This window comes from Lysobacter capsici (genome assembly GCF_018732085.1).
Classification (GTDB): Bacteria; Pseudomonadota; Gammaproteobacteria; order Xanthomonadales; family Xanthomonadaceae; genus Lysobacter; species Lysobacter capsici_A.
In genome coordinates this window covers 6,186,738-6,243,402 of record NZ_CP076103.1, presented here as the reverse complement: position 1 = coordinate 6,243,402, position 56,665 = coordinate 6,186,738, and the positions used below count along the sequence as shown (strand labels likewise).

Below are 56,665 nucleotides of genomic sequence, written 5' to 3'. Positions count from 1 at the left end.
CGCCAGCCTGCTGCTGACCAAGTTCCGCCTGCACTACGGCCTGCGCCTGTTCGCCGACCTGGGCATCGGCCTGTTCGTGGTCGCCGCGGTGGTGCACCTGCTCGCCAACGACCTGGACTCGGCGATCGCCGCGCGCGCTGCGCTCGGCATCGCGGCCGCGCCCTTGAGTTCGATGACCGTGCTGTACATGGCCGAGGTGTTCACCGGGCCGAAGAAGATCGTCGGCCTGATGTTCGGCTTCGCCGCGCTGCAGACCGGCGCGCCGATCTCGCGGATCATCGCCGAGCGCCTGCTGCTCAACGCGCAGTGGCACGGCATCGTGATGTTCGAACTGGGGCTGGCGCTGGCCTGCCTGGCCGCGATCAACCTGCTGCGGGTCACCCCGGTGCCGCGTCAGAACATGTTCGACCGCTGGGACATCGCCAGTTTCCCGCTGTACGCCAGCGCGATCGCGCTGGTGTGCGTGGTGCTGACCCAGGGCCGATTGCGCTGGTGGCTGGACACGCCGTGGCTCGGCCAATGCCTGGTGGCGGCGGTGATCTGCGCCGGCGCGTTCGTGGTGATCGAGATGAACCGCTCCAGGCCGATGGTCAACATCCGCTGGCTGCTGCACGGCGGCTACATGGTGCGGCTGGGGCTGGCGATCGTGTTGTCGCGCATGGTGTTGTCGGAGCAATCGGTCGGCGCGGTCGGCCTGCTCAACGTGCTCGGCCTGCTCAACGACCAGATGCACACGATGTTCTGGCTGGTGCTGATCGGCACGGTCGGCGGGTTCGTGGTGACCCTGCCGTTCCTGCCCAAGCAGCGCTTCGACGTGCTCGGGCTGATCGCGGTGGCGATCGTCGGGGTGTGCGCCTACATCGATTCGCACGCGACCAACCTGACCCGGCCGGCGAATTTCTACATCACCCAGACCCTGATCGCGATGGCCGCCTCGATGTTCCTGGCCAGTTCGATCCTGCTCGCGCTGGTGCGGGTGGTCGCCGACGGCGTGCGCAACCTCGTCACCTTCATCGTCTTGTTCAGCACCACCAACGCGCTCGGCGGCCTGCTCGGCTCGGCGGTGCTCGGCACCTACCTCGCCCGGCAACAGACCGCGCATTACCAGCAGCTGATGAACCAGCTCAGCCTGGGCGATCCGCAGGTGGTGCTGCGCACCCAGCAGCTCGGCGGCGCGGTCGCGCGGGTGGTCGGTGATCCGGCCGCGCGCGGCAATCAGGCGCTGAGCTCGCTGAGCCAGCAGGTCACCCGCGAGTCGTGGGTGCTGGCCTACAACGACGTGTTCCTGGCGGTGGCCTGGCTGGCCGCGCTGGTGCTGGTGTGGGCCATGCTGATGCGCTGGCAGCTGTGGCGGCGCGGCCACACCGTGATCAGCTTCGCTTCGCAGGTGCCCGGCCCGTTCGGTCCGCCCGCCGCCGCTCCGGCGCCCGCCGATCCACCCGACGACGCGCCCACCACGGCCGTTGCGATCCAATCCCCGCCAGCGGCTCCCGCCCGCCCCTGATCCGAAGGACGCCCCATGCCTTTGAAGACGCCCTTCAAGTCCAAAGCCACCATTCCCGCGATCGTGATCGCGATCGTCGGCGTGCTGCTGATCCTGTACGCGTGGCGGCTGTGGCCGTTCTCCAGCGCGCGCCAGACCACCGAGAACGCCTACGTGCGCGGCAGCGTCACCGTGGTCGCGCCGAAGGTCGACGGCTACGTCGCCCAGGTGCGGGTGCAGGACTACATGCGGGTCAAGGCCGGGCAGGTGCTGGTCGAACTCGACGATCGCAATTACCGCCAGCGGGTCGATCAGGCGCGCGCCAATCTGGCCGCGCAGCAGGCGAATCTGTCCAACTCGACCCAGGCCCGGCGCGTGCGCGAAGCCGCGGTCGCCAACGTCGAGGCCCAGCTCGCCGCCGCGCAGGCCAACCTCGCGCGCGCCCAGGCCGACATGCGCCGCGCCAGCGCGCTGGTCGGCGACGGCTCGCTGTCGTTGCGCGAGCGCGACCAGACCCTCGCCGCCTTGCGTCAGGCCGAGGCCGGCCTGGGCCAGGCGCAGGCGGCGCGGCGTTCGGCCGACGAAGACGTGCGTTCGGTGATCGTCAACCGCGACGCGCTGACCGCCGCGGTCGCCAACGCCGAGGCGGCGTTGCGGCTGGCCGAAATCGATCTGGCCAACACCCGCATCCACGCGCCGCAGGACGGCCAGCTCGGCGAGATCGGCGTGCGCCTGGGCCAGTACGTCACGCCGGGTACGCAGTTGATGCAACTGGTGCCGTCGCGGGTGTGGGTGGTGGCGAACTTCAAGGAATCGCAGACCGCGCGCATTCGTCCTGGACAAGCGGCCTCGTTCCGGGTCGATGCGCTCGACGGCGCGGTGTTGCATGGGCATGTCGAACGCCTGTCGCCGGCGACGGGTTCGGAATTCAGCGTGATCAAGACCGACAACGCCACCGGCAATTTCACCAAGGTCGCGCAGCGCCTGCCGGTGCGGATCGCGATCGACGCCGATCAGGAACTCGCCGCGCGCCTGCGTCCGGGCATGTCGGTGGAAGCCACGGTCGACACCGCGAGCAAAGTCGACGAAGACGCGGTGCGTCGCGACGAACAAGCCGCGGCGACAAATGCAGCGCGCGATGCGGCGGGTGTGGGGATTGCCGCGCCTGCGAACACGCCGGCTGAGCAACGCGCGGGTTCGAATCCGGCTTCGGCGCCGGGCGCGAGCGACGCCGCGCACGCGAACAGCGCGAGTGACCAAGCCTCGAAAGCACCGGCATCGCAAACACCCGCGCAAGCGCCGCCCACGCCGCCGTCCACCGGGACGGATCCGGCCCGATGAGCATCCACGCACCGACGCCGCGCGTCGCGATCACGCGCTTGGCCACGACACGACGCGGCGCGCCGCCGATCGCCTCGCTGCGCATCGCCTCGCTGGCGTTGGCGGTCAGCGCGCTTGCCGCCTGCGTCACCGTCGCACCGCCGCCGACCACGCTCGAACCGCCGCCGGCCTGGCGCGACGCGCCCGGCGCCGGCATCGCGGTGCAGCGCGACTGGTGGCGCGGCTACAACGATCCGGTGCTGAGCCGGTTGGTCGACACCGCGCTGGCCGGCAACAGCGACCTGCGCCTGGCCGCCGCCCGCGTCGCCGAGGCGCGCGCGCTGCTCGACGCGCAGGGCGCGGCGCAGTGGCCGACCCTCGATCTGTCCGCAAGCGCGCAACGCTCGCGCAGCGTCAGCGCCGCGACCGGGCGCGCCAACATCTCCGACGTCAGCCAGCCGCAGTTCCAGGCCGCGTATGAAGTCGATCTGTGGGGCCGGCTCGACGCGCTGACCGACGCCGCGCGCGCCAACCTGCTGGCCAGCCAGACCGGCGCCGACAGCGTGCGGCTCAGCGTCGCAGCCGCGGTCGCGTCGGCGTACCTCGGCCTGCGCGCGAGCGATGCGCGGCTGGAGGTCGCGCAACGCACGCTGGTCTCGCGCGAAGGCGCGCTCAAGGTCGCCCAGCGCCGCTTCGACACCGGTTACAGTTCGCGCCTGGAACTCGCCCAGGCGCAGGCCGAATACCGCGCCACCGCGCAGGTCGTGCCGCAGCTGCGGCTGGCGATCCGGCGCCAGGAAGACGCGCTGTCGGTCCTGCTCGGCCGCGCGCCGCAGGCGGTGCCGCGCGGGCGCGCGCTCGACGAGATCGCCGCGCCGGCGCTGCCCGCGGCCGGCGTGCCCTCGCAACTGCTGCGCCGACGTCCCGACATCGCCCAGGCCGAGGCGCAGATCGCCGCCGCCGACAGCAGCCTGGACGCCGCGCGCGCGCAACTGTTGCCCTCGTTGCGACTGACCGGATCGCTCGGCAGCCTCGATTCCAGCCTGCTGCGCGGCGACCCGATCCGCTTGTGGAGCGTCGGCGGCAGCGTGCTGGCGCCGCTGTTCAACCACGGCCGCCTGCGTGCGCAGGTCCAGGCTGGCGCCGCGCGTCGCGACCAGGCCGTGCTGGGCTATCAGAAAACCGTGTTGACCGCGTTCGCCGAAGTCGAGGACGCGCTGGCCGCGATCGTGCAACTGCGCGAACAGCGCGAACAGGCGCAGCAGCAGCGGCAGGCGCTGAGCGAAGCACTGCGCATCGCGCACAACCGCTACAACGAAGGCTACGCCTCGTACCTGGAAGAACTCGATGCGCAGCGCAACCTGTTCAACGCCGAACTCACCGTGCTGCAACTGCAGGGCGATGCGTTGACCGCCGAGGTGAATCTGTACAAGGCGCTGGGCGGTGGATGGGAGGTCGCGGCGGAGCGTTGAAACTTCGCCGCGACGCCAGCACCGGTTTGGACATCGCTTGCGGGAGGTGGGTGGTGTTGATTGGGTGGTTCGTGGTTCTTTTTCGCTGCGTTATTGAATTGCGATTGATCGGATCGGACACCCGAAATTGCATTCAGCGCATGGCCCGGGAATAGCATGGGCTTCGCCGCCCTGCGCCATTACGACGACGCGGCTTGCGATGTGGTTGTTTTCCCGCGGTCGCGGCTTGCGCCGCTCCTACAGGTAGGCCATATAGATTCGGCTCGGGTGTGAAGTGGCGCAGTTCATCCAGCGCTGCGAAGCTCGGAGCTCGCGAGAACAACAGCACACCCATAGGGCGGCGCACATGGATGTGCGCCGTGCGCCACCGAGACAGGATGTCTCGTGTGGCGCATGCCTGCGTCTGCACCGCACGCGCGGGCTCTTGATTCACAACAAAGCATTTTTCTTTGGTTACCTTTCTTTTGTTGCTTTAGACAAAAGAAAGTGACCCGCCGCTTCAGCGGCGGAACGCTTTTGATCCTGCTTGCAGCTTTAAAGGCTTAAAAAGCTCTAGAGCTTTTTAAGCCAAAAGCAAGATCAACGGCTTTCGTCCGCAAGCGGCCGAGTTACTTTCTTTTGTCAAAAGCGACAAAAGAAAGGTAACCAAAGAAAAACGCTTTTCTTTGAATCAAGGGCCCGCGCGTGCGGAGCTTCCGCGGGCATGCGCCACACGAGACATCCTGTCTCGGTGGCGCACGGCGCACATCCATGTGCGCCGCCCTTCGGGTGTGCTGTTGTTCTCGCGAATTAGCGACTTCGCAGTGCTGGATGAACTGCTGCGGCTTCAGGCTCAAGCAAAAGCTGCATGGCATCCCTGTAAGAGCCTTCGCACAAAGACCTCAAGCGAAGCATGTCGCGCAAGATCGCCATGAGCGATCAACCGCCAGGACACCCGAACGCATGCTCCTTGTCGCAATGCAGGACCGGCGCCAGCTCGGGCAGGCGCTGCATCGTCTTGCCGACGCACTCGATGGTGGTGTCGCGGCCATCGGGCGCGGTCACGCTGACGCCGTAATCGGTGACCGGCGATTCGGTGCCGTCGTAGCGCTTGAACAAGGCATAGCGATAGCCGCCGTTGGCGAAGCCGATGTCGACGTAGTACGTCATCGCCCGCGTGTACTCGTTGTAGGAAAACCGCGCGAGCGAATCGGCGGCGCTCGCCGACGGATATTCGAGTTCGACCTTGCCCGGCGGGCCGAAGCGGTAATGCAGCGCGGTCGGCGCCTTGCCGGCGGCGACGCCGCACAGCGAGATCAGCTTCTTGGCGCGGGTCTGGCAGGCGAAATACGCGACTTCGCCGGCGCGGCAATGGTCGGCGGCGTGCGCGAGCGGCATCGCGAGCTGCATGATCGGCGCCAGCGCGAGCAGGCACCAGGAACGGATTCGGGTCATGGGAGCGCTTTCCATCGCGCGATTGGTCGGGTGTTCGATCGGGCGATGATCACCGATCCAGCTGCGCCAGCGCCATGCCGATGATCGCGAACTCCTTTGCCGGTTCCTCCTCGTCGCTGAGGAACCACGCCGCCGACAGGCCCTGGTACGCGGCGATCCACTGCAACAACCGCCGCCGTTCGATCCGCCCGTACTCGACCACATCGTCCAGCCGACGTTCGAAATGGCCCGGCGCCAGCGCGGTGTCCGCATCCGGGTCGGTGAACAGATTGGCGAAGTCGTAGCCGCGTTCGCCGATTACGCGCTTGGGATCGATCGCGATCCAGCCGCGTTGCGGACCGGCGTCGAGCACGTTCTCGTGATGGATGTCGGCGTGCAGCGGCAGCACCTCGCGCGGCTGCGCGAGCAGCTCCTGGGCGATCTGCCAGCAGCGCACCAGCACGCCGCCGTGGCTGCGCGCATAGGTGTCCAGATCGGCGAACCACTGGGTCAGCGGCGCCAATTCGGAAGGCGGCGGCGCGCGGCGCGGCGCGTGCAGGCGGTTGATGGTCTCGCACAGGATGCGGGTGGCGTCCTGGTCGCGGCCGTTGCGCGCCATGTGGCTCAGCGAGCGCGGGCCGCAGGCGCGTTCGATCAGCAGGGCGTCTTGATCGAAGGCCAGTACGCGCGCGGCGCCGTCGCCGTCCCACCAGCGCATCATCAGCGCGCCGAATTTTTCCTCGGCGTCGCGCGGGATCTTCAGCATCGCCGCTTCGCCGTCGCGCCGCACCGGCAACAGGTCGCTGCTGTGGGTGTGGATCGGCGCGCCGTCGGGCACGAGCTTCCAGGCAGTGAGATGGCGATCGAACGGCGTCATGCGTGGGCGTGGTTTCGAAGTCGGGAACACCCGATATCGGGACCGGCGCGCGCGATGCAAGTCGGCGCGCTGCCGCGATCGGATTGGCTTCGATCCGGCCGCATGCGTCGGCCGGGCCGCTCGCGGCGGCGGAGTCAGGCGCAGGCGTTCGGCCGGATCAACCGGCCTGGGACAGATCGATCGTCGCCGAATCGGCGTCGCCGCGGCCGATCTGGCTCAACTCGCTGCGCGCGACATCGGTCTGCGTCGGCGCCGGCGCGCCGGCCTCTTCGCGCTCGCGCAGCACCTGCAGCGCCTCGGTGTCGGCGGCGACGCGGTGACGAAGCGACTTGCAGCGCTCCACGCCGGCGTCGGTCAGTTGCAGGGCGGGTTCTTCGCCCGGAACGATCAGGCCCGCCTCGACCAGGGCGGTGGAGATCAACCGATCGTGCAGCGCCCGCGAATGCCGGGTCAGCGGCTGACCCTGATCGATGCGTTGCAACACGTCCAGCAACGCCAGTTCTTCCAGGCTGATCGGATCCACGGGTACTGCTCCAGAACAAGTGTGCGCACTATGCCATGGCGCACATCCGCGCACATCGGCGCAGCGCGTGCTGAATGCGGCTCGCGAATGACGCGTTCAGGATTTTCATGGTGTCGCCGAAGCCTCGGCGAGCCGATTGCGCAAACCTCGGGCGCGTCGCCATGCACGACGCGAAACACGGCCCGATCGCTTGCCGCGTGGATGGCCGAAACCAAGTCGCCGGAAGCCTCGACGCGAGAAGCGGCTCGTCAAAAAGCAGAACGCCGCCCTAAGGCGGCGTCCGGCAAAGCGGAGCGATGCGGCGGCCCAGGGCGCGCCGCATCAGCGGTCATCAGGCCGCGGCGTCCTTCAACTTCTTGAGCGGACGGACCTTGACCTTCACCGTGGCCGGCTTGGCGGCGAACCACTGCTCTTCCTTGGTGAACGGGTTGATGCCCTTGCGCTTCGGCTTGGCCGGCACGCTGACGGCGGTGATCTTCAGCAGGCCCGGCAGGGTGAAAGCGCCCGCGCCCTTCTTGTTGATCGAGGCATGCACGGCGCCTTCGAGCGCGCCGAGGATCGAACGGATGTCCTTGGCGACGACACCGGTGGTTTCGGCCAGGTGAGCGACCAGAGCGGACTTGCTCAGCACTTCCTTGATCGGCTTCGGAGCGGCCGGCTTGGCGGCGGCCTTCGGAGCAGCCTTCGGAGCGGCCTTCTTCTTTGCAGCGGGTTTTTTCGTAGCCATAGTTTTTTCCGGTGAGACTCGTTGGATGGATGGGTTGCCTGGATAACCCCTCGGCAAGGCGGAATGTAGGGCAAGCTCGACGCGCCGCCAAGAGTTTTCGATGCAAATAGTGGCTGTTTTTCAGTTGCGCGCCGGTCCGCGCGCGCACCGCGGCCGGAAAATCCCTTGCGAATGAAGGTTTAAACGCGTCCGGGCGGTCGCGCGCGGATTCGTCGCGGGTGAGAAAAAACCCTGAAAAACAGGGTATTTGCCGTTTCGTGTGGCGGTGCAGCGACGGTTTTGCGCGCGCCCGACCGCGCGCGGCGACCGAGCGGACGCGGCATGCGCCGCGCCGGCACGGCGTTCAGTCGCGGTGTGGCCGATAGCGGTATACGCGCGCAAACCGGTGCTCGCGCGAGTTGCGATGCGCAGCACGGATGTGCCGTGTGGTGCCGCGCGATCTTGATCGGCCCACGATCGACCGCGCGATCGCGGCGCATGCGGCCTCAGCCGCGATGCTCCAGCGCCAGGTATTCGGCCGACTGCATTTCGATCAGGCGCGAGGCGGTGCGCTCGAACGCGGCGCTCAGGCGGTGGCCCTGGTACAGGCCGGTCGGCGCCTCGTCGGCGGTGCACACCAGGTTGACGTGGCGGTCGTAGAACTCGTCGATGAGGTTGATGAAGCGCCGCGCGGCGTCGTCGTGAATTCCGCCGGGAAAGCGCGGAATGCCGCCGAGCAGCACGGTGTGGTATTCGGTCGCGATCTCGATGTAGTCGCTGGCCGCGCGCGGTCCTTCGCACAATGCGGCGAAATCGAACCAGGCGTGGCCGTCGGCGAGCGCGCGCACCGGGATGTCGCGGCCTTCGATGCGCAGCGGGCCGCTCGCGACCGCGCAACCGGCGGCCAGTTCCTTCCAGCGCCCGGCCAGCCAGGCGTCGGACTGCGCATCCAGCGGCGCGCGGTAGACCGGCGAACGGGTCAGCGCGCGCAGGCGGTAGTCCTGGGCGCTGTCGAGCAGCACGGTTTCGCAGTGGCGCCCGATCAGCTCGATCGCCGGCTTGAAGCGGTCGCGCTGCAGGCCGTCGGCGTACAGATTGGCCGGCTCGGTGTTGGAGGTGGTCACCAGGGTCATGCCCTCAGCGAACATGCGGTCGAGCAGGCGCCCGAGCAGCATCGCGTCGCCGATGTCGATCACGAAGAACTCGTCGAGCACCAGCACGCGCAATTGGTCGCGCCATTCGCGCACGATCTTGGCCAGCGGATCGCTCTCGCCGGCGTGGGTGCGCAGCTGCGCATGCACCTCGCGCATGAAGCGGTGGAAGTGGGTGCGGCGTTTTTCGGCGATCGGCAGGTGTTCGTAGAACAGGTCGATCAGGAAGGTCTTGCCGCGGCCGACGCCGCCCCACAGGTACAGCCCGCGCACGCCTTCGCGCGGCTTGCCGCGCAGGCGGTCGAACAGGCCCTGGCTGGGCGGATCGAGCACGCCGGCGTGGATGCGGTCGAGTTCGCGCAGGGCCGGGCGCTGGGCCGGGTCCTCGCTCCAGTCGCCGCGCGCGACGCCGGCAGCGTAGGCCTGCGACGGCGTCATCGCGATCGTGTCGGCGGAGTGTGCGGCGGCCTGGCTCATGGCGAGCGCAGCACGCGGCCGCCGGCCGACATCAGCCGCACCGGCGGGTGTTCCTGGTAGCCGTCGGACCAGGTGTCGATGGTCTGCGGCAGTTTTGCGGTCCAGGCCGGGTCGTTGCTGTAGTAGCGCAGTTCGGGTTTGTCCTGCTTGTCCTGGGCGCGGATCGCGACCCAGAACTTGCCGCCGTCCGCGCTCTGGATCAGCAGCGCGCGCATGTCGCTGGCCAGGCCGCGCACGTAACCGTTGGTGACGGTGGCGTTGAGCCCTTCCTGGTCGGCGCGGGTGTCGATCACGTCCAGGCGTTCGACCAGCAGGTCGTAGTCGTCGCCGAGCAGGCGGCGCAGGCTGGCATCGTCCTCGGGCTTGAGCACGATGCCCAGGTCGAGCAGATTCCATTGGGTGGTCGCGACCGCCTGGCCAAGGCCGGGCAGGTAGCGGCCGCTGAAATGCACGCCCAGGCCGGCGCCGCAGTCGTTGCTGGTGTGCTGCTGTTCGATCTGGATCTGGCGGTGGAAGCGGTGGAAGGTCAGCTCGCAGCGGGTGTTGTCGCCGTTGCCGCCGGTCTTGCCCTTGTAGACCATCTCGTTGTCGTTGGCCGCGCGCGCGCGGCCCGACAGCAGGCCGGTGTTGGCGCCGGAGCTGGCCTGCAGTTCGATCTGGTATTTGTCCTCGCCCAGGGCCTTGAGGCTGAGCGTGGAATTGCCGTCGCTGCGGGTCCAGTCGCCGTCCCACTGGAACTTGCCGGCGATCGCGGCCGGCTGCAGTTCGGTCAGGCGTTCGACGTAGGCCATGCGCAGGCAGCGCACCTGGCCGTCGCAGCGGTCGCGTTCCTTGATCCAGGCGAGCTGGTCTTTCTTCAACTGGCCGCCGTAGGCGCTGGCCTTGAGCGCGGCGCGATAGGCCAGCGCGAGTTCGCCGTCGCGGCGGCCGAGCACCGGGTCGGCGCAGATCGCGCGTTCGTTCTTGCTGGCGGCCTTGGCGCAGGCGATGCCGGCGGCGTCGGCGTCGCCGGACCAGCCGGCCGCAACCAGGCTGGCGCAGAGCGACAGCAGCGCGAGGCTCAGGGCGTGGCGCATCGTGGGGAATCCTGTGGAGGCAATGCGGAAGGCGATGATGATGGCGCGGATCAGGCCGGGTCGGGCGCCGGATTCGACGACGCACTGGCCGGAGTTTCCGGCGGCAGGTGCGGGCGGACCGAATGCTTGATCGCGCCGCGCAGGTCGATCAGGCGGCGGTGGAAGAAATGGCTGGTGTCGGGCATGCGCACCAGCTCGGGCGGCTGGCGCAGGCCGTCGAGCCAGGCGTAGACCGCCTGCGGATCGACGATCTCGTCGGCTTCGCCCTGGATCACGATCCACGGATAACCGCTGGGCGGGGCGATCCGGTCGAAGTCCCAGCGGCCGGCCGGCGGCGCGATCGAGATCAGCAGCCTGGGCTGCAGTTCGTCGGCCATGCGCAGCGAAACGTAGGCGCCGAAGCTGAAACCGGCCAGCCACAGCTGCGCGTCCGGACGGGTCGCGCGCACCCACGCGGCGACCGCGCGCAGGTCGTCGCCTTCGCCGTCGCCGTGATCGAACTCGCCTTGCGACGCGCCGGTGCCGCGGAAGTTGAAGCGCACCGTCGCCGCGCCGCACTCGCGCAGGGCGCGCGCGGTCATGGTGACGACCTTGTTGTGCATGGTCCCGCCCTCGGTCGGCAGCGGGTGGCAGACGATGGCCACGATCGGCCGCGGCGTCGCTTCGGCGGCCTCGACGATCATCTCGATCGCGCCGGCCGGACCGGGCAGGCTCAGCGCGGTGGAAGCGTCGCTGGGAAAGGCGGGGGTGCTCATGCCCGGCATGATACGGGGCGCGGTGAGCGCGGTGTTACGACGGTGTGTTGCGCGCGCCTGGCTGGGGTTTGTGGACAGGTCGAGTACAGCGGCTGCCGGTTGTGCTTCGCCATGAGGTTTCGATGACGCCGGATCGGAAAGCGTCGGGGCTGAAGCTCCCTCCCACAAAAAGCCGCCGCGAGCGCGAGCGGTGTTGCGAGGTCTTTTGTGCGAGCGGCTTCAGCCCCGACGCTTTCCTATCGGATCGCGCCGATCTGCAGCCGCTCAACGCGGCATCAAGTCGAACCCGAGCAACACCGGATCGTGATCCGAACTGCGCCACGGCCCCGCGCCGCCGTCGCGATAGCCCGCATGCTCGGGTTCGTCGGCATTGGTATGCCACTCGGCCGCGCCGCGCAGCCGCGCGGCCAGCGCCGGCGACAGCAGGGCGTGATCGAGCCGGCCCAGTTCGCCGTCGAAGACATAGCTGTAGGGCGATTCGACCTTGGCCACCGCGAACGCATCCAGCCAGCCGGCCGCGTACAGCGCGCGCAGCGGCTGCTCCTGCGCGTGCGCGTTGAGGTCGCCGACGATCATCGTCAGCTCGCCGCGGCTGCCGGTCGGGTCGGTCTTGAGCCACGCATCCAGGCGTTGCGCCGACTCGGTGCGCGCGGCATTCCAGCACGACGCGCCGTCGCCCTGGTCCTTGTCCAGGCCCGCCGCGTTCTTGCCGCAGCCCTTGGACTTGAAATGGTTGGCGACCACGACGAACGCAGGTCCGGCGCGCTTGCCGGCGCCGATCGCGGTGAACGCCTGCGCCATCGGCACGCGCGCGAGCGGGCCGAACGGGCCTTGCTGCAAGGTCGCCGCCAGGCCGCGCGCGGCCACGCGCTGGCCGCGGTAGATCAGGCCGACCCGGATCTGGTCGTCGCCCGGGCCTTTGACGCCGGCCGGACACGGTTGCTTGCACGGCGCGGCGAAGCGCCAGTCCTGCGCGCCGCCGTCGGCCGCGTCGGCGCGGTCGAGCGCGGCGACCAGGTCGGCGAGGGTCGAATCGGGTCCGTAGCCGTCGTTTTCCAGTTCCATCAACGCGGCCACGTCGGGGTTGAGGGTGTGGATGGTCTGGACCAGCTTGGCCAACTGAGCGTGGTACTCGGCCTGGGTGCGCGCGCCGCGCGGGGTCGGAAAGCCGCCGCCGCGGCCGTCGCCGTTGAACAGGTTTTCCAGATTGAACGCGGAGATGCGCAGGTCGCCGGCGACCTGCGGCGCTTGCGGGCGCGGCGCCGGCTGCAGCGTCGGCGCGGCGGCGAGGACGATGCCGTCGTGGCCGCCGAGCGGCCAGGCGATGCCGTCGACCGCGTCGAGCCGGCTGCCGCTGCGGGCGGCGAATGCGGCCGCGCTCAGGGTCGCCGCGTCGCCGCTGAGCACGACGCGGCGGCGTTCGTTGTCGCTGGCGATCGCGCGCGCCGCGTCGCTGCCGGGCGCGGCGCGTTCGCCGGGTTGCCACAACGGGCCGTCGAAGGACGCGGTGAGGGTGTGCGTCTTCGGATCGCGTTCGCCCAGGGTCAGCGGCGCGGCGATGCGCACGCGCATGCCCTCGTAACGCGACCAATCGGGCGCGGCGTCGATCGCGACCGGCGCGATCGCGGCCAGGGCCTTGCGCTGCGCGCGCGAGGTCAGCGGTTCGATCCGTTCGGCGTCGATCGCGGTGAGTGTGCGCGGTGGGCCGCGGCGGCCGCCGTCGACCGCGGCCTCGCGGACCCGGCCGGTGATGCGCACGAGCTGATCGGGCGCGAGGGTCGCCGCGGCCGCGCCGGTGACCCAGATCGCATCGGAGCTGGCCGGGTCGCCGTCGCCGCCGTCCTGCACGATCCAGCCCGGCGCCGCGTCCGCGGCTGTGCGCGCGCGCGTGACCCGGCCTTCGATCGTGACCGTCTGCCCGACCAGCGCGCTGGCCACGCCGTGGCCCTGGACCGCGCCGATCGCGAGCGTTCCCTGCGCTCGCTCCGCGCGCGGGGCGGTGGCGCAGGCTGCGAGCAGCAGGCAGGGCGCGAAGGCGAGGGCGGGGCGGAATCGCGTCATGGCGGGCTCGGCGTGGGCGTTGGAGCGGCCATTATCCGCAGCCATGTGGCGCTGTCGCGTGTGTTGTGTGGCGGATGGATGGTGGCGGTGGTGAGTACCGGCGGCTGGAGGCGCGCTGGGAGGCAGGAGGTTGCCGGCAGGTGACAACAGCCACGTACCCGCAGCTTTTGCTGTTCCCCCCTTTGCAAAAGGGGGGGGCTTTTAGCCGCAGGTCGCGGTGAATCAAAAGCAAAAGCAAATCCCCCCTGGCCCCCCTTTTTCAAAGGGGGGAACCCCTTGCGTGAGGGAAGAGGCGACCGGAGCCTTTTTACGATTCCCGATTCCCGATTCCCGATTCCCGATTCCCGATTCCCGATTCCCGATTCCCGATTCCCGATTCCCGACAGACCACTTCGTGGCTCGCAGGGTCTTTTGTGGGAGGGCTTTCACGCCCGACGCTTTTCGATCAGACGCGGCGATCGGACCGGAAGGCGTCGGGCTTGAAAGCCCTCCCACAAAAGACCTCGCAGCCCGTCGGCTTAGTTCGAATCCCCAATCCCCAATCCCGAATCCCGAATCCCGAATCCCCAAACGACAACGCCGCCCGAAGGCGGCGTCGTTGCAAGCTGGCGAGCGCTGAAACCGCGCGCTTACTTTATGTTGTCGAGCATCCAGTCGACCGTCGCGGCGACCTGCTGCGCGCTCAGGGCCGGGTTGCCGCCCTTCGCGGGCATCACGCCGCTGGTGCCGGTGAAGCCTTCCAGCGCGTGCTTGTGCAAGGTGTCCTTGCCCTTCGGAATGCGCGCGGCCCAGTGCGCGGCGTCCAGGGTCGGAGCGCCGCCGGCGCCGGACTTGTGGCAGCCCGCGCACAGGTTGTCGAAGATCACCTTGCCGTCGAGGGTGCCGTCGTAGGCGACCTGCGAGGCGGCCTTGGCCGCCGCCGCGGCGACCGCGGCCTGCTGCGAGGCCGCGCCGGTCGCGCCGGCGTAGACCGCGCCGACCGGACCGATCCGGTTTTCGGTGCGCTTGGCCGCGCGCGGGTCGATTTCCTGCGGCAACTGCTTGTGGACGAAGTAGGCCGCGATCATCAGGCCGAGGGTCACCAGCATGAGAAAGCCGATCACCATCGAGAATTTCTTCAGGAATTCGAGGTCGTAATTGCGCACGATCCACCTATTGCGTGTACCCCGACCGGGGCACATAGAGCCATCGACGAGGCCGCTACCGGGGATCGGCGCGGCCGCTGCACGGACCCGCCGAGACGACGCCGCCGGCCGTCTGCGCTGGGGCAGGGGCCACGGGCCGGGAATGCCGGTCGGGTAGTTCCGCCGGACAGTTTAGCTCAAGCGCGCGCCGCGCGGGCTGGACCGCGACGCGCGCCGCCGCGCTGCGCCCGATCGGCCGCAAACGCGCGCTGCGCCTGGCTCGCGCGCGATCGCGCGGGCATGACTTGCGACCTATGCGCCTTGCGCCGCCCGCCGCCCGCCCCTATAACCTTTGCGATCCATGAGCTCGGTCACGGACGATGATCGCTGGAGCCGCGACGGCGCCCGCCGCCGCGCCCCGCGATCCGGACGCCCCCGCGCCTGTCAGCCTTTCCCTTCAAGGACCGACCTATGTCCCGCTGGACCACACAAGAACTGTTGACCCGCCTGGGCGCTTCCTTCGGTGCCGAGCACGTCGAAGAAGTGCCGACCGCCGACGGCGCGATCCAGGTGACCCTGCCCGACAGCGGCGACCTGGGCATCACCATCGCCCTGACCGATCGCGAGATCTTCGTCTCCACCCCGCTGGTCGAGGCCGGCCAGGTCCGCGACGCGGCCGGTTTCAACGAGGCCTGCCTGCGCCTGAACCCGATCAACCCGCTGTCCAACCTGGGCCTGACCACGATCAACGAGCGCGACGTCTACATCGTGTTCGGCGAAATGGCGCCCGATTCCACCGCCGAGCAGATCGAGCTGGAAATCCGCACCCTGGCCGACAACGCGATCGACGCGGTGGAAGCCCTCAAGTCCTATCTGGTGAGCGCATGAGCATCCTGCAGAAAATCCTGACCCTGTTCCGCGGCACCGCGCACGAGGCCGGCCAGGCCGTCGTCGACGCCAATGCGCTGAAGATCCTCGACCAGGAGATTCGCGACGCCGGCACCGAGCTGATCCGTTCCAAGGAAGAGCTGACCAAGGTGATGGCGCAGCGCCAGCTGCAGGCCAACCGCAGCAAGGACCGCTTCGCCAAGAAGGCCGAGTACGAAACCTACATCGCCGGCGCGCTGCGCAAGGGCGACGAAGGCCTGGCGCGCGAAGTCGCCGAGCGCTTGGCGGTGGTGGAGACCGACCTGAAGAACGACGAGCAGGCGATCAACAGCTACGACGCCAGCATCAACCAGCTCAAGACCGCGATCACCGCCACCGAACGCAAGCTGGCGCGGGTCAAGCAGCAGGTCGACACGGTCAAGGCCACCGAAGCGGTGCAGCGCGCCCAGACCGCGGTTGCCGCGCGTCATTCCGGCGCCACCGGCAAGGTCACCACCGCGCTGGATTCGCTCGAACGCATCCAGACCCGCCAGGCCGAGCGCGGCGCGCGCTTGCAGGCGGCGGCGCAGCTGGAATCGGAAAGCGGCGACGGCGATCTCAACGCCAAGCTGGCCAACGCCGGCCTGCTGCCGGAATCGACCAGCGTCGAGAACATCCTCGAGCGTTTCCGCGAAAAGCCGGTGCAGCAGCTCAGCCACGAGCCGCTGTCGTTGCCGGCGGTGGAAGTGAAGGAAACCGACAAGGTCGAGCACAAGGAGTAACCGCGGCTCGCGGGCCTGCGGCGGTCGATGGCCGTCGCGGGTGCGGGACCGGGCGTTTGCAGGGCGTTTGCGTTGTTGCCGTTGCTCTTACCGTTGTTCTTGCCCTTGCCGTTCCCATTGCTCTTGCTCGTCATTCCCGCGAAGGCGGGAATCCAGTGCCTTTCGTGCGAGAACCTTTGAAGTCGCTGGATTCCCGCTTTCGCGGGAATGACGTTCTGGCAGGATGCCGCTGAAGTCTCTGGATTCCCGCCTTCGCGGGAATGACGGCATGAAAAATCGCAGCGCCTTTGGAAATCAGCAGCACTCCAAAGCAACGCGAACAGGCAGCACGACCGAGTTAAACGGCAACGCAATGCAGCGGCGAAGCGAGCCAACGCAGCACGAAGCGAACCAACACCCCAGCATCATCGGCTTCAAGCCGCGTGGCATGGACGTAACCAGGCAAACCGGCTGACATGATCGTAATCGGCAAACTTTTCCGCAGCCTGCGCGGCCATCTGCGCCGGATCAGCTGGGGCGTGGTCGCCGCCGCGCTGGTGCTGCACATGACCGGCACCTGGCTGCTGCTGGCCTGGGCCGGCGAAGACAAGCTGCTGGGCTGGGATGCGTTCGTCTACTACTACATGACCACCGCCAGCACGATCGGCTACGGCGACCTGTCGCCGGGCACACCGGCCGGACGCTGGGCGGCGGCCTTGTTCGTGATGCCCGGCGCGATCGCGCTGTTCGCCTCGGTGCTGGCCAAGACCAGCGCCGGCCTGCTCAATTTCTGGAAGCGCCATCAGGTGGGCAAGATGAGCTACGAGGACATGCACGGCCACACCGTGCTGATCGGCTGGCACGGCCGCGAAACCCAGCGGCTGGTGCAACTGCTGCTGGCCGACACCCACACCGACGACGAAGGCATCGTGCTGGTCGCCGAGGGCCTGAGCGAGAATCCGCTGCCCGAGCAGATCCGCTTCGTCGCGGTGGCGTCGTATGCCGATTGCGAGGAATACCCGCGCGCCGCGATCGCCCAGGCCGCGCGGGTGATCGTCCACACCGACCACGACGACCGTTCGCTCGCGGCGGTGTTCGCGCTGATGGCGCACAAGCCCGGCGCGCACGTGGTCGCGCATTTCGAATCCGCGGCGGTCGCGCAACTGGTGCGCAGCCACTACCCGCATGTCGAATGCACCCGGCCGCTGCACGTGGACGTGATCGCGCGCGCCGCGCAGGACGCCGGCAGTTCGCTGGTCGCCGGCGAATGGCTCGGCGCGGGCGGCCCGACCCAGTTCAGCCTGCAGGTGCCGGCCGACGCCGCGCCGGTGCGCGCCGGCCGGCTAGCGGCCGCGTTCCGCGCCCAGTCGGCGCTGTGGATCGGCTACCGCGACGGCCGCACCGCCGCGCCGGTGCTCAATCCGCCCGATCATGATCAGATCGCGGCGGGCACGTTGTTGTATTACCTTGCCGACGCGCGCATCGACAGCGCGCGAGTGCCGTGGGCCTCGCTCGCGGCGGCCACGGTTTGACGCAGCCTGGTCGAACCGGCCTGATTGAATACGGTCCGGTTCGATGCGGCGTGATTCAATGCAGTTCGATCGATAACGAATCGATCGCAAGCGAGTCGATTCAAGGCCACACGAGGTAAGCGCGATGGGTTGGTTGGACGGATTGTTCGGCGGCAAGAAGCAGACATCGCAGACGGCGACGCTGCCGTTCACGCACGAATTGCCGCTGGGCCTGCGCATCAACGGCCGGGTCGCGTTCGACACCCTGCCGTTCCGCGCCCATCCGCAGGCGTGGACGCTGCGCCTGCCCGAGGGCCACCAGGGCATCCCGTGTTACGGCCACATCGACCTGGGCGGCGGCCACGCGCTGCATCGTTTCTATCTCGACGAAGACGCCTATCTGCAGGTCAGCACCGCCAGCGGCCAGGTCGAGGGGATCAAGGCGTTCGTGTTCCAGGAAACCGTGAACCCGGCCAACCAGGCCGAATTCAAGCGTTTCATCCACGAGCATCCGCACCTGGGCGCCGACCAGATCGACTACGCCGGCCGCACCTGGTATCGCGAATTCGGCGACCAGCTCGGCACCGGCGGCAAGGCGCCGCCGGTGATCTACGACGAGGTGCTGTACCGCCACGACCCGCCGCGCCGCGACGACGACCTGACCCACTACGCCATGCTGTACCGGCGCGAAGTGCCCGAGCTGGACCGCGAGGAATTCTTGCTGGTCACTGCCGAGGACTACGGCCCGAGCGAGTTCGTGGTTACCTATGCGATCGGCATCGACCTGACCACGGCCGATCTCGACATCACCTGAGCGCAAGCGCGCTGCCCCAGCGCGAACGCTTCCACCGCATCACTCCGCCGCAAGGACTCTCTCCATGGACGCCCCGATCACCGCCCACAGCTTCCTCAATTTCCTCGCCTACGCCGGCATCGGCCTGGGCGTGCTGGTGCTGGCCGCGCTCGCCCTGGTGCTGATCACCCCGCACCGCGAGCTGAGCCTGATCCGCGAAGGCAACACCGCCGCGGCGACCGCGTTCGCCGGCACCCTGATCGGCCTGGCCCTGCCGCTGCATTCGGCGATCTCCAACTCGGTCAGCCTGATCGACGCGGCGATCTGGGGCGCGGTGTCGGTGGTGGTGCAGGCGGTCGCGTTCCTGCTCGCGCGCCTGGTCGCGCCCAAGCTGTCGCAGCAGATCACCCTCAACCAGACCGCCGCCGGCATCTTTTCGGCCGGCGTATCGGTCAGCGTCGGCCTGATCAACGCCGCCGCCATGACCCCGTGAGCGCCGCCATGACTGTCCACGATCGCAACAGCAAACGTTCGCGCCAGCTGCGGCTGGTGTTGATGGCGGTGTCGGTGCCGGCGGTGTTGACCGGCTGCGGCGACGACCAACCCAGCGGCAAGGTGCTGACCTCGCGCGAGGATTGCGCGGCGCAGACCGAGATCGCGCCGGCCGAATGCGAGAAGGCCTACCAGCAGGCGCTGGTCGAGCACGAAAAACTCGCGCCGCGCTTCGAGAGCGAGAAAGAGTGCAACGACCAGTTCGGCGCCTGCCAGCCCGCGCCGGTCGCCGCCAACGCCAGCGCCGGCAGCCACAGCTACATGCCCTCGATGTCGGGGTTCCTGATCGGCTACGCGCTCAGCCAGGCGATGCAGCCGCGCGGGTACTACGGCATCGGCGGCGTGTCGCCGCTGTACCGCGACTACCGCAGCGGCGGCTATCTGCGTCCGGGCGGCGAACTGGTCGGCAAGAGCAGCGGCACGGTCTACGGCAAGCAGGGCAACACCGCGTTGCCGGCGCGCGCGATGACCGTCTCGCGCGCCGGTTTCGGCTCCAGCGCGGCCGCGCGCGGCGGTTTCGGCGGCAGCCGCAGCAGCGGTTCCAGCCGCGGCGGCAGCTGGGGCGGTTGATTCGGCCCCGGGGTCGGCCCCATCTAGGTCGTACTCGCGCGCGCCGAACCGTTCGGCGCGCGGCGATCGCAGTGTTCATCGGAGCGGCATGAAACGCATCCTTACGACCCCACGCCCGGACTGGCGCGAACAAGCGCAGTCGCTGGGTTTCCACTTCCACACCATCGACGGCGAAGCGTACTGGGACGAATCGGCGTACTACGCCTTCGGCCTGCGCCAGATCGAGGACGACATCGAGCAGCCCACCCAGGAGCTGCACGACATGTCGATGGCCCTGGTCGATGAAGTGGTCGGTTCGGAGGAACTGCTGACCCGGCTGGCGATTCCGACCGATTACTGGGACTGGATCGCCGCGTCGTGGCGCCGGCGCGAGCCGCATCTGTACGGCCGCATGGACCTGGCCTACGACGGCCGCGGCCCGGCCAAGCTGTACGAACTCAACTACGACACGCCGACTTCGCTGTACGAGGCGGCGTACTTCCAATGGCTGTGGCTGGAGCAGGCCATCGCGCGCGGCACCTTCGGCGAAGGCAGCGACCAGTACAACCGCATCCAGGAACTGCTGATCGAAACCTTCGCGACCTTGTCGCGCGAAAAGCGCATCGCCACGCCGGTGCATTTCGCCGCGGTCGAGGATTCGGTCGAGGACCGGGGCACGGTGCGCTATCTGCGCGACTGCGCCGAGCAGGCCGGCGTGGACACGCTGGAACTGAGCATCGAAGGCATCGGCCTGAGCAAGGAGGGTTGGTTCACCGACGGCGACGACCGCGTCATCAAGACCTTGTTCAAGCTGTATCCGCTGGAGTGGATGTTCGTCGAGGAATACGGCCCCAAGCTGGCCGCCTCGCAGGTGCAGCTGATCGAGCCGGCGTGGAAGGCGATCCTCAGCAACAAGGGCGTGCTGCCCTTGCTGTGGGAACGCCATCGCGATCATCCGAACCTGCTCGAAGCGCAGTTCGAGGACGCCGCCGCGCAGACCGCCGAACTGCCCGCCGGTTGGGTGCGCAAGCCGCTGTTCTCGCGCGAAGGCGCCAACATCGAGCTGGTCAGCGCCAGCGGCGAACGCCTGCGCAGCGACGGCCCGTACCAGGACGGCCCGACCATCCGCCAGGCGCATCACCCGTTGCCGCGTTTCGATGGCGACGACGGCGCGGCGAACTATCCGCTGATCGGCAGCTGGGTCGTCGCCGACCAGGCCGCCGGCATGGGCATCCGCGAAGACGCCAGTCCGATCACCCAGGACACCTCGCGCTTCGTGCCGCACGCGATCATCGAAGACTGATCGCGATCGCCCGCATCGCACGCGCCGCGATGCGGGCCGCCCAGACAAGTTCAAAAGCGCGGCCCGATCCCGCATCGCTGGAGGGCGTCGATCCGCTTGCGCGATCGGCGCCACATCGCAGTGACTGCGCACGCACACGAATGCTTCCATACGCCCGCGCACGAACGAGCGCGGCGCGTCGTCGCGGCGTAGACGCAGTTCGTCCACAAACGAAATGCATTTCTTGCAAGACTTCGCAAAACCCTGCGTAGCCGCACATTTTTGCCCGCGATTTGCCTTCGTCCACGCATGCCGCGGCTTGCGTTATCGATCGAGGATGCGCCCAGCGCCGCCGCCACCGCCGCTGTCCACCGCCGATCCGTTCGGCTTTCGATGTCATTGAGGGGAAGTCACGTATGTCATTGCATTCCAATGCGCCCAAGCGCGCCGTGCTGAGTTTCGCCCTGGCCGCCGCGCTGGTCGGGCCCGCCGTCCACGCCGCCGACAGCGGCAAGGCCCTGGCGATGAGCCAGGCCCGCGGTCTGATCGCAAATCATCTCGGCGCGCTGCAAGGCAACAGCGACGACAGTTTCAATGCGCGCGACGCGATCGTCGACCGCGACGGCACCGAGCACGTCCGCTTCGACCGCACCTTCCGCGGGCTGCGGGTGATCGGCGGCGACGTGGTGGTCCAGTCGCAGCGCGGCCAGTTGCGTTCGGCCCTGCTGACCCTGCGCAGCAAGCAGCGTCCGTCGCTGACCCCGCGCATCAGCCAGGACGATGCCGCGGTCGAGGCCGGCGCGCGCTTCGGCAGCCGCATCGAGCAGGTGCGCAGCAACGAGCCGGTGGTCTACGCGCGCGGCGCCAAGCCGGTGCTGGCCTATGAGGTGATCGTGCAGGGCGAGGGCAACAGCCGCCATTCGGGCCTGGTGACCTATTACGTCGACGCCGCCAGCGGCAAGGTGCTCGACGTGCAGGACCAGATCCAGACCGCCGCCGCGACCGGCACCGGCCGCTCGCTGTACTACGGCAACCTGAGCATCTCCACCGACCAGAAGAGCGCGACCAAGTTCGACCTGATCGACACCACCCGCGGCAGCGGCAGCGTCTACGACGCCAAGGGCGCGGTGGTCTCCAACCTGTTCGACATCCTCTCGGCGACCTCCAACGCCACCTTGATGACCGACGCCGACAACACCTGGGGCAACAACACGACCAGCGATCGCGCGACCGTCGGCGTGGACATCCACTACGGCGTCGGCGTGACCTGGGACTACTACAAGAACGTCCACGGCCGCGCCGGCCTGGCCGGCGACGGCAAGGGCATCAAGAGCTACGCCCACACCAACTTCAAGACCTCCAGCGGCGGCAACAGCGGCGTCAATGCGGCTTACGTGGATCTGGTCAAGAGCATGTTCTACGGCGACGGCGATGCCGCGCGCGGCTACGGTCCGATCGTCGGCATCGACGTGGCCGGCCACGAGATGACCCACGGCGTGACCGCGGCGACCTCCAAGCTGGCGTACTCCGGCGATGCCGGCGGCCTCAACGAAGCCGCCTCCGACATCATCGGCACGCTGGTCGAGTTCTACGCCAACAACGCCAGCGACCCGGGCGACTACCGCATCGGCGAGAAGATGCGCACCGACGGCAAGGCCTTCCGCGACATGTACAACCAGGCCTCCGACGGCAAGTCGTTCAACTGCTACATCGCCGGCGGCTTCGATCCCAACCTGTCCGACGGCGCGCACAACCCGCACTACACCTCGGGCGTGGGCAACCTGTTCTTCTACTTCCTGGCCGAAGGCTCGGTCGCGCCGGCCGGCACGGGTCTGAACCCGGCGCAGATGGCCTGCAACGGCGATGCCGGCATGACCGGGATCGGCCGCGACAAGGCCGGCAAGATCTGGTATCGCGCGCTCACCGCCAAGTTCACCTCCAACACCACCTACCCGCAGGCGCGCGCGGCGACGCTGGCGGCGGCGGGCGAGCTGTACGGCAACGGTTCGGCCGAGCAGAACGCGGTGGCGCGGGCCTGGAGCGCGGTCAAGGTCAACTGATCCGATCGCATCGTTTTAAGCGGTGTCGCGCGCATGCGAATGCGTGCGATGGCAACGGCCCGCTTCGGCGGGCCGTTGTCGTTCCGGTTGCGATCGGGTACGAGTTCGTCGCGCCGAAGCGAGCGGTCGCGCGTCAGTGCCGGTCGTCGTAGACAGCCGGGATCTTCACGGTTTCGCCGCCCTGGGTGATGAATACATCGACCGAGTGGGTGATGCCCATCACTTCGCCGTCTTCGACGAAACGCTCGATGAGCTTGCCGGGCACCACGCGCACGCTCACGCCCTTGCCCGTGTAGGTGCCGGCGTAACGCACCTGGCGGTGCGGCGATTCGGACTTGCGCCATACCTGGTGGGTCTGGCCGTTGAAGCTGACGTAGGCGCCGTCCCCGGCCTCGCCGCAGCGGTCGGTGAAGAACGAAATCGTCGGGTTCGCCGCGGCGTTCTTCAGGCAGGTGCGATAGGCGGCGGGGTCCTTGTTGACGGCGCAGTACGCCTCGTCGTACTTGCGGTTGGCCGCGCCGCGCGGGGTGGCGATCGTGGCCGCGACGCAATCGCTGCCCGGATCGTCGGTGGGGACGATGTCGCCGCCGGCCAGGCTGTGGCCGCTGAGCAGGCACAAGACCACGCAAAAGATCGTTCTCATCCAAGCACCTGTGTTGAGTCCGTTCGCCAGCAGGGCGCGCCGGCGAGTTCGCGGATGGGTCGCGCGAACCGGCGCGCAGCGCCATCGAATGCCGCGCCCGCCGAATCGAACGAGCCGGGCATGCGACGGCTCACTTTAGATCACCGGGCGCCGGAGCTGGCAAGCGGCCGCCGTCGACGACGCGCCCGACGAACGCGAGTCGACCAAAAGCACGAACTCCGAACGGCTCCGCAGTTTTGCCGTGATCCGGCCCCTGAACGGCGCCTCATGGCACCTGAAATATGCCGAATATCGGAACCGGACCCGGCGCCGCGCCGGGCCGTAGCGACCCAAGGCCAAGGAGTAAGGACGCCATGCGATTGAATACTCGACGGTTCAAACAGGAAGGACTCTATCTCGCCATCGCCGCGACGCTGCTGACCGCGCCGCTCGCCCAGGCCGCCGACGCCGGCCTCGCCGCCAGGGACGCCGCGACCGCGCAGGCGCGCAGCCTGATCGCCGGCAACGCCGGGCTGCTGCGGGCCGACGCCGCGGACCGCTTCGAAGCGCGCGATATGGTGATCGACCGCGACGGCACCCAGCACGCGCGTTTCGCCCGCAGCTATCAAGGCCTGCGCGTGATCGGCGGCGACGTGGTGGTGACCTCGCGGCGCGGCGAGCTCAAGTCCGCGCAGCTGACCTTGCGCAGCGCGCAGCGTCCGTCGCTGAGCGCGCGGGTGATCGGCAAGGACCAGGCCGCGATCGAAGCCGGCGCGCGCTTCAACGGCCGGGTCGCCAAGATCCACGGCAACGAACTGGTGGTGTATGCGCGCGGCGCCACGCCGGTGCTCGCCTACGAGGTCACCGTGCAGGGCGACGAGACCGACCGCCACTCCGGCTTCGTCACCTACTACGTCAATGCCGCCGATGGCCGCGTGCTCGACGTGCAGGACCAGCTGCAGACCGCGGCCGCGATCGGCACCGGCAAGTCGTTCTACTACGGCGACCTGAGCCTGCCGACCGACCAGAAGAGCGCGACCAAGTTCGACCTGATCGACACCACCCGCGGCAACGGCAAGGTCTACGACGCCAAGGGCGCGGCGATCTCCAACCTGTTCGACATCCTCGGCGCGACCCTGGGCGCGACCTTGTTCACCGACACCGACAACACCTGGGGCAACAACACCCTCAGCGATCGCGCCACCGTCGCCACCGACATCCACTACGGCGTCGGCGCGACCTGGGACTACTACAAGAACGTCCATGGCCGCCTGGGCCTGTACAACGACAACAAGGGCATCAGCAGCTACGCCCACACCAATTTTAAGACCTCCACCGGCGGCACCACCGGCGTCAACGCGGCCTATTTCGCCCTGACCAAGGTGATGTTCTACGGCGACGGCGACGCCAGCCGCGGCTATGGCCCGATCGTCGGCATCGATGTGGCCGGCCACGAGATGTCGCACGGGGTCAACGCGGCGACCGCGAACCTGGCCTACTCGGGCGACGCCGGCGGCTTGAACGAAGCCAATTCCGACATCCTCGGCACCCTGGTCGAGTTCTACGCCAACAACCCCAACGATCCGGGCGACTACCGCATCGGCGAAATCATGCGCACCGGCGGCTTGGCGTTCCGCGACATGTACAACCAGGGCGCCGACGGCAAGTCGTTCAACTGCTACATCGGCGGCAGCGGTTTCGATCCGAACCTGGCGGCGGGCGGGATTCACGACCCGCACTACACCTCCGGCGTCGCCAACCGCATGGCCTATCTGGCGATGGAAGGCGCGGTGACCCCGGCCGGGACCACGCTGACGCCGGCCCAACTGGTCTGCAACGGCGACACCGGCATCGTCGGCATCGGCCGCGACAAGTTCGGCAAGATCTGGTATCGCGCGCTGACCACCAAGTTCACCTCCAGCACGACCTACCCGCAGGCGCGCGCGGCGACCCTGGCCGCCGCGGCCGAGCTGTACGGGGCCGGTTCGCCGGAGCAGACCACGATCGCGCGGGCGTGGAGCGCGGCCAGCGTCAACTGACTGCCGCGTCACCGAGCGTCGTTTCACCTGAGTGCGTAGCGGCGCGATGCCGCATCGCCTTGCAACGGCCCGCTTCGGCGGGCCGTTGCGCGTCGCGAGCCGATACCATGAGCCAAGGCAGCGGCTTCGTTTCCAGCGATCTATCCGCGATGACGCCCCACACTGCCCCTACCGTCGTAACGGACCCCCCATGCGTTCACCGCGTCGCCCGCACCCGCCCGCCCACCGTATCACCGCCGCGCCGCCGCGCGATGCCAAGGCCTGAGCGCATGCGCCCGGACCACGACGCCTTCCTCCACGACGCCGCGCCCTTCGACGCGCAGGCCCAGGGCCAGCCGCTGACCGGTTACGCCTGCCGCTTCCGCCTCGACGCCTACGACGACGCGCTGTACCCCGCTCATGGGTTGCAACTGCCGCCGCAGTTGGCGCGCGCGGTGGCCAAGCGGCGCGGCGAATTCCTCGCCGGCCGGATCTGCGCGCGGCGCGCGCTGGCGCGGTTGGGGATCGCCTCGGCCGATATCGCGATCGGCCCGGATCGCGAACCGCTGTGGCCGGCCGGCGCGATCGCATCGATCTCGCATGCCGGCGACCGCGCGGTCTGCCTGGCCAGCGCCGATCCGCGCATGATCGGCCTGGGCATCGACATCGAATCGCGGATCGACGCGCGCCTGGCCGGGGAGATCCGCGGCGTGGTGGTCGACGCGGCCGAGCAGGCGGTGATCGAAGCCGGCTTCGCCGACGCGGTGGCCGGACTGGCCGCGGCGTTTTCGGCCAAGGAAGCCTTGTACAAGGCGCTGTACCCGCAGGTGCGGGCGTTCTTCGGCTTCGAGGCGATGCGGCTGGCGCAGGTCGGCGACGACCGTCTGCGTTTCCTAGCCGCGGCCGATCTGTCGCCGACGGTGCGGGCCGGGCAGGCCTTCGAGGTCGACATCGCCTTCGAAGACGGCGGCGTGCGTTCGATCGCCTGCTGCCTGCGCGCGCGCGCCTGAGCGCCGTTCGCGGCGGAGTCGACGGCCGCGCGCCTGGCCGAATCGCCGCGAACCATCGCCAAACCGCCGCCGCGCCCGGGCTTTGTACGACAATGGCCGGATCATGCGTTGCCTGTTGATCGACAACTACGACTCCTTCACCTGGAACCTCGCCGACCAGATCGGGCGCGCGTTCGGCCGCGCGCCGACCGTGCTGCGCAACGACGCTTGCGGCTGGGAGCAACTGCGGGCCGACGAACGCTACGACTGCATCGTGGTGTCGCCCGGGCCGGGCAGCGTCGAGCACGAGGCCGATTTCCATGTCGCGCGCCAGGCGATCGCGCACAGCGCGCTGCCTTTGCTCGGAGTCTGCCTGGGCTTCCAGGGCATCGCCTACGCCGAAGGCGGCCGCATCGTGCATGCGCCGCAGCCGTATCACGGCCGTGTTTCGCGCCTGCATCATGACGGCAGCGAATTGTTCGCGGGTTTGCCCGCATCGTTCGAGGTGGTGCGCTATCACTCGCTGATCGCGGCCGCGCCGTTGCCGCCGGCGTTGCAGGCGACCGCGCACACCGACGACGGCCTGATCATGGCGCTGCGTCATCGCCGTCGCCCGCAATGGGGCGTGCAGTTCCATCCCGAGTCGATCCTGAGCGAACACGGCATCGACCTGATCGCGAATTTCCGCGATCTCGTGTATCGGCACCACGGCCGGGCCTTCGTCAGCCTGATCGCAACGACGACGACACCGCCGCCGGCCGCCGAGCCGCCGCAAGCCTTGCAACTGTGGTGCAAGCCCCTGGATGCGAAGCTCGATCCGGAAACCGTGTTCAACGCGCTGTACGCGCAACGGCGCAACAGTTTCTGGCTCGACAGCCAGGACGCGGTCGAGGAGCGCGCGGCGTGTTCGTTCATGGGCGCGGTCGACGACGGCGATCTGCTGGCCTATCGCATCGCCGACGACGACGCGGCGCTGTCGACCGGGCACGCGCTGCTCGATCGCATCGAACGCGAACTCCAGGCGCAGGTCGCCGATCCGATCCCGGCCGACGGCGCGTCCGCCCCGGCCGAAAGCGCACTGCCATTCGATTTCCGCGGCGGCTTCATCGGCTGGCTGGGCTACGAAATGAAGGCGCTGTTCGATGGCGAAGGCAACGGCGACAGCAGCGGCAACGCCGCCACGCGGCTGCCCGATGCGCTGTGGATGCGCGTGCACCGCTTCCTCGCCTTCGATCATCGCCGCGCGCGCGCCTGGGCGATCGCGATCGCCGCGCCGCACACCGCGCAGGCGACCGACGCGCAGCGCTGGCTCGAAACGGTCGCCGCGCAGGCGGCATCGACCCTCGCCCAGCCCGCGCCGGAATCGGCGCCGTCGCCCGCGCCGCTGGATACGCTCGAAGTCGACATGGACCTGGGCCACGACGATTACCTGGCCGCGATCGAGCACTGCCGCCGCGCCATCGTCGACGGCGAGTCCTACCAGATCTGTCTGACCAACCACTTCCGCTTCCGCGCGCAACTCGATCCGCTGGCGCTGTACCTGCGCCTGCGTCGCGGCAACGCGGCGCCGTTCGGCGCCTACCTGCGCAGCGGCGACCATCACGTGCTGAGCACCTCACCGGAACGCTTCCTGCGCGTGGACCGCGGCGGCCGCATCCAGACCAAGCCGATCAAGGGCACGATGCGCCGCTCCGACGACCCGCGGGTCGATGCGCAGTACGCGCGGCATCTGGCCGAATCGGTCAAGGACCGCGCCGAAAACCTGATGATCGTCGACCTGATGCGCAACGACCTCAACCGGGTCGCGGTGCATGCCACGGTCGAGGTGCCGAAGCTGCGCGAAGTCGAAAGCTATCGCACCGTGCATCAGCTGGTCAGCACGGTCGAGGCGCAGCTGCGTCCCGACGCCGGCCTGATCGACCTGTTGCGCGCGACCTTCCCCGGCGGTTCGATCAGCGGCGCGCCCAAGCGCCGCACCCTGCAGATCATCGACCGGCTCGAACGCAGCGCGCGCGGCGTCTACTGCGGTTCGATCGGCTACTTGGGCTACAACCGCGTGGCCGATCTCAACATCGGCATCCGCACCCTGTCCTACGACGGCGACAGCGTCGCCTTCGGCGCCGGCGGCGCGATCACCTGGCTGTCGGACCCGCAGGCCGAATTCCAGGAAGTGCTGCTCAAGGCCGAAGCGGTGCTGCGGCCGCTGTGGGGGTTCCTGGCCGAGCCCGACGCCGGCTTCGCCTATGAGCTGGACGGCGACCGCCTGCGCCTTCGCCGGGTCGCGCGCTGAGCCGCGCCATCGGCGCGTTCATGCAATTGCAATTTGGACCGATCCGCCGCGCGTACGCGCATGTGGACGTGATCCCGGTTCCACACAGGCAATGTCGATGCCTGCGTGATTGACACCGTTCTTACACCATGGGTATAGAAAAAGGGCAGTCGACACGGAAGTCGCAAGGTCGTGGCTTCGGCGTCGCTGCATCCACGCCATCGGCGACATCACCTGAAGAGGGACACCATGAAAAAGGCGATCGATATCCCCGTGTTCAAGCCGCGTCCGCTCATCGAAGACGCCAGCAAGGTCATCAGCGAGAAGCAGATCAAGGTCGAGCTGACCGCCAAGGAAAAATCCTTCCTGGACCAGTACGCGAAGTAAGCCGGCGACGGTTTGCTCTCGGGCGCGCGGCACGGACCCGTTCGTGCCGCCGCGCTGCGGGCGAGCGCGCCAGGCAGGACGAGACAAAGCAAGGCAAGGAGCGAGGCCATGATTCCCCTGGAGCGCGAACGATCGCTGGCCGACGCCGATGCGGTGATCCGCGGCTACGTGCGCGATCAGGGCTGGCGCATGCAGATCGACGTGCTCGGCGAAGGCATCGCCTCGACCGTATGCACCTTGTACGACGCCGACGACGTCGCGCTCAGCAACGGCTTCGGCAAGGGCGAGGCCGCCGCGTCGCTGACCGGCGCGATGTACGAAGCGGTCGAGCACTACTACACCCGCAAGCCGCCGGCCGATGCGCCCATCGCGCTGGTGCGTTCGCAGCACTTCGCGCAGGACCCGCGTTACGCCGGCCTGCCGTTCGCGGCCGCGTTCGAGGCCAATGCGCAGCAACAGCTGGCGTGTCGCAATTACCGCCGTCTCGACGAACACGGTCCCGGCGACGACACCGTGCCGGTGCCGCTGTTCATGACCTATCCGGCGTACCTGCACAATCTGGTCGAAGGCGACGATTTCGACTACAACAGCGCGATCCGCTTCAGCTCCAACAGCGGCGTGGCGATCGGCGCCAGCCTGGAGGAGGCCGCGGTCCACGCGATCGGCGAACTGGTCGAGCGCGACGCCTGGTCGCTGTTCCTGATCGCGCATTACCTGGGCGACCCGACCAGCCTGGGCGTGATCGTCGATCCGCAGTCGCTGCCCGACGACGTCGCGCGCATCTACCGCGCGGTGTGCGGGCAACTCGATCGCGAGGTGTGGCTGATCGACGTGACCACCGACCTGCAGTTCCCGGCCTTCATCGCCACCACCGCCGACATCCTCGCCGACGAGGAAACCTTTCCCTGCGGCTACGGCGCGTCGCTGTACGCCGCGCACGCCGCGATGCGCGCGCTGACCGAACTGGTGCAATGCATCGACATAAAATCGCGCACGCCGAAGATGCGCGAGTACAGCCGGCTCGCGCTGGATACGCTGAGCGAGTACCGCAAGCTGCGCGACTGCGCGTACTTCCAGGTCCGTGCCGATCGGCTCGAACGGGTCGACTGGGCCCATCCGGCGCGCGCGGCGATGCCGCCCAAGGCGATGCTCGCCGACATGATCGCGCACCTGCGCCGCCACGGCATCGGCGTGTACTACGCGATCAACCAGCACGCGCCGGGCGCGTTCTGCATCGTCAGCTGCGTGTCGTTCGAACTCGAACGTTTCTTCATGGTGACCTCGGGCATCGCGATGGGCCCGGGCCGGCGCGGCATGGACTTGCTGGAAGGGCGCCTGCGGGTGCCGGCGTTGGTGCCGGCGGTTTGAATGCCGCGATCGGGATCCTGCGACTCGAGGCTGATGATTCGAAACGCCGATGAGATAAGGCCATCGACTTGAAGGCGGCGTCGCGTTCGGCGCACCGTCGGTGCTGCCCCGCGTTTCAGCCGCCGAAACGCGGGTAGACGGCGGGGAACCCGCTGGGCGCGCGCTCGCGATCGTTCTTGTGCTTCAACGTGGTGGCCTTGCGGCATTCGCGCGCGGCGCGCTGGGTGCCGGCCGGGTCGGCCGCATCGATGCAGATTTTTCTGCCGTCGCGTTCCATCAGCGCCTGGCCGCCGCCGAAGTCCTTGACCGCGTCGTACACGAACTCGCTCAGCGGCCGGCCCTGCGCATCGAGCAGCGCAAACTTGCCTGCGCGCGACACTGCGATCAGGCCTTTGATGTCCCAGGTCACCCTGATATCGCGCTGGTCGTAGACCAACCGGCCCTGGGTGTCGAACAGCTCCAGCCGATAACGCGCCGGATTGGCCTTGCGGTATTGCATCTTCTCGTACTGGTTGAGCGTTTCCGGCTCTGGATTGAGCAAGGTCGAATAGCCCACGGTGCGGCCGTAGAACGAGCCGCCCGTGCGCGGCATGCGCAGGCCGGTGAGAAAGTTGACCGCAACGCTGCTGTGCTCGCGTTCGAACAGCATCGCCCAGCCTTCGTCGAGGCCTTCGATATCCACGTTCGGGGAAATATCGAAGTATTCGATCGGCACGATCGTTCGCCCCCGGGCGTCCAGCAAGCCGCTGCGGTACCGCTTCGGCTCACCCGCCGCGCTGACCTCGCGTTGCACCAGGTACCACGACACCGTGGGCCGCGATTGGGTGTGGCGTTCGAAGACGCGGTGGTACTCGAACGGGATCACGGTGTTGCCATCGGCATCGATGACCCCGTAACGCTCCGCATCGGAATCGCCGCCGGGCGGCTTGATCACCGCGACCGCCTGGCCGTTGACGAAGTCCAGTTCGTCTTCGAACAGCGTGGCCGCCGTTTGCCGGCCCTGCCGGTCGAATGCGCGCAGGCTTTGCAGGCCGATCGCGCCGAAACCGTCGGCGCCGCGATCGATGATGTGTTGATAGCCGATCGGGATCACCACCCGGCTTTTCCGGTCGACGACACCGAAGGTCTGCTCGCCCTGCTTGTGCAGCCGCGCCAGGTGCAAGCCGTCGTGGAACGTCGCGACGTTCTGATGCGCGGGCGCGGGCTGCCCGTGCTCGACGATCGGCGGTGGCTTGCGCTGCGCAACCTGCTTGCCGGACAACGCCTGGTAGTAGCGCACCGGCGCGCAGCCGCCGGCCGAGGCGCACAGCAAGGCGAAAACGATGAGGCGGGGCAGGCTGCTGCGCATCGGGGTCCGGCACGGGGGATCAAGGTGATGATTAGCATGAATCGGCGGTCGCGGTATCGGCGAACCAGACGCGTACCGCGTCGGCGTCGGCGTGCCTCGCCGACGGCGAGTCGCTGCGCGACGGACCGGTCCGCAGGCGCCGATGGCGCGCTCCATCGCGGCCGCGACCGGCGATGCGGCCTGGTGCGCGCGCCAATGCGCTTCGCGTGCAGTAGGCTGGGCGTCCGCTCAGCCCGCGCAGGATGCCCATGCCGAAACGCTCGCCCGCCGACGCCGTGATCGGCCACGGCACCGACCTGCGCGGCATCGGCCGCCTGACCATCGACGCCATCACCGGCGTCACCGATCTGGTCGAATCCGTCCACGCCACCATCGTCGCCCTGCCGTCGCCGCTCGGCGCGGCGGTGCGCGACCCCACGCGCGGCATCACCGGCCTGGTCTACCGCAGCGTGCGCGGCATCACCCGCTTCGTCGGCGACGGCCTGGATCTGGCGTTGGCCCAGTTCGCGCCGTTGTTGAACCGGATCGATTCGCTGCCGCAGCGCGGCGCGGTGGTGTCGGCGCTCAACGGCGTGCTCGGCGATCACCTGGCCGCGACCGACAATCCGCTGGCGATCGACATGCAGCTGCGCAAGGACGGCCGGCCGCTCAAACTCGGGCGAAAATCCCTGGCGGCGGCGTATCCGCAGGCCACCGGCAAGGTGGTCGTGCTGATCCACGGCCTGTGCATGAACGACCTGCAGTGGAACTGGAACGGCCACGACCACGGCGCCGCGCTCGCCCGCGATGCCGGCTGGACGCCGGTGTACCTGCATTACAACACCGGCCGCCACATCTCCAGCAACGGCCGCGAGCTGTCGGCGCAGCTCGACAAGCTGCTGCGCGAGTGGCCGCTGCCGGTGGAGCGTTTCGCGATCGTCTGCCACAGCATGGGCGGACTGGTCGCGCGCAGCGCCTGCCACAGCGCGCAGCGCAGCAAGCGCCAGTGGCTGAGCCGGCTCGACAGCCTGGTGTTCCTCGGTACGCCGCATCACGGCGCGCCGCTGGAGCGCGCCGGCAGCTGGTTCGACATGCTGATCGCGCTGAGCCCGTACACCGCGCCGTTCGCGCGGCTGGGCAAGATCCGCAGCGCCGGCATCCAGGACCTGCGCCACGGCAATCTGATCGAAGCCGACTGGCGCAAGCACGCCGACGACGGCCGCCGCGATCCGCGCACGCCGTTGCCGCTGCCCGAATCGGTGCGCAGCTACGCGATCGCGGTGTCGACCGACAAGGAGGGCGCGTCGAACGTCGGCGGGCTCGCCGCGGCGGAGCGCTTCAGCGGCGACACCCTGGTGCCGGTCGCGAGCGCGCTGGGGCTGCATCCCGATCCCGCGTTCGATCTGCACATTCCCAAGCGCCATCGCTGGATCGGCCACGGTCTGCACCATCTCGACCTGCTCGGCGATGCGCAGGTGTACCGGCGCATTCGCCGCTGGCTGGGTTGAGCGGCTGGCGGCATGCACATGGATGCTTCATCGAAAGGACACGGCATGCATCGTTTCACCCGGAGCTTCAAGGTTATCGCGTACTCGATCTGCATCGGCCTGTCCGCGATCGCCGCGCCGGCACTGGCCCAGGACGTCGAAATCGGCCCCGACATATCGGGACGCGTGGACTGGCCGTACAAGAGCGAACACCCGCCGGCCTATCCCGACGGCGTCGCCGACGCGCTGTGCCGCAGCGACGCCACGGTCCTGCGGGTCGATGTGGACGAACAGGGCGAGGTGCTTGAAGTCAAGATCGAACACAGCGACGGCAACGCGGCGCTGGACGAAGCGGCCGTGCAGGCCGCGCGCGGATGGCGCTATTACCCGGCCGTGAGCCAAGGCAAGCCGCATGCCGATTCGATCCGCGTGCCGGTCGAGTTCAAGGCGGACGACGCGTGCTGGCAGGCCTTGCCCGATACGACCGCGCATCCCGACGTCGAGTCGATGGGGCGCTTTCCGCCGAGCTGGCCGGCCGCGGTCAAGACCGGTCCGGGCGGGGTGGTGGTGTTGAAGATCAAGGTCGACGACACGCGCAAGCTTGCCTACGCCGTCGAGGTCGATCGCTCCAGCGGCGACGACGCCATCGACAACGCGGCCGCAGTGGCCGCGAACTTGTGGACTTTCGAGCCTGCACGGTTGAAAGGCGTGCCGGTGCGGTCGGTGTTGCGCTGGACGGTTCCCTATGGAACGTCGCGCTGACGCGGTCGCGGGCGTTTTTTCGCGGATACCTGCCGCGTCGACAGCTTTCGATGACATGCGTTGGCGATTGAAGTGTCGCGGTCGCGGCTTGCGCCGCTCCTACAGGGGGCATTCGTGGCGACGAAGTCCGAGCACGACCTTGGCGCAGCCTACGTAATCCGACTGTAGGAGCGGCGCAAGCCGCGACCGCGACACCTCGCCTGCGACGCTTCGGCGAAGTACGCCGAACACGCCGATATGCGCGCCGGCAAACAACCGGCGCACAACGCCGGCCGCTTGCCTGCCTGCGACGACTTACGGCATCAACACCTTGTCGACGACATGGATCACGCCGTTCTTCTGATACACGTTGGCGATGGTGACATTGGCCGTGTTGCCCTTGCTGTCGGTCACCGTGACCTTGCCGCCGTCGGTCCTGACCGTCAGCACTTCGCCCTGCACGGTCTTGAGCTGAGCGCGTCCGCCGCCGGCCTTGGCCTGCGCCATCAGCGCCTTGCCGTCGAGCTTGCCGGGCACCACGTGGTAGGTCAGCACGCTGGTCAAGGTCGCCTTGTTTTCGGGTTTGAGCAGCGTGTCGACCGTACCGGCCGGCAACGCGGCGAAGGCGGCATTGGTCGGCGCGAACACGGTGAACGGGCCGGGGCCCTTGAGCGTTTCGACCAGACCCGCCGCCTTGACCGCGGCGACCAGGGTGGTGTGATCCTTGGAGTTGACCGCGTTGTCGACGATGTCGCGAGTCACCAGCATCGGCGCGCCGCCGACCATCGGATTGTTCATGCCCTTGGCATCGGCGCCGAACGCCGCGCCGGACAGCGCCAGCACTACGACGACCGCGAGGGTCTTGAGTCGGGTGTTCATGGATACGTTCCTCATTGAATGATTGGATGCATCGCAACGTATCGGCCGGATCGTTTGCATGAGGAACTACGGGTCGAACCTGGATACGGATGCGTTCGAACAGGCGATCGCATCGCGTCGATGAATGAACATCGGCGGCGCGAGCGATGCGTTAACTAACGGTGATGAAGCGCTGAACGCGCGTCGCGCGCTGTTCAGTCCTCGCGCCGCGAACCGACCAGGCGCAGAAAGGTCTCGTGCTGATACCGGCTCATGCGCAGTTGCTGGCCGTTGTCCATGGTCACGACATGGTGGCCGTTGAACCACGGATGGATGGTGCGCACCCGCTGCACGTTGACGATCGCCGAGCGATGCACGCGGGCGAAGCGGCGCGGGTCCAGGCGCGCGGCGAGCGTGGACAGGGTCTCGCGCAGTTCGTGGATGCGATCGGCCAGGTGGATCTGCACGGTGTTGCGGTTGGCCTTGATCCAGACGATGTCGTCGACCGCCACGAAGATCACATGCTCGTCGACCCGCACCGCGATGCGTTCGAGGTATTCGTCGCGCTGGCGCAGGCTTTCCAGCGCCTGAAGAATCCGGGCTTGAGCATCGCCGGCCGCGGACAAGCGCGACTTGGCGCGTTGCAAGGTCGCGGCGAAGCGTTCGCGACTGAACGGCTTGACCAGGTAGTCGACCGCGTTCGCCTCGAACGCGCGCACCGCGTACTGCTCGTAGGCGGTGACGAAGATCGTCGCCGGCATGCGCTGCGCGCCGATCGCCGCGACCACGTCCAGCCCGGTCATCGCCGGCATCTGGATGTCGAGGAACACCAGGTCGGGCGACCGCTTGCGGATCGCTTCGACCGCGGACGCGCCGTCGCCGCATTCGCCGAGCACCTCGATCTGCGCGCCGGCGTCGAGAAGACGCACGATCGCGCGGCGCGCGATCGGTTCGTCGTCGACCACCAGCGCGGTGAGGTTCATGCGCCGGTGAGCTCGGGTTCGTCGTCGTCCGAGTCCATCTCGCGAAACGGCAGGCGGATGCGGCAGGCCACGCCCTGCGGCCAGATCAGGTCGAGCCGCAGTTGCGCGGCATCGCCGTAGAGTTCCTGCAAACGCAGACGGGTATTGGACAGGCCGATGCCGTGGCCCGCGCCGTCGCCTTCGGCCGTGCGTTCCGCTTCGAGCGCGCTGTTGTGATTGCGCACGTCGATGCACAGCTGGTCGCCTTCGCGACGGCAATCGATCTCGATCCGGTCGCTGCCGACCCGGCGGCCGATGCCGTGGCGGATCGCGTTCTCGACGATCGGTTGCAGTACCAGGCTGGGCACCGCGCAGTGCAGTGCGTCGGGCGCGACGTAGATCTGCGTGGTCAGCCGATCCTTGAAGCGCACGCGCTGGATGCCCAGATACAGGTCCAGCAGTTCCAGTTCGCGCCGCAGGCTGATTTCCTGGCCGTCGTAGTCTTCCAGGAACGCGCGCAGCAGCTCGCTCAGGCGCAGCAGCATGTCCTCGGCCGACACCGTGTCCTCGTTGAGCAAGGTCACGATGGCGTGCAGGGTGTTGAACAGGAAATGCGGCTGCAGCTGGGTCTTGAGCACCTGCAGCCGCGACTGCGCCAGTTCGGTCGCGAGCCGGCTGGCCTCGACCTCGCGGCGGGCTTTCTCGGCCTGGTAGTGCAGCGAGTGCTGGATGGCGAGCAACGCCCAGTAGGTCATGAATCCGATCGCCGCGTACCGGCCGAGGTACTGCTGCAACTGCTCGAAGAACGAACTGGGTTCGAGCACCGCCGAGAGCAAGGCGCCGAAGACCAGCGCCAGCGCGGTAATGCCCGCGCCGGCCAGCAGGTGGGTGAACAGCCAGCCGAACCGCAGCGGAACGCCGGTGCGCGATGCCAGCGCGGTGAGTACCGAGCGAACCCGCATCGGCGGCTGGATCGGATGGCGCGCGCCCAGGCGGAACACCATCGGCGCCAACGCGGCCCAGGTGTACCACTGGATCATCGACCAGCGCAGGTAGTCGAGGATCGACCACACCGTCGCGCCGAGCAGCGCGTCGTGTACCCATCCTTGCAGCGCGAACACCAGCACCACCGCCGACCACAGGCCGAGGTAGCGGCGCAGGCCGATGACGGTATCGCCGAGCTGGATGTTCATGAGCGGCCGATGCAGCGAAGTCAGCGCCGATCCTAAGCGCCTGCGCGCGCTTCGAACAGCGTTCGATCGCGCCACTACGATTGGTCCGGCCGCAGCGACGATTCGTCCCGAACGCGTGGACCGGCGCGGCCCGTGGCGGCTGTGATGCGCGCATCGGAGCGCGGCGGATGGCGCCGTCGCCCGAGCCACCGCCCATAGAGCACCGGAGTCCGGCCATGCGATCGTCCCTCGCCGCAGTTCTGACCGTTGTCGCTGTCGTCTCGTTCGCCGCCGTCCTGCCCGTGCAGGCCGGCACGCGCACGCACTATTTCGAATTGATCAACCGCGCGCACGACCGCCTGGTTGCGTTGGCGGTCGCGCCCGCCGGCAGCGGCCGCTTCCAGCCCAGGCCGCTGGGCGAGGCGATCGACGGCGGCGGCGATTCGGCCACCGTCGAATGGACCGGCGAGCAGTGCGTCTACGATTTGCGCTTCACCTTCGGCAACGGCCGCACCGTGGTCTACGGCGATATCGATGTGTGCCGCAACCGCAGCCTGCGCATCCAGCCGCTGCGGCCTGGGCGTGCGAGGGCCGATGGCGTCGGCATCGACACGTCGCCGGCCGCGGCCGATTCGGCGCCCGCGCGGTAACCAAGGCCAGGCGGCCGGCGCAGGACCGCGGAGCCGATGCGCCATCGACACCGTCGTCTTGCTCTGTCGCCGCGGCATCGGCGCGGTGAACCCTCGCGATTCGCGCATTGCATGCGGACGAAACAGCCGGGGGTAGATTCGCTCCACCGCCGGATGCGACGCATGCGGGGGAAGCACGATGACCTTCCAGCAATCGCGGTCGCGCGAGGCTTGCGCCGACGCATGCGGATCGAACGCCCGCCGTTGCTGCGATGCATCGTCACCGCACAACCGTGGTGCGACGTGGGCCGATCGCATTCAAGTCGCTATTGTGCGTGATCGGGTTTAGATGAGACGCAGGCCGCGCGACGAACTCGGCCTGTGTCGCCTCGCCGGTGCTCGTATCCCGATTAAGTGTGCTGAAAATACACAATAATATTTTCATCGAATATGCAGCATGGGCTTCGCGAGTTTGCGCTTGCGGCTGGAGATTGTGCGGTGTAGATTCGATGCGCAACCCGATGCAATACCAGCCAAGGATGAATCATGGATTTTCAGTGCGTACCGCCTGATAAACCATCGAGGGGGAGCGGCCTGTCCGTCTCGCGTTCGCCGATAGCGCTTCATGCCGATGCGCATGCTCTTTTCCCACGCTTTCCGATCTGTGTGCTGGCCGCGTTGCTCGCCGGATGCAGTTCCATGGGCAGCGGCGCGACCGCCACCAAGGAGTCCGCGGAACATCCCGCGTCAGCGCTCTCTTCACCTCAACAAGGGTCACTAAATCCTATGCAACGCATGACCGCCATCAAAAAAGGAGTTGACGACCTGGCGTCCGGTGACATTTCGAACGTGGGCTTCGTCGATAGTTATCTTTCGGTGCATCTGAAGGAAGAATCCGATAACGGCAAGCTGACGGTGCGGCGCGGCAACGGCGGGACCTTCGCCGGATTGGCCGTGAGCAGCGTCGAGTTGCGCACCATGAAGGACAATGCGTCGCATAACCTGCTGATCATCGATCTGGCCGAGCCCGGCCCGGAAGCGTCGACGTTCGTGCGGACATTCTGGCCCGACGCGGATTTCGTTCCGGCGCGGCCGCATGCGCCCGGATCGGCGGCGTATTGGTCCGCCAAGCAGGGCGCAAGCACGATCAAGATCGGCCGGCCTTCCGACAAGGACCAGATCACCAGCATCGTTTTCAATCGCATGCCCTGATCGCATGCCCTGAAGATAAAACGTGCCTGCTGCCAACGACGGCAGCTGAATGCTCAGCGAGGATCGCGTCATGGCTAATGAGCCTTTGCAACCTGCTCCCGGTTCCACTTCGCCTCCCTCTACGCCGACGGGGCCGATCGACGACCCTGCATTCCAGGCCATCCTGGCGCAGTCTCCCACGCTCAAGGCCGAGATCGAGAAGCTCCAGTCCGAGGGCTATACGGTGCGGTGGGGCGATGCGGGCAAAGGCACGTTCATCGACGAAGGCAAGTCTGAAATCGTTGTCGACGTGGACTCCAAGGGTCACGGCGCGGATATCGCACAAGCGCTGTCGCACGAGATCGGACACAAGAATTTCAGCGAGCCCGAAGACCGCAGCACCAAGGAAACCTACGTAAACGGCTTGTTGCGCGACGAAGCCGCCGCGACGATCAAGAACGCCGAGATACGCAAGGAGATCATGGACAACGGCGGGCCCGACATAGGATTTCCCGGGACGCACGCGGCGCAGTACGAGAAAATCACCGACCAGATGCTCGCGGGCACGATTACCCGCGAACAGGCCCTTCAGCAGATCGCGACCCAATTCAAGACCGAGACGCCGTCCACCAGCACCGGTCAGACGTACGAAGATTATTACGGCAGTTACTACCCCGGGCCAAAACCTTCGCCGAGCCAATCGGTTCCGGGCCAAGCGCCCGCTGCGGCGCCACCGACGGCGCAACCGCCATCGCCGGGCCATGCCGACTATCCGCTGTACAACGCCATTCGCGACAAACTTCCCGAGTCGATTTCCAACGAGCAGGTGATGCACGCGACGGTGCTGGCGAAGGGAGAAGGAATCGCCGCCGACAAGGTGCAGGCGCGGGTGCATGAGGGAAACGCCTGGGTCGAAGCCAGTTTTCCGCCGGGATACCGGGTCAAGCTGGATTTGTCCGAGCCCGTGCCGACCATGCAGGAGTCCTTGCAGAAATCGCAGACACTCGATGCGCAGCAGAATCAGGCGGCGCCGCAGCAGCAGCAAAATCCAGGACTCTCCAGGTAGTCGCGGCGCGACTTCGGATCGCTTGCACCGTCGAGCGCGAGCCACTCGGCCCGCACTCGATTTTCCCGAATTGATGGCGCCATCGACGGGTCGTCCAGTCGAACCGGCACGCCTCATCCTCGACCACGAACGATTCGGTTTCGATCCATCGAAGCGACGTGCGATGACTCGCACGTCGCCTCCGACGTCGATCACCCAGACGCTAACGCACGCTCACAGTCCGAGCGCGTTGAGCACCGTGCGCAGATTCGGCAGCGGTCCGATGGGCGCACCGCCCGTCTGGCCCGAACCGGTCGCGACCAGCGCGTCGCGCATCTGTTGCGGGGTGGCGGATACGCCGCGGTTCTTGAGGATGCCCGACAACGCGACCACCGTGCTCGCCACCATCGGCGTCGCGCTGGAGGTGCCGGCGAAGCTGGCGGTGTAGGTCGCGTTGAAACCGTTGTACAGATCGCCGTAGCCGGTCGTGGTCACGCATGCGCCCCAGCCTTGCAGGTTGACCCGCGCGCCGTAGGTCGAGAACCACTGCTTCGCGCGCTCGGGCGTGCCGTCGCTGCACACGGCATTCGTGCTCGGCCCGCCGGCGCCGACGATGATCGATCCCGAATCCGGACGGCCGCGCGGGAACGGCGAACCGAAGCAGGCGGCGTTGTCGAGGTTCATGTTGCCGTTGCCGGCGGCCTGGATCACGTGGATGCCGCGCGAGGTCGCCAGCGCGACCGCGTCGTACACCGAGGGTATCCATTCCACCGGAACGTAATCGCTGCAACCGGCCGGGCCGGAGGCCTGCTGTTCCAGCACCATCACATCGCCGGGCAGCAGCGCGTAGGCGGCGGTGAACACCGCATTGGCCAGGTCGTAGCCGCGTTCGACGTTCATCGCGTTGACGTACTGGGCAATGGCGTCGGGCACCAGGCCGGTGACGCCGAAGCCGTTGTTGTCGGCGATCAGGATGCCCATGACCGCGGTGCCGTGGCGGTTGTCGCCGAACGGATCGTGCGGCGTACCGTTGGCGATGCGCGCGCCGGGCAGGCGCAGTTTGGACAGGTCCTCGTGGTCGGTGTTCCAGCTGTATTCGATGTCCAGCACGCGGATGCCCGCGCCGCCGCCGCCGGAATAGTTCCAGCCGAAATCGGCGTCGATGCCGTTGGTCGCGATCGAGCCGCGGTACTGCTGGTAGGCGTTGTAGTTGGGCGTGGGCGAAGGCACCGGCAGCGGCGCCGGGTAGGCAATCTCGACCAGCGCCATCGCGTTGAGCTGATCGACCACGCGCGCCGGGTCCTGGCCGGGACGCAGTTGCAGCCGGTACCACTGGCTCAGGTCGGCCAGGGCGCGGCCCGAGCGCTGTTGCGCGTCCTTGGTGGCGGACGCGAGCGCCGCGGGTGAAGCGCGGAACAGCGGCTCGACCGTGGCGATCGGGCCGGCGCGGGCGGTGAGCGCATCGAGCACCGAGCCGCGGCCGTGCGCGGCCGACGACAGGCGCCCGTTGACCAGGCCGACGCCGCTGCCTTGCGCGAACTTGACCTCGATGAACTCGCGCGAGTCGTAGCGGCCCAGCGTGCTCTTGGCGGGCTTGAGCGGCGGCGAGTAAGCGGCCGGCGCGGTGGCGGCGATCGCGGCCGGTGCGATGGCGAGCGCCAGGGCCGCGGCCAGCGGGCGGAAGGACTTCGACGTGCGTTTCATGGCAAACCTCCGTGTGGGGAATCGTCCGGTGATGCGAGCGCGACGACATGCGGATCGGCGCTTGCGACAAGTTCTGCGCGTGGCGGCCACGCAACATCGCGCGCCGATGCAAGCGACGAAGTGCGTGGATTCGCGATTGCCGTGCATGACCGCGTCGCCGCGCAGGTCATCGGTACGATGACGGTGCGATTGCCACGCGATCGGTTCATGCGATGCGGCAAGGATCGGTGCGCCGCCTGGCGGTGTAGCGGTGGCGGCGGCAATGCGAGGCACACAGTAGCCAGTTCGCATCGGGCGCGTCGGTGAGGCGAGTCACGAATCGCCGGGCGCTGTTGCTGCGTTTTTTGATGCAGCGCCGATAACGCATCGCGCGAACTTGTCGCTGCGCATGGGACTGGTTCGCGCTCGACTTTTCGAGGTCTTTTGTGGGAGGGGCTTCAGCCCCGACGCTTTTCGCTCAGCAGCTGCGAAGTTTCGCAGCGATCGGAAAAAAGAGCGTCGGGGTTGAAACCCCTCCCACAAAAGCCCTCGATGCCAATGCCAATGCGGATGTCGACGCCGATGCTGTTTGTCACGTCGCGACATCCGCTGCGCAAAGGATCGCCGCATTTGCGATGCACATCGAGATAACGGAAAAAGTTCTCGGCGCGCATCGTATCGGCGTGCGGGTTTTTCGCCGCTCGTTCGTCGTGCGCGCGTACCTGCGCGCCGTTGCGATCGGTGCTGCATGCAATCGCCACAGGGTCGGCTGACGCGCCAAGGGCGTGATCGGCGTCGAAGCAGCGCGGTCGTGGCTCGGGTATAGATGCGCGGGGCATCTTGTTTCGCCGCGAGCGAAAGCGTCTGTCGACAACAACCGCAGCGCGCGCGATCGCCCCGCGTTGGTTCCATGCCGCGGCGCCCGAGTCGCCGCCACCCACGTCGCAACGATCGAGCACAGGGACGTTACCCATCGCCGACCGCCTCACGCGTCAGGGAAGACGCCGCGCTGGTCTCAATCTAAGGAGAGGGAACATGAAGCAAGTCGCATCCAGGATGAAAGCGGTTCCGCTGACGCTCGCGATCGTCGGATCGTTCAGCGTCGGCGCCGTCGGCGCGTTCCAGACCACGATCGTCGGCGGCAAGTGCGTCAACCCGGAGACGGGGTGTCCGTGCAAGCCCGGTTGCCGTTACGGCGGCCGCGTGGGTTGCTGCCTGCTGCCGTAAGCGGGCGCGTTCGCTCCGCTCGCATCGAAAGAGCCTCGCTTGCGGGGCTCTTTCGTCATGCGGCGGCGGGAATCGAGCATCGGACTGAAACCAACGATCGCCGTCGCGGGAGCATGCCGATGACGGCCGGCCAAATCGCGCGCCCGCCGGCCAGACCGGGACATCCCGACGGATCGGCCGCGCGCACCATCGGGCCGGGTCCGGCTCGGCGGGGTCGCCACGTCCTTTAGTCACTCGCATATCAAAAGCCCGAGCGCTGCTCGTAAACTGTCGTCGCTGCGATCGCGCGGCCCTCGAGAGTTCGCCATGACCGGTTCCCCCGTCGCCGCCGCGTCCGACCGTTCGCCCCTGGCCTGTCCCGTCAGCCGTATCGCCGCGTGGTTGCTGGCCTTGACCGGCATGTACCTGGTGCTGCGGCTGGGCCTGGTCGGCGCCTTGCTGTCGGGCCTGCTGGTGTTCCAGCTGATCCACGTGCTGGCGCCGCTGGTCGAGCGCAAGGTGCGCGGCGACCGCGCCCGGATCATCGCGGTGGCGGTATTGGCGTTCGTGATCATCGGCCTGCTGATCCTGGCCGTGCTCGGGCTGGTGGCGTTCTTCCGGGTCGATACCGGCGGCGAGCAGGCCTTGCTGGCGCGGGTGATGGAGATCATCGACGCCTCGCGCGGCCAGATACCGCCGTGGGCGCAGCCGTATCTGCCCGACGATATGACCGACCTCAAGCGCGCGGTGTCGGCGTGGCTGGAGGCGCATCGCGGCGAATTGAGCCTGGCCGGCGCGGAAGTGGCGCAGGTGGCGGTGCGGCTGATCATCGGCATGGTGCTCGGCGCGATGATCGCGCTCTACGACGAGCAGCCGATCGGCCAGCTCGGCCCGCTCGCCACCGAACTGCTCGGCCGCACCAGCCGCTTCGCCGACGCCTTCCGCCGGGTGGTGTTCGCGCAGATCAAGATCTCCCTGCTCAACACCACCTTCACCGCGATCTTCCTACTGATCGTGCTGCCGCTGTTCGGCATCCGCCTGCCGCTGGCCAAGACCTTGGTCGCGATCACCTTCGTCGCCGGCCTGTTGCCGGTGATCGGCAATCTGATCTCCAACACCCTGATCACCGTCGCCGCGCTGTCGATATCGCTGTACGTCGCGATCGCCGCGCTGGCCTACCTGGTGGTGATCCACAAGCTGGAATACTTCCTCAACGCGCGCATCGTCGGCGGCGAAATCCAGGCGCGCGCCTGGGAACTGCTGTTGGCGATGCTGGTGATGGAGGCGGCGTTCTCGATGCCGGGGCTGATCGTCGGGCCAATCTACTACGCCTACATCAAGCGCGAGCTGGTCGATCAGCGCTGGATTTGAACGACGCTGGACTTGAGTCGCCGCACATCGAAAGGAATCGAGGCATGTTGAAGTTCTTGCGACGGATCGCGTATCTGCTGGTCATTGTCGCGATCATCGCCGGCCTGGGCGTGTTCGCGGTGGTGCAGCCGTGGGTGCGGCCGATCGCCTCCACGCCGCCGGTCGCCGATCCGCAGCGATTGCTCGCGGATGTGAAACATCTGTCGGTGGACCTATACCCGCGCAGCTACGACCAGACCGAAACCCTCGATCTGGCCGCGCGCTACATCCACGAACAACTGCGCCTGGCCGGCGCGCAGGTCAGCTACCAGGACGTGCCGGTCGAAGGCATGGTCTACCGCAACGTGATCGGGCGCTTCGGGCCGAGCACCGGGCCGCTGCGGGTGATCGGCGCGCATTACGATTCTTTCGCCGACGTTGGCGTAGAAAACGACGACCCGCGCGGCTATTCGCCCAGGACCCACACCCCCGGCGCCGACGACAACGCCAGCGGCGTGGCCGGCCTGCTGGAACTCGCGCGCATGCTTGGCCGCAGCAAGCAGGCCCGGCCGATCGAACTGGTCGCCTACACCCTGGAAGAGCCGCCGCATTTCCGCAGCGAGCACATGGGCAGCGCGCACCACGCGCGCGCGCTGCGCCAGGCCGGACGCGAGGTGGAGTACATGCTGTCGCTGGAAATGATCGGCCGCTTCAGCGACCGGCCCGGCAGCCAGCGGTATCCGGTGCCCGGCATGCACCGGCTGTATTCCGATCGTGGCGACTTCGCGGTGCTGGTCGGCCGCATGGGCGACTTCGCCCAGACCCGCGCGCTGAAAGCCACGATGGCCGGCGCCACCGATCTGCCGGTGCATTCGATCAGCGCGCCGCCGCTGCTGGTGCAGGGCGTCGATTTTTCCGATCACCTGAGCTACTGGGCGCAGGGCTATCCGGCCTGGATGGTCAGCGACACCGCGTTCCTGCGCAGCGACACCTACCATCAGGCCAGCGACACCTACAATCGGCTCGATTACCCGCGCATGGCGAAGGTGGTGCAGGCGGTGTATGCGATGAGCCAGCAGCCCTGATCGTCGAGGTCTTCGGGGTATTCGAGGTCTTTGAGGTCTTTGAGGTCTTTTGTGGGAGGGGCTTGAGCCCCGACGCTTTCCGCTCCGACGCGGCGATCTGAAACAACAGCGTCGGGGCTGAAGCCCCTCCCACAAAAGACCTCGCGCTGTCGCAGGCTGAAACGATCGACTTGACGCACTGGCCCCCGATCTCAAACCCGATTCCCGATTCCCGATTCCCGATTGAACCGCCCATTCATCCCCATGCCCCGCCGCTAGGGTCAGCCCCAGCTGTGTTCGCGCGGCGACTTGCGCTGCAATGCCGCCACGAGATTTTTCTACTCCGCGAGGCAGCACATGACCGCTTTGAATGGCCCGTCCTACGCGGGCCCGCAACTAGGCGCACTGGTCAACACCAAGGCCGAAGTCGAGGCCGCGCAGGTCGTCACCCCGTCGGGCATGAAGCCGATCGTGGTCCAGCCGGGCGACAACCTCAGCCAGATCGCCGCCGACAACAATATTCCGCTGGAAGATCTGCTTGCGGCGAATCCGCAATTCAGCCTCGATCCGGCCTCCAACCCGAACACCCGCAGCGCCGATCTGATCTACCCGGGCGAAGTGGTGTTCGCGCCGACCGCGGAAGCCAAGGCCACCGACGCGGCCCGCGCCAAGTACGACGCGGCGACCCAGGCCAGCGAGCAGCCCTCGGCCAATCGCGGCGAGTGGGAGGCCAAGTCGCAGGACGTGACCGACACCAAGAACGACTTCAAGGCCGCGGTGCAGTCCGAGATCAACGCCGGCATGAGCTACAGCGGCGCCAGCCGCGAAGACTACGGCAAGGAAGCGGTGGCCCTGGGCGAACAGATTGCCCAGCGCTACGAAGCGCAGGGCAAGCCGGAGCTGGCCGCGGCGGCGCGCGAAGCCGCGCAGGAACGCTCGACCGCGATCAACAACGAAGTCTGATCGTCGCTTTCAAGTTGCAATGCGAACGGCATGCCCTGTGGCATGCCGTTTGTTTTTGCGCGGTTCGTCGCTTTGTGCGATCGGTGCAAGAAGGCGTGCGGCGCGGGCGCGGCATCGAGCGCAATACCGAGAGGACGGCGATACCGGAGGTTTTTTGTGGGAGGGGCTTCAGCTCCGACGCTCTGCGATCAGCCGCAATGAAGTTGCGATGCGATCGGCGCGAAAAGCGTCGGGGCTGAAGCCCCTCCCACAAAAGATTTCGGGGCTGTCACGAGGACGACCGCCGCGACCCGGCGTCACACCGACCCGGCGATATGCTCGCGCAGCCACTGATGCGCCGGATCGCGATGCACGCGCTCGTGCCACAGCATCGCCATCTCGTAACCGGGCACCTCGACCGGCGGCTCGACCACCTGCAGCGCCGGCGTGTCGCGCACCAGCCGCGCGGGCAGCATCGCGACGAGGTCGGTAGTCGCCAGCACCGAGCGCACGAACAGGAAATGCGGCACCGACAGCACCACGCGTCGGCGCAGGCCGAGCGGCGTCAGCACGTCGTCGGTGACGCCGTGGAAGCCGCCGCCGTCGGGCGACACGATCACATGATCGAGCTTGCAGAACTGCGCGAGGGTCGGCCGCCGTTTAAGACGCGGGTGTCCGGCGCGGCCGACCAATACATAACGCTCGGCGAACAAGGTGCGCCGGCGCAGGCCGCTGGGCGCGTCGTGGCTGGTGTGGAAGGCCAGGTCGATATCGCCTTGCTCGGCCTGTCGGGCGATGCGCGACGGCGAGGCTTCGACCACCGCCAGGCGCGTGCCCGGTGCCGCCGCGCGCAGGCCGACCAACGCTGGAAGCAGCACGGTGGATTCGCTGTAGTCGGATGCGGCCACGCGCCAGGTCTGGGTGGCCTGGGCCGGGTCGAACGCGGCCGCGGGCGAGACCGCGCGTTCCAGCGCGGCCAGGGCCTGACGCAAGGGCTCGCGCAGTTCGTCGGCGCGCGCGGTCGGGCGCATGCCGCGCGGCCCGGGCAACAGCAGCGGATCGCCGAACACGTCGCGCAGCTTGGCCAGATGCACGCTGATCGAGGGCTGGGAAAAATTCAGCCGTTGCGCGGCGCGGGTGACGTTGTGTTCCGACAGCAGCGCATCGAGCGTCACCAGCAGGTTGAGATCGAGCCGCCTGAGATTAGTCATGGCTATACCTGGAATACCACAAATCAATTTCCAATATACCGGGCCGGCGCCTACCGTGTTGTTCTCCGACTTCGCAGGACTTGGCCATGAACGTGCTTTTGATTTACGCCCATCCCGAACCGCGGTCCTTGAACGGCTCGCTGCGCGATTTCACGATCCAGCGGCTGCAGCAGGCCGGCCACCGCGTGCAGGTTTCCGATCTGTATGCGATGCGATGGAAGGCCGCGATCGACGCCGACGACAGCACCGATCAGGACCCTCACGCGCGCTTCGACCCGGCCCGCGATTCCAGGCGCGCGTTCGAAAGCGGCACCCAACGCGAGGACATCGCGCGAGAGCAGGACAAGCTGCGCTGGGCCGATACGGTGATCGTGCAGTTCCCGCTGTGGTGGTTCTCGATGCCGGCGATCCTCAAGGGCTGGGTCGACCGCGTGTATGCCTACGGTTTCGCCTATGGCGTGGGCGAACATTCCGATCGCCACTGGGGCGATCGCTACGGCGAAGGTAGCCTGGCCGGAAAGCGCGCGATGTTGGTCGTCACCGCCGGCGGGTGGGAATCGCATTACAGTCCGCGCGGCATCAACGGCCCGATCGACGACGTGCTGTTTCCGATCCAGCACGGCGTGCTGTATTACCCCGGTTTCCAGGTGCTGCCGCCGTTCGTGGTCTATCGCAGCAGCCGCACCGACGAGGCGCGGTTCGCCGATCTGTGCGATGCGCTCGGGCAACGCCTGGACACGCTGGAGACGACCGCGCCGATCGCCTACCGCCGCCAGAATGCCGGCGACTACGAGATTCCGTCGCTGACCTTGCGCGAGCACATCGCGCCGGAGCGGGTCGGGTTCGCGGCGCATATCGAATAGGGCGACGCTCGCGGCGGCGGCAGGCATTCGCGCACGGCGCGGCGAATACCGCCGAAAAAAAGGGCGGATTCGTTCGAACGAATCCGCCCGGCTTTGGTTTGCATTGCCCGCCGCCGTCGTAGCCGCGACGTTACCGCCGTTCGATCACGCCATCGTCGGATTGCGCCGGGTCTGCTCGACCACTTCGTTCTGCGCACCCGCGCGCTGCGCCTGCTGTTCGGCCTGCTGCACCGACTGCTGCGAACTCACCGCCAGCGGTTGCCGCTGCGTTTCCAGATCGACCGAGGCGCGCAACGCCGCCGGATCGTTCGGCGACTGGCCCTGCACCGCGAACAACGTACCGTTGCCGCCCTTTGCGACGTGGTTGATCTCGTGCAGGCCCTGCGCGCCGGCGTTGGCGGTCAGGCTGGCGACGGCGCGGTGGTCCAGGCCGGCGAGCGCCGGGCCGCCGCGGTCGATCGCCGCATAGGTCTGGCCCAGCAGCGGGCTGTCGCTGACCAGCGGCGCGCCCTGCACGTGGCCGCTGTGCGAGAACAGGTCGTTCCAGCCCTCGCGCACGCGGCGGATGCCGTCCTGCACGCCCTGCGAGGCGCCGGTGATGCCGGCGCGCGCGGCGCCGATGTCGCCGCGGAACTTGTCGATCATCGGGTCGAACTGCTGGGCGCGGTCCTCATTGGCCCGGGTCATCAGCGGCGGCGTGCCGCCGCTGCCGGCGAACGGCGCGATGTCGTGCGCGGCCAGGCCGCGGCTGGCGACCACGCCGACCGGATTGCGCAGGTCGCCGCCGATGAAATCCGGCCAGAACGATTGCCTGCGGTTGTTCGCGTAGCCGGCGTCGCGCAGCGCGTCGACGTCTTCCTGGGTGGCGTACACGCGGGTCTGGCCGTATTGCGGACTGGCCGAGCTGACCGTGTCGCTGGCGCGCACGTGATTGATCATGCGGTTGTTGTCGCCGGCCGGGATGCCCATGTTCAGACCGGCCGCGCCGTAGGCGTTGAAGGTCTCGCCGTGCACGCCGTCGGCCTGGAACCGGTGCGCGGAAATCTGCGCCAGGGTGCCGCCGAGCGAATGGCCGGTGACCGCGACCGGCGGCTGCGGCCGGCCGGTGCGTTCGCCTTGCTCGCGGGCGATGTCGATCGCGCGCTGGGTCAGCGCGATCGCGTCGGGCGCCTGATTGTTGACCCCGTTGACGACCATGCCGCCGTCGGTGCGGATGACGTCGCGGATGAATTCGCCGACGCCGTTGGTGGGCTCGGTGCCGCGATGGGCCACGATGATCTCGCCCGAATCCACGCGCTGGTAGATCGTGCCCTGATACCCGTTTTCGCGATTGTTGGCGGTGGCGAGCACGCGATAGTCGACGCCGTTGATCGGCACCGACACGGTCGGGTCGGCCCGGCGATCGTTGTAGGCGTCCTGGCTGAGCGCGGCATAGTCCTGGCTGCTGGGCATCACGGCACTTCCTTGTGGGCGTTCAGTACCAAGGTGAACTGCGGACCGGCGCTGGCCTGATAGAAATCGGCCGCCGTTTCGCCGTACACGTAATCCATCGAGTGCGGTTTGTGCGCGAAGTCGCGCGCCAGGTAGTACTGGACCGTTTCGCCGCCCGCGATCAACCGGTCGGCCTTGAGACCGCCGACGAAGTGGGTGCTGGGCGAATGGAAATGCACCGTCGCCGTGGTCAGTTCCCAGCGGCATACGCCGAGGCCGTAGTAGTCCTCGTCGAGCAAGGCATCGACATGCACGATCGCGACGTAGCGTCCGTTGTCGTCGCGCTTGAGGCTCAGCGGCAGGCTGTGGCGCGGCGCCAGGCGCACGCCGCCGATCGCCTTGCCGTAATCGATCGGCACGCATTCGACATTGGCGACCTGGAAATCGGCGGTGGCGGTGACCTGGGTCAGCGCCTGCGGCAGATCGTCGAAATGAAAACTCAGGACATGGCCGTCGCGGGCCTGCGGATCGAGTTTCACCACCGGCGCCGCGACCGGCGCGGGCGCGGTGAACAGGCTGGGCGCCTGCGATGGGTTTGCGCTTGCGGCGCTGTGCGTACTCATGATGGCGATCATCCCTAATGCGGCAGACAGACGGCTATGAGCTTCCATTCACTTGACCCGTGGTCAGGCGGAAACCAGCCTGGGCCAGCCCCGGCGGCCTGTCAAATGGGGGCTGCCGGGCTGCCGGAACGCCGCTGCACCGGTCTGAGCGGGGCCCGCCGGCTCAGTGAAACAGCGCCGCGCGCGCCTGCCGATCGCGCAACAGCAGACCGGCCCAGGTGACCAGGCCGACATAGGTGCCGAACAGGATGTGGCTGAACAGCGGATTGTCGGCGTGGACCTGGATCGCGATCGCGCCGCCGAGGTAACCGGTCAACAGCACCGCGCCCAGCAACGAGGTGCGCGGGACCATATACAAGGCCAGGCACGCCAGCTGCAGCACGCCGAGCCCGCGGGCCAGGCCATCGGTGGCATCGAACCCGAGGCCGTGCAGATTTTCGATCACCGGCGCGATCGGCGCGAGCTTGATCGCACCGTCGAGCAACCAGAAGGCGATGGCCAGGCCGGTAAGGACGCGGCCGATCCAGACAGAGGCGGAAGCGGAAGAAGTCGACATGGCTACGGGTTCCCGGGATGGAGCGCCGCCGAAATGGCCGCGATGCCTATGCGACGAGCCGGGCGCGGCGAAATCGACACGCAGGACCGAGACCAACGCTGGACCGACGCGAACGCAACTCCACTGGCGCGGCTTGACGAGGCGGTTGCGACAGGCGGACCGCCGGCATGACCCTCCTTGCGGGGCGGTGCCCATCAGCACGCCGCGCCGGACCGCGATGACGCCGTGCGCGGCAGCGCGTCGAAGCGTGAACCCGCGAGTTTCCCGACGTGGAGCACGCACGCGCCGATTTGCAATTCGCGTGCAACACTTGTGACATACCGTGCCGCGACGCGGAAGCATCCGCGACCGGTCGCCGGCCTTGCGCCAGCCGCGCGCCATTGCACTCCAGGCATTCCCCCAAAGGATCACCCACGATGTCCCTGTACCCCGAAGCCCGCCTGCCCCTGCGCGGCTGCCTCGACGTTTCCCGCCGTCCGCTCGCGACCCCGCGCATGACCGCGCTGGCCCGCGCCTGCGGCGCCTTGTTGCTGCTGTCGGCGGCCACCGCGGCGTCGGCGCAGGATGCGCCGCAGACGGCCGCGCCCGCCCCATCGGCGACCTCGCTCGACGCGGTCACCGTGACCGCCGAGCGCCGCGAGCAGAACCTGCAGGACGTGCCGGTCTCGGTCGGCGTGATGCAGGGCGACGCGATGCGCGCGCTGACCGCCGGCGGCGACGACACCTTGCTGGCGCTGTCGGGCCGCGTCCCGAGCCTGTACGCCGAAACCACCACCGGGCGCATCTTCCCGCGCTTCTACATCCGCGGCCTGGGCAATATCGACTTCTACCTCGGCGCCTCGCAGCCGGTGTCGATCATCCAGGACGACGTGGTGCTCGAGCACGTGGTGCTCAAATCCAACCCGGTGTTCGACACCGACCAGGTCGAAGTGCTGCGCGGCCCGCAAGGCTCGCTGTTCGGCCGCAACACCACCGCCGGCATCATCAAGTTCGACAGCATCAAGCCGAGCCAGGATTTCAGCGGCCGGGTGCAGGCCAGCGTCGGCAGCTACAACACCGTGTCGATCGACGGCGGCATCGGCGGCCCGATCAACGACGTGCTGTCGTTCCGCGTGTCCACGCTGTACCAGCACCGCGACGACTGGGTCGACAACACCTTCGCCGGCGCCAGCGCCGACGGCACGGTCACGCCGAAGAAAGACGCGATGGGCGGCTTCGACGACCGCAACCTGCGCGTGCAACTGCTGCTGGCGCCGAGCGAGAACTTCTCGATCCTCGCCTCGGCGCACGCGCGCGATTACTCGGGCACCTCGACGCTGTTCCTGCGCAACGCCATCGTCAAGGGCTCCAACGAAGTCGACGTGCCGCGCGACAAGGTCGCCTATGACGAAGCCGGCAACAACCCGCAGGCGTACAAGACCTACGGCGGCTCGATCAAGGCCACCTACAACTTCGGCGAGACCTCGCTGACCTCGATCAGCGCCTACGAAACCACCTCCGGCTACAGCCGCGGCGACACCGACGGCGGCGCCGCGGCGAACTACCCGGTGCGCGGCGTGCCCAACGGTTTCGGCCAGTCGATGGGGCAGATCCGCGATCTGGATCAATTCACCCAGGAATTCCGTCTGGCCAGCGAGACCGACGACGCGCTGCAATGGCAGGTCGGCGCGTTCTACTTCGACGGCCGCGACACCACCGATTTCTATCAGCGCGCGTGGTTCCTCAAGGGCCCGGCGCGCAATCCCAACAACTGGGTGCGTCTGCGCAACTCCAACACCTCGTGGGCCGCGTTCGGCCAGCTCAGCTACAAGGTTAACGACGCGCTGACCCTGACCGCCGGCCTGCGCCAGACCCGCGACAGCAAGGAAACGCGCCTGCTCAAGACCGCCGACACCGCCGCCGGCGTGTCGACCTACACCGGCCGCCGCGACGTGCGCATGTCCGATACCCAGCCCAGCTGGGACCTGAGCGCGATGTACGAGATCAACCCGAACCTCAGCGTGTACGCCAAGGTGGCGCGCGGCTTCCGCGGCCCGACCATCCAGGGCCGCTCGGCGGTGTTCAACGCCGACTTCACCACCGCCGATTCGGAAACCATTCTGTCGTGGGAGGCGGGCATCAAGAGCAGCCTGCTCGACAACCGCCTGCGTTTGAACGCGACCGCGTTCACCTACACCGTCGACGACATCCAGCTCAACGGCAACGACTCCAACGGCAACGGCGTGCTGTTCAACGCCGACAAGGCCCGTGCCTACGGCGTGGAAGCCGACCTGGACTGGCGCCCGATCCCGAACCTGTCGCTGACCGCCGGCGTGAGCCTGCTGCACAGCGAAATCCAGGACAAGCGCGTGTACGCGCAGGTCTGCGCGCTCAACGGCGCGGTGGTATGCACGGTCGAGGACCCGACCATCAAGGTCGGCGCCAACACCTTCGCCCAGATCGACGGCAACCCGTTGCCGAACGCGCCCAAGTACAGCGTCAACCTGGGCGCGCGCTACGACATTCCGCTGAGCGACAGCGGCGCGCTGTTCGTCGCCACCGACTGGAACAAGCAGGGCTACACCAGCTTCGTCCTGTACGACTCGAAGGAATTCAACGCCAGCGGCAATTTCGAAGGCGGCCTGAAGGTGGGTTACACCGGCGGCTACGGCGCTTACGAGGTCGCCTTGTTCGCGCGCAACATCACCAACGAGAAGAACCTCAAGGGCGTGATCGAGAACTACATGGCTGCGGTCTACAACGAGCCGCGCATCGTCGGGGTGTCGGTCAACCTCAACTGGCATTGATCCTGGGCGACGGTCGGCGGTCGCGATGAAGGCGGCCGTGCGATTTCAGACGTAAAAGCGGAAAGGCCGATGGCGTGCTCATCGGCCTTTCCTGTATTCGGACAGGAAAAAAACGGCTGATATTTGCCGAAGTTCTCGCTGCATCTCGGTGCGAGCGCGTCATCGATAACGATCCGTCACGGCTGCAACGCAGGTTTCAATGCGTCGCGCATCCGCGGCCGCCGCGCCGACGGAAACAGCATGGCGATCGCCGCCGCGGCCAGGCCCATCGCCATCGAGCCGACGTACAGCCAGGTGTAGCTGCCGTAGTGGTCGTACAACCCGCCGCCGATCAACGGGCCGAGCGCCATGCCCAGGCTCGACAGCAAGGTGGCCGCGCCGAGCACGGTGCCGAGAATCGCGGGACTGAACGCATCGCGCGCGAGCGAGGCGTACAGCGGCATGGTGCCGCCGTAGGCCATGCCGAACACGATCGCCACCGCGTAGAACCCGTCGAGCTGATTCACCGCCAGATAGGCCAGCGCCGCGAATGCCTGTAGCAAAAGTCCGGCCACCAGCACCGGCTTGGCGCCGAAGCGATCGGCGAGCACGCCCAGCAGCAGGCGACCGCCGAGCCCGGCCGCGCCTTCCATGCTGTAGATCGTCACCGCCGCGGTCACCGACAGGCCGCAGCCGACCGCGTAGCTGACGGTGTGGAAGATCGGCCCGGAATGCGCCGCGCAGCAGGCGAAGAACGCCGCGCCGAGGACGGTGAACGGCCGCGAGCGCAACGCCTGCGCGGCGCTCAGGGTGCTGCTGTCGCTGCCGCTGTCGGCGGCTCCGGCGGATGCTGACGCCGGCACGCTGCGCACGAACCACACCGCCGGCAAGGTCAGCGCCCACGCCAGCACGCCGACGATCAACAGGCTGCTGCGCCAGCCGTAGTCGCCGACCAGCCAGGCCACCAGCGGCGACAGGGTCATCGGCGCCACGCCCATGCCGGCCGACACCAGCGAGATGGCGAGGTTGCGCCGCCGTTCGAACGAGGCCGCGACCGCCGCGATCACCGGCGCGAAGAAACTGGCCGCGGCGGCGCCGAGCAGCACGCCGTAGCTGAGCTGGAACTGCAACAGACTGCCGGCGCGGCTGGCCAGCACGCAGGCCAGGCCGAGCAGCACCGAGCCGGCCAGGACCACCACCCGCGGCCCGAACCGGTCGCTGAGCACGCCCCAGCCGAAGCCGGCGAAGCCCATGCTCAGGAACGCCAGGGTCATCGCGCTGGACAGCCCGGCGCGCGACCACCCGGTCGCGGTGCTCATCGGCTGCAGCAGCACCGCCAGCGAGAACACCGCGCCGATGGCCACGCAGCCCATCAGCGCGCCGGCGGCGACCAGGGCCCAGTTGCGGTCCAGGGTGGGGGAGGAAGCGGTCGTGTCGTTCATGGGGGCGCGGCCCGTGGGGTGCTCCCTGATACGACGAAGCAGGCCACCGCGTATCGACAAACCTCCGCGTCGGGCGCAATACCCGCGGCCGGCGAAGCAATGGGAGCTCTACCGGACCGACGCCGCGAAGCAGGCGGGCATCGAGGTCCCGCGCGCTTCACACGAGCGCCGCGGCTCGACCCCGCGGATTTGTATCGCAATGTATCGGCCGCCGCGACAGCCACCTTCGCAGACAAATCCCCGGGCCGGCGGACACCTGCGCGATACCCCGCGCGCTTGAAATGGCGTCACCGGAACGCACGGTCCGCCTCCTTCAAGGAACCCGAGATGTCTGTCGCCTCAACCCCCGCAGTGCCCCTGATGTCCCGCGTCGACGGCGTCGCGCCGTGGCTCGCCCCGCTCGGTCTGCGCGTCCTGCTGGCCTGGGAATTCTTCGAAGCCGGCCGCGAGAAGCTGCAGGGCGACAACTGGTTCGCCGACCTCGGCGACAAGTTTCCGCTGCCGTTCTCGCTGCTCGGCGCCGATCTCAACTGGACCCTGGCGACCTGGACCGAACTGGCCGGCGCCGCGGCGCTGCTGCTCGGCCTGGGCACGCGCTATGTCGCCACCGCGCTGTGGGTGCTGACGGTGGTCGCGATCTACGCGGTGCATTGGCCGTCGGACTGGTCGAGCTTGGCCGAGCTGTGGCAGGGCTATGCGATCAGCGACGACGGCCACGGCAACTACAAGCTGCCGCTGATCTACCTGGCGATGCTGCTGCCGCTGATGCTTGGCGGCGCCGGTCGCCTGAGTCTCGACCGACTGCTCGCATCGCGTCGCGCGCCGGTCGCGACCGCGCAGGCCGATCGCCTGGCCTGGGGCGTGGTGTTGCTCGGTCTGGGCGCGACCGTGTCGCTGCTGCTGCCGTGGGTCGGCGCGACCCTCGCATTCGCCGGCATCGCGCTGACGATCAAGCCGCGCGATCGCAATGCCTCCAATCGCCTGTCCTCGGCCGTCGCCTGACCGCGCCGCGTTCCCCTTCCTTCGTTCCGCCCACGCCGCGTCCGCGGCGCCCACCTCAGCGCGGCTTCGCCGTGCGCCATCGGAGAACCACCATGTCCGTCCACAACCCACGTTCTGCTTCGCGTTCCACCACCGCCGGCATGCTCGGCGTCGCCCTGGCCGGCCTGGTCCTGGGCCAATCCGCCTTCGCCATGCAGCCGCTCGCCCAGGGCTACATGGTCGCCGCCAGCCACGCCGCCGGCGAAGGCAAGTGTGGCGAAGGCAAGTGCGGTGCCGGCAAGACCGCCGAGGGCAAGTGCGGCGCGAAGGCCAAGGCCGCCGGCAAGGCCGCCGAAGGCAAGTGTGGTGAAGGCAAGTGCGGCGCCGCCAAGGCCGCCGGCAAGACCGCGGAAGGCAAGTGCGGCGCGAACGCCAACAGCGCCAGCAAGACCGCCGAAGGCAAATGCGGCGAAGGCAAGTGCGGCGACGCCTCGTTCGCCAAGACCGACCGCAGCGGCGACGGCCGCGTCTCGCGCGCCGAATTCCTCGCGGTGGCGCCGGCCCGCGCCGCCGACTTCCCGAAGCTCGACGTCGACGGCGACGGTTTCATCTCCGAGCAGGAAGCCTACGACTACCTCAAGGCCACCTACGCGGCCAACGGCAAGCCGAT

General features: G+C 67.9%; 51 protein-coding genes and 2 pseudogenes (2 of these 53 only partly in view). 32 read left to right on the top strand and 21 right to left on the bottom strand.

All coding sequences use genetic code 11. The features are described 5' to 3' along the window. The 3 genes in view from KME82_RS26130 to KME82_RS26120 are tightly spaced (at most 15 nt apart) and all read left to right on the top strand, a layout consistent with a single transcriptional unit that may run on beyond the window. Positions 1-1,504 carry the 3' portion of an MFS transporter gene (locus tag KME82_RS26130; RefSeq protein WP_215496640.1) on the top strand. The gene continues 173 nt to the left of window position 1, outside the view, so only the last 1,504 of its 1,677 coding nucleotides appear in the window; the start codon falls outside the window, past its left edge; it ends in the stop codon at positions 1,502-1,504. A 15-nt stretch (positions 1,505-1,519) separates the two neighbouring features. Beyond that, a complete protein-coding gene (locus tag KME82_RS26125; RefSeq protein ID WP_215496639.1) occupies positions 1,520-2,824 on the top strand; it encodes an HlyD family secretion protein in 1,305 nt (434 codons plus the stop codon). Then, entirely contained in the window at positions 2,821-4,275 is a 1,455-nt protein-coding gene (locus tag KME82_RS26120) for an efflux transporter outer membrane subunit (RefSeq protein WP_215496638.1), read from the top strand. Before KME82_RS26125 ends, KME82_RS26120 begins: the two co-directional genes overlap by 4 nt. 918 nt (positions 4,276-5,193) lie before the next feature. Here KME82_RS26120 and KME82_RS26115 read toward each other — a convergent pair. The 9 genes from KME82_RS26115 to KME82_RS26075 all read right to left on the bottom strand — a co-directional run bounded on the left by KME82_RS26115 (position 5,194) and on the right by KME82_RS26075 (position 14,459). After that, the gene (locus KME82_RS26115) at positions 5,194-5,709 is read right to left on the bottom strand and encodes a hypothetical protein (RefSeq protein ID WP_215496637.1); all 516 of its coding nucleotides are present in this window, start codon (positions 5,707-5,709) and stop codon (positions 5,194-5,196) included. 49 nt (positions 5,710-5,758) lie between these two features. Continuing rightward, a complete protein-coding gene (locus KME82_RS26110; RefSeq protein WP_215496636.1) occupies positions 5,759-6,565 on the bottom strand; it encodes an aminoglycoside phosphotransferase family protein in 807 nt (268 codons plus the stop codon). Positions 6,566-6,722: 157 nt separating this feature from the next. Beyond that, positions 6,723-7,088: a hypothetical protein gene (locus KME82_RS26105; protein WP_215496635.1), complete on the bottom strand. Its 366-nt coding sequence runs from the start codon at positions 7,086-7,088 to the stop codon at positions 6,723-6,725. A 331-nt stretch (positions 7,089-7,419) separates the two neighbouring features. After that, on the bottom strand, positions 7,420-7,815 hold the full coding sequence (locus tag KME82_RS26100; RefSeq protein WP_096417861.1) for an HU family DNA-binding protein: 396 nt from the start codon (positions 7,813-7,815) through the stop codon (positions 7,420-7,422). 485 nt (positions 7,816-8,300) lie between these two features. Then, positions 8,301-9,383, bottom strand: coding sequence for a cell division protein ZapE (gene zapE / locus KME82_RS26095; RefSeq protein WP_215499221.1), 1,083 nt, complete (start codon positions 9,381-9,383; stop codon positions 8,301-8,303). A 35-nt stretch (positions 9,384-9,418) separates the two neighbouring features. Then, complete coding sequence (locus KME82_RS26090) at positions 9,419-10,498, bottom strand: lysozyme inhibitor LprI family protein (protein WP_215496634.1); 1,080 nt, start codon at positions 10,496-10,498, stop codon at positions 9,419-9,421. A 50-nt stretch (positions 10,499-10,548) separates the two neighbouring features. Further along, complete coding sequence (locus KME82_RS26085; RefSeq protein ID WP_215496633.1) at positions 10,549-11,253, bottom strand: alpha/beta hydrolase; 705 nt, start codon at positions 11,251-11,253, stop codon at positions 10,549-10,551. A 264-nt stretch (positions 11,254-11,517) separates the two neighbouring features. Further along, a complete protein-coding gene (locus KME82_RS26080; RefSeq protein ID WP_215496632.1) occupies positions 11,518-13,314 on the bottom strand; it encodes an ExeM/NucH family extracellular endonuclease in 1,797 nt (598 codons plus the stop codon). Between the two features lie 629 nt (positions 13,315-13,943). After that, the gene (locus tag KME82_RS26075; RefSeq protein WP_215496631.1) at positions 13,944-14,459 is read right to left on the bottom strand and encodes a c-type cytochrome; all 516 of its coding nucleotides are present in this window, start codon (positions 14,457-14,459) and stop codon (positions 13,944-13,946) included. A gap of 450 nt (positions 14,460-14,909) precedes the next feature. Here KME82_RS26075 and KME82_RS26070 point away from each other — a divergent pair, with 450 nt between their 5' ends. The 9 genes from KME82_RS26070 (at position 14,910) to KME82_RS26030 (ending at position 22,813) form a co-directional block, all read left to right on the top strand. Beyond that, positions 14,910-15,326 carry a YjfI family protein gene (locus KME82_RS26070; RefSeq protein WP_215496630.1) on the top strand — a complete coding sequence of 139 codons (417 nt, stop codon included), beginning with the start codon at positions 14,910-14,912 and terminating at the stop codon, positions 15,324-15,326. Further along, positions 15,323-16,087 carry a PspA/IM30 family protein gene (locus KME82_RS26065; RefSeq protein WP_215496629.1) on the top strand — a complete coding sequence of 255 codons (765 nt, stop codon included), beginning with the start codon at positions 15,323-15,325 and terminating at the stop codon, positions 16,085-16,087. Before KME82_RS26070 ends, KME82_RS26065 begins: the two co-directional genes overlap by 4 nt. 268 nt (positions 16,088-16,355) lie before the next feature. Further along, positions 16,356-16,541, top strand: coding sequence for a hypothetical protein (locus KME82_RS26060; RefSeq protein ID WP_215496628.1), 186 nt, complete (start codon positions 16,356-16,358; stop codon positions 16,539-16,541). Position 16,542: 1 nt separating this feature from the next. Beyond that, on the top strand, positions 16,543-17,598 hold the full coding sequence (locus KME82_RS26055; protein WP_215496627.1) for a potassium channel protein: 1,056 nt from the start codon (positions 16,543-16,545) through the stop codon (positions 17,596-17,598). Between the two features lie 124 nt (positions 17,599-17,722). Next, complete coding sequence (locus KME82_RS26050) at positions 17,723-18,391, top strand: DUF2491 family protein (RefSeq protein WP_215496626.1); 669 nt, start codon at positions 17,723-17,725, stop codon at positions 18,389-18,391. Positions 18,392-18,455: 64 nt separating this feature from the next. Next, on the top strand, positions 18,456-18,863 hold the full coding sequence (locus tag KME82_RS26045) for a DUF350 domain-containing protein (protein WP_215496625.1): 408 nt from the start codon (positions 18,456-18,458) through the stop codon (positions 18,861-18,863). Between the two features lie 8 nt (positions 18,864-18,871). Next, the gene (locus KME82_RS26040; RefSeq protein WP_215496624.1) at positions 18,872-19,492 is read left to right on the top strand and encodes a DUF1190 domain-containing protein; all 621 of its coding nucleotides are present in this window, start codon (positions 18,872-18,874) and stop codon (positions 19,490-19,492) included. An 88-nt stretch (positions 19,493-19,580) separates the two neighbouring features. Next, positions 19,581-20,774 carry a glutathionylspermidine synthase family protein gene (locus tag KME82_RS26035; RefSeq protein ID WP_215496623.1) on the top strand — a complete coding sequence of 398 codons (1,194 nt, stop codon included), beginning with the start codon at positions 19,581-19,583 and terminating at the stop codon, positions 20,772-20,774. A 395-nt stretch (positions 20,775-21,169) separates the two neighbouring features. Next, positions 21,170-22,813 carry a M4 family metallopeptidase gene (locus KME82_RS26030; RefSeq protein ID WP_215496622.1) on the top strand — a complete coding sequence of 548 codons (1,644 nt, stop codon included), beginning with the start codon at positions 21,170-21,172 and terminating at the stop codon, positions 22,811-22,813. 133 nt (positions 22,814-22,946) lie between these two features. Here KME82_RS26030 and KME82_RS26025 read toward each other — a convergent pair whose 3' ends face one another. Next, positions 22,947-23,456, bottom strand: coding sequence for a hypothetical protein (locus KME82_RS26025; RefSeq protein WP_215496621.1), 510 nt, complete (start codon positions 23,454-23,456; stop codon positions 22,947-22,949). Positions 23,457-23,809: 353 nt separating this feature from the next. On the opposite strand from KME82_RS26025, the gene KME82_RS26020 reads away from it, so the two are divergent. The 5 genes from KME82_RS26020 to KME82_RS26000 all read left to right on the top strand — a co-directional run bounded on the left by KME82_RS26020 (position 23,810) and on the right by KME82_RS26000 (position 30,466). Next, a complete protein-coding gene (locus tag KME82_RS26020) occupies positions 23,810-25,474 on the top strand; it encodes a M4 family metallopeptidase (RefSeq protein ID WP_215496620.1) in 1,665 nt (554 codons plus the stop codon). Positions 25,475-25,743: 269 nt separating this feature from the next. Then, positions 25,744-26,463: a 4'-phosphopantetheinyl transferase family protein gene (locus KME82_RS26015; protein ID WP_215496619.1), complete on the top strand. Its 720-nt coding sequence runs from the start codon at positions 25,744-25,746 to the stop codon at positions 26,461-26,463. Positions 26,464-26,566: 103 nt separating this feature from the next. Next, the gene (gene pabB, locus KME82_RS26010; protein WP_215496618.1) at positions 26,567-28,732 is read left to right on the top strand and encodes an aminodeoxychorismate synthase component I; all 2,166 of its coding nucleotides are present in this window, start codon (positions 26,567-26,569) and stop codon (positions 28,730-28,732) included. A 228-nt stretch (positions 28,733-28,960) separates the two neighbouring features. Next, complete coding sequence (locus KME82_RS26005) at positions 28,961-29,098, top strand: hypothetical protein (protein WP_157754304.1); 138 nt, start codon at positions 28,961-28,963, stop codon at positions 29,096-29,098. 108 nt (positions 29,099-29,206) lie between these two features. After that, a complete protein-coding gene (locus KME82_RS26000) occupies positions 29,207-30,466 on the top strand; it encodes a YcaO-like family protein (protein ID WP_215496617.1) in 1,260 nt (419 codons plus the stop codon). A 115-nt stretch (positions 30,467-30,581) separates the two neighbouring features. On the opposite strand, the gene KME82_RS25995 is transcribed toward KME82_RS26000, so the two are convergent. Continuing rightward, complete coding sequence (locus KME82_RS25995; RefSeq protein ID WP_215496616.1) at positions 30,582-31,814, bottom strand: WG repeat-containing protein; 1,233 nt, start codon at positions 31,812-31,814, stop codon at positions 30,582-30,584. Between the two features lie 248 nt (positions 31,815-32,062). Here KME82_RS25995 and KME82_RS25990 point away from each other — a divergent pair, with 248 nt between their 5' ends. Next, positions 32,063-33,301: a lipase family alpha/beta hydrolase gene (locus tag KME82_RS25990; RefSeq protein ID WP_215496615.1), complete on the top strand. Its 1,239-nt coding sequence runs from the start codon at positions 32,063-32,065 to the stop codon at positions 33,299-33,301. A gap of 45 nt (positions 33,302-33,346) precedes the next feature. Then, on the top strand, positions 33,347-34,042 hold the full coding sequence (locus tag KME82_RS25985; protein ID WP_215496614.1) for an energy transducer TonB: 696 nt from the start codon (positions 33,347-33,349) through the stop codon (positions 34,040-34,042). Positions 34,043-34,336: 294 nt separating this feature from the next. Here KME82_RS25985 and KME82_RS25980 read toward each other — a convergent pair whose 3' ends face one another. The 3 genes from KME82_RS25980 to KME82_RS25970 form a co-directional block, all read right to left on the bottom strand. Further along, positions 34,337-34,900, bottom strand: a complete 564-nt coding sequence (locus tag KME82_RS25980) for a fasciclin domain-containing protein (RefSeq protein WP_215496613.1) — start codon at positions 34,898-34,900, stop codon at positions 34,337-34,339. 194 nt (positions 34,901-35,094) lie between these two features. Next, positions 35,095-35,862 (bottom strand): LytR/AlgR family response regulator transcription factor, encoded by a 768-nt coding sequence (locus tag KME82_RS25975; protein WP_215496612.1) that lies wholly within the window; start codon positions 35,860-35,862, stop codon positions 35,095-35,097. Then, complete coding sequence (locus tag KME82_RS25970) at positions 35,859-37,034, bottom strand: sensor histidine kinase (protein WP_215496611.1); 1,176 nt, start codon at positions 37,032-37,034, stop codon at positions 35,859-35,861. The genes KME82_RS25975 and KME82_RS25970 overlap by 4 nt, the downstream gene beginning before the upstream one ends. Positions 37,035-37,249: 215 nt before the next feature. Here KME82_RS25970 and KME82_RS25965 point away from each other — a divergent pair, with 215 nt between their 5' ends. The 3 genes from KME82_RS25965 (at position 37,250) to KME82_RS25955 (ending at position 39,899) form a co-directional block, all read left to right on the top strand. Beyond that, entirely contained in the window at positions 37,250-37,663 is a 414-nt protein-coding gene (locus KME82_RS25965) for a hypothetical protein (protein WP_215496610.1), read from the top strand. A gap of 525 nt (positions 37,664-38,188) precedes the next feature. Continuing rightward, positions 38,189-38,854 (top strand): hypothetical protein, encoded by a 666-nt coding sequence (locus KME82_RS25960; RefSeq protein WP_215496609.1) that lies wholly within the window; start codon positions 38,189-38,191, stop codon positions 38,852-38,854. 49 nt (positions 38,855-38,903) lie between these two features. After that, a complete protein-coding gene (locus KME82_RS25955; RefSeq protein ID WP_215496608.1) occupies positions 38,904-39,899 on the top strand; it encodes a hypothetical protein in 996 nt (331 codons plus the stop codon). A gap of 213 nt (positions 39,900-40,112) precedes the next feature. On the opposite strand, the gene KME82_RS25950 is transcribed toward KME82_RS25955, so the two are convergent. Beyond that, a complete protein-coding gene (locus tag KME82_RS25950; RefSeq protein WP_215496607.1) occupies positions 40,113-41,582 on the bottom strand; it encodes a S8 family serine peptidase in 1,470 nt (489 codons plus the stop codon). A gap of 425 nt (positions 41,583-42,007) precedes the next feature. On the opposite strand from KME82_RS25950, the gene KME82_RS27335 reads away from it, so the two are divergent. The 4 genes from KME82_RS27335 (at position 42,008) to KME82_RS25930 (ending at position 45,202) form a co-directional block, all read left to right on the top strand. Continuing rightward, entirely contained in the window at positions 42,008-42,334 is a 327-nt protein-coding gene (locus tag KME82_RS27335) for a DUF6053 domain-containing protein (RefSeq protein ID WP_430538767.1), read from the top strand. A 262-nt stretch (positions 42,335-42,596) separates the two neighbouring features. After that, positions 42,597-42,788: a hypothetical protein gene (locus KME82_RS25940; protein WP_215496605.1), complete on the top strand. Its 192-nt coding sequence runs from the start codon at positions 42,597-42,599 to the stop codon at positions 42,786-42,788. 399 nt (positions 42,789-43,187) lie between these two features. After that, a complete protein-coding gene (locus tag KME82_RS25935) occupies positions 43,188-44,138 on the top strand; it encodes an AI-2E family transporter (protein ID WP_252255874.1) in 951 nt (316 codons plus the stop codon). A 44-nt stretch (positions 44,139-44,182) separates the two neighbouring features. After that, positions 44,183-45,202, top strand: coding sequence for a M20/M25/M40 family metallo-hydrolase (locus KME82_RS25930; RefSeq protein WP_215496604.1), 1,020 nt, complete (start codon positions 44,183-44,185; stop codon positions 45,200-45,202). A gap of 76 nt (positions 45,203-45,278) precedes the next feature. Here the strand turns inward: KME82_RS25930 and KME82_RS27330 are convergent. After that, positions 45,279-45,437: pseudogene (locus tag KME82_RS27330) on the bottom strand (DUF6053 domain-containing protein); the annotation flags it as partial. A gap of 101 nt (positions 45,438-45,538) precedes the next feature. Here KME82_RS27330 and KME82_RS25925 point away from each other — a divergent pair. Next, on the top strand, positions 45,539-46,144 hold the full coding sequence (locus KME82_RS25925; protein WP_215496603.1) for a LysM peptidoglycan-binding domain-containing protein: 606 nt from the start codon (positions 45,539-45,541) through the stop codon (positions 46,142-46,144). Positions 46,145-46,354: 210 nt separating this feature from the next. Continuing rightward, positions 46,355-46,477, top strand: a pseudogene (locus tag KME82_RS27325) (DUF6053 domain-containing protein); the annotation flags it as partial. Here the strand turns inward: KME82_RS27325 and KME82_RS25920 are convergent. After that, positions 46,441-47,334, bottom strand: coding sequence for a LysR family transcriptional regulator (locus tag KME82_RS25920; RefSeq protein WP_215496602.1), 894 nt, complete (start codon positions 47,332-47,334; stop codon positions 46,441-46,443). The pseudogene KME82_RS27325 and the gene KME82_RS25920 sit on opposite strands and share 37 nt — an antisense overlap. Positions 47,335-47,420: 86 nt before the next feature. Between KME82_RS25920 and KME82_RS25915 the strand changes: the two genes are divergently transcribed. Next, on the top strand, positions 47,421-48,197 hold the full coding sequence (locus KME82_RS25915; protein ID WP_215496601.1) for an NAD(P)H-dependent oxidoreductase: 777 nt from the start codon (positions 47,421-47,423) through the stop codon (positions 48,195-48,197). Positions 48,198-48,341: 144 nt separating this feature from the next. On the opposite strand, the gene KME82_RS25910 is transcribed toward KME82_RS25915, so the two are convergent. The 3 genes from KME82_RS25910 to KME82_RS25900 form a co-directional block, all read right to left on the bottom strand. After that, the gene (locus tag KME82_RS25910; RefSeq protein WP_215496600.1) at positions 48,342-49,649 is read right to left on the bottom strand and encodes an XVIPCD domain-containing protein; all 1,308 of its coding nucleotides are present in this window, start codon (positions 49,647-49,649) and stop codon (positions 48,342-48,344) included. Then, positions 49,649-50,251 (bottom strand): hypothetical protein, encoded by a 603-nt coding sequence (locus tag KME82_RS25905; protein WP_215496599.1) that lies wholly within the window; start codon positions 50,249-50,251, stop codon positions 49,649-49,651. The genes KME82_RS25910 and KME82_RS25905 overlap by 1 nt, the downstream gene beginning before the upstream one ends. A gap of 163 nt (positions 50,252-50,414) precedes the next feature. Continuing rightward, positions 50,415-50,807: a DoxX family protein gene (locus KME82_RS25900; RefSeq protein WP_215496598.1), complete on the bottom strand. Its 393-nt coding sequence runs from the start codon at positions 50,805-50,807 to the stop codon at positions 50,415-50,417. Positions 50,808-51,223: 416 nt separating this feature from the next. On the opposite strand from KME82_RS25900, the gene KME82_RS25895 reads away from it, so the two are divergent. Further along, a complete protein-coding gene (locus KME82_RS25895) occupies positions 51,224-53,593 on the top strand; it encodes a TonB-dependent receptor (protein ID WP_215496597.1) in 2,370 nt (789 codons plus the stop codon). 176 nt (positions 53,594-53,769) lie between these two features. Here KME82_RS25895 and KME82_RS25890 read toward each other — a convergent pair whose 3' ends face one another. Next, positions 53,770-55,014: an MFS transporter gene (locus KME82_RS25890; RefSeq protein WP_215496596.1), complete on the bottom strand. Its 1,245-nt coding sequence runs from the start codon at positions 55,012-55,014 to the stop codon at positions 53,770-53,772. 360 nt (positions 55,015-55,374) lie between these two features. On the opposite strand from KME82_RS25890, the gene KME82_RS25885 reads away from it, so the two are divergent. Beyond that, on the top strand, positions 55,375-56,016 hold the full coding sequence (locus tag KME82_RS25885) for an HvfX family Cu-binding RiPP maturation protein (protein ID WP_215496595.1): 642 nt from the start codon (positions 55,375-55,377) through the stop codon (positions 56,014-56,016). Positions 56,017-56,108: 92 nt separating this feature from the next. Beyond that, positions 56,109-56,665, top strand: the 5' portion of a protein-coding gene (locus tag KME82_RS25880) for an HvfA family oxazolone/thioamide-modified RiPP metallophore (RefSeq protein ID WP_252255554.1). The gene runs 40 nt beyond the window's last position; 557 of the gene's 597 nt are visible here — the first part of the coding sequence; its start codon is at positions 56,109-56,111; the stop codon falls past the right edge of the window.

Coding starts and splice junctions, on each gene's coding strand:
- KME82_RS26015 (WP_215496619.1), top strand. CDS start 25,744: ATGCGCCCGGACCACGACGCCTTCCTCCACGACGCCGCGCCCTTCGAC.
- pabB (WP_215496618.1), top strand. CDS start 26,567: ATGCGTTGCCTGTTGATCGACAACTACGACTCCTTCACCTGGAACCTC.
- KME82_RS26000 (WP_215496617.1), top strand. CDS start 29,207: ATGATTCCCCTGGAGCGCGAACGATCGCTGGCCGACGCCGATGCGGTG.
- KME82_RS25950 (WP_215496607.1), bottom strand. CDS start 41,582: ATGAAACGCACGTCGAAGTCCTTCCGCCCGCTGGCCGCGGCCCTGGCG.
- KME82_RS25990 (WP_215496615.1), top strand. CDS start 32,063: ATGCCGAAACGCTCGCCCGCCGACGCCGTGATCGGCCACGGCACCGAC.
- KME82_RS25915 (WP_215496601.1), top strand. CDS start 47,421: ATGAACGTGCTTTTGATTTACGCCCATCCCGAACCGCGGTCCTTGAAC.
- KME82_RS26060 (WP_215496628.1), top strand. CDS start 16,356: ATGAAAAATCGCAGCGCCTTTGGAAATCAGCAGCACTCCAAAGCAACG.
- KME82_RS26115 (WP_215496637.1), bottom strand. CDS start 5,709: ATGACCCGAATCCGTTCCTGGTGCCTGCTCGCGCTGGCGCCGATCATG.
- KME82_RS25935 (WP_252255874.1), top strand. CDS start 43,188: ATGTACCTGGTGCTGCGGCTGGGCCTGGTCGGCGCCTTGCTGTCGGGC.
- KME82_RS25995 (WP_215496616.1), bottom strand. CDS start 31,814: ATGCGCAGCAGCCTGCCCCGCCTCATCGTTTTCGCCTTGCTGTGCGCC.
- KME82_RS25925 (WP_215496603.1), top strand. CDS start 45,539: ATGACCGCTTTGAATGGCCCGTCCTACGCGGGCCCGCAACTAGGCGCA.
- KME82_RS25900 (WP_215496598.1), bottom strand. CDS start 50,807: ATGTCGACTTCTTCCGCTTCCGCCTCTGTCTGGATCGGCCGCGTCCTT.
- KME82_RS26085 (WP_215496633.1), bottom strand. CDS start 11,253: ATGAGCACCCCCGCCTTTCCCAGCGACGCTTCCACCGCGCTGAGCCTG.
- KME82_RS25980 (WP_215496613.1), bottom strand. CDS start 34,900: ATGAACACCCGACTCAAGACCCTCGCGGTCGTCGTAGTGCTGGCGCTG.
- KME82_RS26045 (WP_215496625.1), top strand. CDS start 18,456: ATGGACGCCCCGATCACCGCCCACAGCTTCCTCAATTTCCTCGCCTAC.
- KME82_RS25940 (WP_215496605.1), top strand. CDS start 42,597: ATGAAGCAAGTCGCATCCAGGATGAAAGCGGTTCCGCTGACGCTCGCG.
- KME82_RS25965 (WP_215496610.1), top strand. CDS start 37,250: ATGCGATCGTCCCTCGCCGCAGTTCTGACCGTTGTCGCTGTCGTCTCG.
- KME82_RS25955 (WP_215496608.1), top strand. CDS start 38,904: ATGCTCAGCGAGGATCGCGTCATGGCTAATGAGCCTTTGCAACCTGCT.
- KME82_RS26050 (WP_215496626.1), top strand. CDS start 17,723: ATGGGTTGGTTGGACGGATTGTTCGGCGGCAAGAAGCAGACATCGCAG.
- KME82_RS26125 (WP_215496639.1), top strand. CDS start 1,520: ATGCCTTTGAAGACGCCCTTCAAGTCCAAAGCCACCATTCCCGCGATC.
- KME82_RS25920 (WP_215496602.1), bottom strand. CDS start 47,334: ATGACTAATCTCAGGCGGCTCGATCTCAACCTGCTGGTGACGCTCGAT.
- KME82_RS25905 (WP_215496599.1), bottom strand. CDS start 50,251: ATGAGTACGCACAGCGCCGCAAGCGCAAACCCATCGCAGGCGCCCAGC.
- KME82_RS25960 (WP_215496609.1), top strand. CDS start 38,189: ATGGATTTTCAGTGCGTACCGCCTGATAAACCATCGAGGGGGAGCGGC.
- KME82_RS26025 (WP_215496621.1), bottom strand. CDS start 23,456: ATGAGAACGATCTTTTGCGTGGTCTTGTGCCTGCTCAGCGGCCACAGC.
- KME82_RS26080 (WP_215496632.1), bottom strand. CDS start 13,314: ATGACGCGATTCCGCCCCGCCCTCGCCTTCGCGCCCTGCCTGCTGCTC.
- zapE (WP_215499221.1), bottom strand. CDS start 9,383: ATGACGCCGTCGCAGGCCTACGCTGCCGGCGTCGCGCGCGGCGACTGG.
- KME82_RS26065 (WP_215496629.1), top strand. CDS start 15,323: ATGAGCATCCTGCAGAAAATCCTGACCCTGTTCCGCGGCACCGCGCAC.
- KME82_RS25885 (WP_215496595.1), top strand. CDS start 55,375: ATGTCCCGCGTCGACGGCGTCGCGCCGTGGCTCGCCCCGCTCGGTCTG.
- KME82_RS26100 (WP_096417861.1), bottom strand. CDS start 7,815: ATGGCTACGAAAAAACCCGCTGCAAAGAAGAAGGCCGCTCCGAAGGCT.
- KME82_RS26120 (WP_215496638.1), top strand. CDS start 2,821: ATGAGCATCCACGCACCGACGCCGCGCGTCGCGATCACGCGCTTGGCC.
- KME82_RS25975 (WP_215496612.1), bottom strand. CDS start 35,862: ATGAACCTCACCGCGCTGGTGGTCGACGACGAACCGATCGCGCGCCGC.
- KME82_RS25895 (WP_215496597.1), top strand. CDS start 51,224: ATGTCCCTGTACCCCGAAGCCCGCCTGCCCCTGCGCGGCTGCCTCGAC.
- KME82_RS26090 (WP_215496634.1), bottom strand. CDS start 10,498: ATGCGCCACGCCCTGAGCCTCGCGCTGCTGTCGCTCTGCGCCAGCCTG.
- KME82_RS26055 (WP_215496627.1), top strand. CDS start 16,543: ATGATCGTAATCGGCAAACTTTTCCGCAGCCTGCGCGGCCATCTGCGC.
- KME82_RS26005 (WP_157754304.1), top strand. CDS start 28,961: ATGAAAAAGGCGATCGATATCCCCGTGTTCAAGCCGCGTCCGCTCATC.
- KME82_RS25985 (WP_215496614.1), top strand. CDS start 33,347: ATGCATCGTTTCACCCGGAGCTTCAAGGTTATCGCGTACTCGATCTGC.
- KME82_RS25890 (WP_215496596.1), bottom strand. CDS start 55,014: ATGAACGACACGACCGCTTCCTCCCCCACCCTGGACCGCAACTGGGCC.
- KME82_RS26040 (WP_215496624.1), top strand. CDS start 18,872: ATGACTGTCCACGATCGCAACAGCAAACGTTCGCGCCAGCTGCGGCTG.
- KME82_RS26070 (WP_215496630.1), top strand. CDS start 14,910: ATGTCCCGCTGGACCACACAAGAACTGTTGACCCGCCTGGGCGCTTCC.
- KME82_RS25970 (WP_215496611.1), bottom strand. CDS start 37,034: ATGAACATCCAGCTCGGCGATACCGTCATCGGCCTGCGCCGCTACCTC.
- KME82_RS25930 (WP_215496604.1), top strand. CDS start 44,183: ATGTTGAAGTTCTTGCGACGGATCGCGTATCTGCTGGTCATTGTCGCG.
- KME82_RS26035 (WP_215496623.1), top strand. CDS start 19,581: ATGAAACGCATCCTTACGACCCCACGCCCGGACTGGCGCGAACAAGCG.
- KME82_RS25910 (WP_215496600.1), bottom strand. CDS start 49,649: ATGCCCAGCAGCCAGGACTATGCCGCGCTCAGCCAGGACGCCTACAAC.
- KME82_RS26110 (WP_215496636.1), bottom strand. CDS start 6,565: ATGACGCCGTTCGATCGCCATCTCACTGCCTGGAAGCTCGTGCCCGAC.
- KME82_RS26020 (WP_215496620.1), top strand. CDS start 23,810: ATGCGATTGAATACTCGACGGTTCAAACAGGAAGGACTCTATCTCGCC.
- KME82_RS26030 (WP_215496622.1), top strand. CDS start 21,170: ATGTCATTGCATTCCAATGCGCCCAAGCGCGCCGTGCTGAGTTTCGCC.